General features: G+C 68.0%; 45 protein-coding genes (1 of these 45 running past the window's edge). 22 read left to right on the plus strand and 23 right to left on the minus strand.

The window, feature by feature from the left end:
* Positions 1–93: 93 nt before the first annotated feature.
* From SAZ01S_RS02605 to SAZ01S_RS02640, 8 genes are all read right to left on the minus strand, one after another.
* Entirely contained in the window at positions 94–1,728 is a 1,635-nt protein-coding gene (locus tag SAZ01S_RS02605; protein WP_084579781.1) for a nitrite/sulfite reductase, read from the minus strand.
* A gap of 3 nt (positions 1,729–1,731) precedes the next feature.
* Positions 1,732–2,028 carry a DUF2849 domain-containing protein gene (locus SAZ01S_RS02610; RefSeq protein ID WP_084579783.1) on the minus strand — a complete coding sequence of 99 codons (297 nt, stop codon included), beginning with the start codon at positions 2,026–2,028 and terminating at the stop codon, positions 1,732–1,734.
* Positions 2,025–2,822: a uroporphyrinogen-III C-methyltransferase gene (gene cobA / locus SAZ01S_RS02615; RefSeq protein WP_084579894.1), complete on the minus strand. Its 798-nt coding sequence runs from the start codon at positions 2,820–2,822 to the stop codon at positions 2,025–2,027. The genes SAZ01S_RS02610 and cobA overlap by 4 nt, the downstream gene beginning before the upstream one ends.
* Positions 2,823–2,905: 83 nt before the next feature.
* Positions 2,906–3,379 carry a cyclic pyranopterin monophosphate synthase MoaC gene (gene moaC / locus SAZ01S_RS02620; RefSeq protein ID WP_084579785.1) on the minus strand — a complete coding sequence of 158 codons (474 nt, stop codon included), beginning with the start codon at positions 3,377–3,379 and terminating at the stop codon, positions 2,906–2,908.
* Positions 3,376–4,146, minus strand: coding sequence for an indole-3-glycerol phosphate synthase TrpC (trpC, locus tag SAZ01S_RS02625; protein WP_084579787.1), 771 nt, complete (start codon positions 4,144–4,146; stop codon positions 3,376–3,378). Before trpC ends, moaC begins: the two co-directional genes overlap by 4 nt.
* Positions 4,143–5,138, minus strand: coding sequence for an anthranilate phosphoribosyltransferase (trpD, locus tag SAZ01S_RS02630; RefSeq protein ID WP_084579789.1), 996 nt, complete (start codon positions 5,136–5,138; stop codon positions 4,143–4,145). Before trpD ends, trpC begins: the two co-directional genes overlap by 4 nt.
* Before the next feature lie 56 nt (positions 5,139–5,194).
* On the minus strand, positions 5,195–5,599 hold the full coding sequence (locus tag SAZ01S_RS02635; protein ID WP_084579791.1) for a hypothetical protein: 405 nt from the start codon (positions 5,597–5,599) through the stop codon (positions 5,195–5,197).
* A gap of 45 nt (positions 5,600–5,644) precedes the next feature.
* Entirely contained in the window at positions 5,645–6,229 is a 585-nt protein-coding gene (locus SAZ01S_RS02640; RefSeq protein ID WP_084579793.1) for an anthranilate synthase component II, read from the minus strand.
* A 114-nt stretch (positions 6,230–6,343) separates the two neighbouring features.
* On the opposite strand from SAZ01S_RS02640, the gene SAZ01S_RS02645 reads away from it, so the two are divergent.
* Positions 6,344–6,754 carry a hypothetical protein gene (locus SAZ01S_RS02645; protein ID WP_245824526.1) on the plus strand — a complete coding sequence of 137 codons (411 nt, stop codon included), beginning with the start codon at positions 6,344–6,346 and terminating at the stop codon, positions 6,752–6,754.
* A 159-nt stretch (positions 6,755–6,913) separates the two neighbouring features.
* Here SAZ01S_RS02645 and SAZ01S_RS02650 read toward each other — a convergent pair whose 3' ends face one another.
* Together SAZ01S_RS02650 and SAZ01S_RS02655 are read right to left on the minus strand one after the other, a co-directional pair.
* Positions 6,914–8,401, minus strand: coding sequence for an anthranilate synthase component I family protein (locus tag SAZ01S_RS02650; RefSeq protein ID WP_084579898.1), 1,488 nt, complete (start codon positions 8,399–8,401; stop codon positions 6,914–6,916).
* An 8-nt stretch (positions 8,402–8,409) separates the two neighbouring features.
* A complete protein-coding gene (locus SAZ01S_RS02655; RefSeq protein ID WP_084579795.1) occupies positions 8,410–10,353 on the minus strand; it encodes a peptidylprolyl isomerase in 1,944 nt (647 codons plus the stop codon).
* 116 nt (positions 10,354–10,469) lie between these two features.
* Here SAZ01S_RS02655 and tpiA point away from each other — a divergent pair, with 116 nt between their 5' ends.
* Both tpiA and SAZ01S_RS02665 read left to right on the plus strand, forming a co-directional pair.
* A complete protein-coding gene (gene tpiA / locus SAZ01S_RS02660) occupies positions 10,470–11,222 on the plus strand; it encodes a triose-phosphate isomerase (RefSeq protein WP_084579797.1) in 753 nt (250 codons plus the stop codon).
* 138 nt (positions 11,223–11,360) lie between these two features.
* On the plus strand, positions 11,361–13,229 hold the full coding sequence (locus SAZ01S_RS02665; protein WP_245824528.1) for a putative bifunctional diguanylate cyclase/phosphodiesterase: 1,869 nt from the start codon (positions 11,361–11,363) through the stop codon (positions 13,227–13,229).
* Here SAZ01S_RS02665 and SAZ01S_RS02670 read toward each other — a convergent pair.
* The 3 genes from SAZ01S_RS02670 to SAZ01S_RS02680 all read right to left on the minus strand — a co-directional run bounded on the left by SAZ01S_RS02670 (position 13,207) and on the right by SAZ01S_RS02680 (position 16,698).
* Positions 13,207–14,601: a leucyl aminopeptidase family protein gene (locus SAZ01S_RS02670; protein ID WP_084579900.1), complete on the minus strand. Its 1,395-nt coding sequence runs from the start codon at positions 14,599–14,601 to the stop codon at positions 13,207–13,209. The genes SAZ01S_RS02665 and SAZ01S_RS02670 overlap by 23 nt on opposite strands.
* Before the next feature lie 67 nt (positions 14,602–14,668).
* Positions 14,669–15,301 (minus strand): hypothetical protein, encoded by a 633-nt coding sequence (locus SAZ01S_RS02675; RefSeq protein ID WP_084579801.1) that lies wholly within the window; start codon positions 15,299–15,301, stop codon positions 14,669–14,671.
* Complete coding sequence (locus SAZ01S_RS02680) at positions 15,298–16,698, minus strand: serine hydrolase domain-containing protein (protein ID WP_084579803.1); 1,401 nt, start codon at positions 16,696–16,698, stop codon at positions 15,298–15,300. Before SAZ01S_RS02680 ends, SAZ01S_RS02675 begins: the two co-directional genes overlap by 4 nt.
* A gap of 89 nt (positions 16,699–16,787) precedes the next feature.
* Between SAZ01S_RS02680 and SAZ01S_RS02685 the strand changes: the two genes are divergently transcribed.
* Positions 16,788–17,600 (plus strand): O-antigen ligase family protein, encoded by an 813-nt coding sequence (locus SAZ01S_RS02685; protein ID WP_084579805.1) that lies wholly within the window; start codon positions 16,788–16,790, stop codon positions 17,598–17,600.
* Here the strand turns inward: SAZ01S_RS02685 and rimO are convergent.
* Positions 17,579–18,910 (minus strand): 30S ribosomal protein S12 methylthiotransferase RimO, encoded by a 1,332-nt coding sequence (gene rimO / locus SAZ01S_RS02690; protein WP_084579807.1) that lies wholly within the window; start codon positions 18,908–18,910, stop codon positions 17,579–17,581. The genes SAZ01S_RS02685 and rimO overlap by 22 nt on opposite strands.
* 158 nt (positions 18,911–19,068) lie before the next feature.
* Between rimO and SAZ01S_RS02695 the strand changes: the two genes are divergently transcribed.
* Together SAZ01S_RS02695 and SAZ01S_RS02700 are read left to right on the plus strand one after the other, a co-directional pair.
* Entirely contained in the window at positions 19,069–20,319 is a 1,251-nt protein-coding gene (locus tag SAZ01S_RS02695) for a GGDEF domain-containing protein (protein WP_218018010.1), read from the plus strand.
* Between the two features lie 67 nt (positions 20,320–20,386).
* Positions 20,387–20,905, plus strand: coding sequence for a GNAT family N-acetyltransferase (locus SAZ01S_RS02700; RefSeq protein ID WP_084579811.1), 519 nt, complete (start codon positions 20,387–20,389; stop codon positions 20,903–20,905).
* 174 nt (positions 20,906–21,079) lie between these two features.
* Here SAZ01S_RS02700 and SAZ01S_RS02705 read toward each other — a convergent pair whose 3' ends face one another.
* Together SAZ01S_RS02705 and SAZ01S_RS02710 are read right to left on the minus strand one after the other, a co-directional pair.
* Entirely contained in the window at positions 21,080–22,516 is a 1,437-nt protein-coding gene (locus tag SAZ01S_RS02705; RefSeq protein ID WP_084579812.1) for an AMP nucleosidase, read from the minus strand.
* Positions 22,517–22,737: 221 nt separating this feature from the next.
* The gene (locus SAZ01S_RS02710) at positions 22,738–23,220 is read right to left on the minus strand and encodes a peroxiredoxin (protein WP_084579814.1); all 483 of its coding nucleotides are present in this window, start codon (positions 23,218–23,220) and stop codon (positions 22,738–22,740) included.
* 112 nt (positions 23,221–23,332) lie between these two features.
* On the opposite strand from SAZ01S_RS02710, the gene SAZ01S_RS02715 reads away from it, so the two are divergent.
* The 10 genes from SAZ01S_RS02715 (at position 23,333) to trxA (ending at position 40,405) form a co-directional block, all read left to right on the plus strand.
* Positions 23,333–23,893, plus strand: coding sequence for a YqgE/AlgH family protein (locus tag SAZ01S_RS02715; protein WP_084579816.1), 561 nt, complete (start codon positions 23,333–23,335; stop codon positions 23,891–23,893).
* Between the two features lie 119 nt (positions 23,894–24,012).
* Positions 24,013–25,431: an adenosylhomocysteinase gene (gene ahcY / locus SAZ01S_RS02720; protein WP_174596082.1), complete on the plus strand. Its 1,419-nt coding sequence runs from the start codon at positions 24,013–24,015 to the stop codon at positions 25,429–25,431.
* A 269-nt stretch (positions 25,432–25,700) separates the two neighbouring features.
* The gene (locus tag SAZ01S_RS02725; protein WP_084579818.1) at positions 25,701–28,781 is read left to right on the plus strand and encodes a TonB-dependent receptor domain-containing protein; all 3,081 of its coding nucleotides are present in this window, start codon (positions 25,701–25,703) and stop codon (positions 28,779–28,781) included.
* Positions 28,782–28,890: 109 nt separating this feature from the next.
* Positions 28,891–31,230, plus strand: coding sequence for a PAS domain-containing sensor histidine kinase (locus tag SAZ01S_RS02730; protein WP_084579820.1), 2,340 nt, complete (start codon positions 28,891–28,893; stop codon positions 31,228–31,230).
* Positions 31,231–31,411: 181 nt separating this feature from the next.
* Entirely contained in the window at positions 31,412–31,870 is a 459-nt protein-coding gene (tsaE, locus tag SAZ01S_RS02735) for a tRNA (adenosine(37)-N6)-threonylcarbamoyltransferase complex ATPase subunit type 1 TsaE (protein WP_084579822.1), read from the plus strand.
* A complete protein-coding gene (locus SAZ01S_RS02740; RefSeq protein WP_174596083.1) occupies positions 31,867–32,838 on the plus strand; it encodes an aminoglycoside phosphotransferase family protein in 972 nt (323 codons plus the stop codon). Before tsaE ends, SAZ01S_RS02740 begins: the two co-directional genes overlap by 4 nt.
* Entirely contained in the window at positions 32,835–33,587 is a 753-nt protein-coding gene (locus tag SAZ01S_RS02745; protein WP_084579826.1) for a nucleotidyltransferase family protein, read from the plus strand. Before SAZ01S_RS02740 ends, SAZ01S_RS02745 begins: the two co-directional genes overlap by 4 nt.
* 68 nt (positions 33,588–33,655) lie before the next feature.
* The gene (addB, locus tag SAZ01S_RS02750) at positions 33,656–36,595 is read left to right on the plus strand and encodes a double-strand break repair protein AddB (protein WP_084579828.1); all 2,940 of its coding nucleotides are present in this window, start codon (positions 33,656–33,658) and stop codon (positions 36,593–36,595) included.
* The gene (gene addA, locus SAZ01S_RS02755; protein WP_084579830.1) at positions 36,582–40,001 is read left to right on the plus strand and encodes a double-strand break repair helicase AddA; all 3,420 of its coding nucleotides are present in this window, start codon (positions 36,582–36,584) and stop codon (positions 39,999–40,001) included. The genes addB and addA overlap by 14 nt, the downstream gene beginning before the upstream one ends.
* Before the next feature lie 83 nt (positions 40,002–40,084).
* Positions 40,085–40,405: a thioredoxin TrxA gene (gene trxA, locus SAZ01S_RS02760; RefSeq protein ID WP_084579904.1), complete on the plus strand. Its 321-nt coding sequence runs from the start codon at positions 40,085–40,087 to the stop codon at positions 40,403–40,405.
* Positions 40,406–40,629: 224 nt separating this feature from the next.
* Here trxA and SAZ01S_RS02765 read toward each other — a convergent pair whose 3' ends face one another.
* Positions 40,630–41,424, minus strand: coding sequence for an inositol monophosphatase family protein (locus SAZ01S_RS02765; RefSeq protein WP_084579832.1), 795 nt, complete (start codon positions 41,422–41,424; stop codon positions 40,630–40,632).
* A gap of 4 nt (positions 41,425–41,428) precedes the next feature.
* Positions 41,429–42,655 carry a bifunctional glutamate N-acetyltransferase/amino-acid acetyltransferase ArgJ gene (gene argJ, locus SAZ01S_RS02770; protein WP_084579834.1) on the minus strand — a complete coding sequence of 409 codons (1,227 nt, stop codon included), beginning with the start codon at positions 42,653–42,655 and terminating at the stop codon, positions 41,429–41,431.
* A 406-nt stretch (positions 42,656–43,061) separates the two neighbouring features.
* On the opposite strand from argJ, the gene SAZ01S_RS24355 reads away from it, so the two are divergent.
* The 4 genes from SAZ01S_RS24355 to secA all read left to right on the plus strand — a co-directional run bounded on the left by SAZ01S_RS24355 (position 43,062) and on the right by secA (position 47,255).
* Positions 43,062–43,316, plus strand: a complete 255-nt coding sequence (locus tag SAZ01S_RS24355) for an energy transducer TonB (protein WP_245824530.1) — start codon at positions 43,062–43,064, stop codon at positions 43,314–43,316.
* Positions 43,317–43,374: 58 nt separating this feature from the next.
* Entirely contained in the window at positions 43,375–44,031 is a 657-nt protein-coding gene (locus SAZ01S_RS02780) for a TonB family protein (protein WP_084579838.1), read from the plus strand.
* Positions 44,032–44,124: 93 nt separating this feature from the next.
* Positions 44,125–44,385 carry a hypothetical protein gene (locus SAZ01S_RS02785; protein WP_084579840.1) on the plus strand — a complete coding sequence of 87 codons (261 nt, stop codon included), beginning with the start codon at positions 44,125–44,127 and terminating at the stop codon, positions 44,383–44,385.
* A gap of 125 nt (positions 44,386–44,510) precedes the next feature.
* Positions 44,511–47,255, plus strand: a complete 2,745-nt coding sequence (gene secA, locus SAZ01S_RS02790; RefSeq protein ID WP_084579842.1) for a preprotein translocase subunit SecA — start codon at positions 44,511–44,513, stop codon at positions 47,253–47,255.
* A gap of 245 nt (positions 47,256–47,500) precedes the next feature.
* On the opposite strand, the gene SAZ01S_RS02795 is transcribed toward secA, so the two are convergent.
* The 5 genes from SAZ01S_RS02795 to SAZ01S_RS02815 form a co-directional block, all read right to left on the minus strand.
* Positions 47,501–48,091: a CC0125/CC1285 family lipoprotein gene (locus SAZ01S_RS02795; protein ID WP_084579843.1), complete on the minus strand. Its 591-nt coding sequence runs from the start codon at positions 48,089–48,091 to the stop codon at positions 47,501–47,503.
* A 260-nt stretch (positions 48,092–48,351) separates the two neighbouring features.
* Positions 48,352–49,368 (minus strand): adenosine deaminase, encoded by a 1,017-nt coding sequence (locus SAZ01S_RS02800; RefSeq protein ID WP_084579845.1) that lies wholly within the window; start codon positions 49,366–49,368, stop codon positions 48,352–48,354.
* A gap of 36 nt (positions 49,369–49,404) precedes the next feature.
* Positions 49,405–50,886 (minus strand): glycoside hydrolase, encoded by a 1,482-nt coding sequence (locus SAZ01S_RS02805; protein WP_084579847.1) that lies wholly within the window; start codon positions 50,884–50,886, stop codon positions 49,405–49,407.
* A complete protein-coding gene (locus SAZ01S_RS02810; RefSeq protein ID WP_084579849.1) occupies positions 50,883–52,253 on the minus strand; it encodes a glycoside hydrolase family 27 protein in 1,371 nt (456 codons plus the stop codon). The genes SAZ01S_RS02805 and SAZ01S_RS02810 overlap by 4 nt, the downstream gene beginning before the upstream one ends.
* A gap of 62 nt (positions 52,254–52,315) precedes the next feature.
* On the minus strand, positions 52,316–53,020 hold the full coding sequence (locus SAZ01S_RS02815; RefSeq protein ID WP_084579906.1) for a FadR/GntR family transcriptional regulator: 705 nt from the start codon (positions 53,018–53,020) through the stop codon (positions 52,316–52,318).
* Between the two features lie 249 nt (positions 53,021–53,269).
* Between SAZ01S_RS02815 and SAZ01S_RS02820 the strand changes: the two genes are divergently transcribed.
* Both SAZ01S_RS02820 and SAZ01S_RS02825 read left to right on the plus strand, forming a co-directional pair.
* Entirely contained in the window at positions 53,270–56,521 is a 3,252-nt protein-coding gene (locus SAZ01S_RS02820) for a glycoside hydrolase family 2 TIM barrel-domain containing protein (RefSeq protein ID WP_084579851.1), read from the plus strand.
* Positions 56,521–57,671: the 5' portion of an alpha-N-arabinofuranosidase gene (locus SAZ01S_RS02825; protein ID WP_084579853.1), read on the plus strand. The gene runs 388 nt beyond the window's last position; the window shows 1,151 of its 1,539 coding nt (coding positions 1–1,151); its start codon is at positions 56,521–56,523; its stop codon lies off the right edge, out of view. Before SAZ01S_RS02820 ends, SAZ01S_RS02825 begins: the two co-directional genes overlap by 1 nt.

Genomic DNA, 57,671 nt, shown 5'->3' on the forward strand with positions numbered 1-57,671 from the left:
CCGACGTGGAAGAAGCGCTTAGACGGCTCAGCCCCTCCCCCGACCCCTCCCGCAAGCGGGAGGGGAGCGAATGCTGCGAAGAGAGGAATAGACTCAACCATAGATGGCCTCCTTGAACGGTGCCATGCCGATCCGGCGATAGGTGTCGACGAAGCGCTCGCCGGGCGTGCGCTCGCGGACATAGACGTGCGTAGCCCGCTCGATCGCATCGACCACGCCGTCCTCGCTGAAGCCGGGGCCGGTGATGTCGGCCAGGCTGACATCCTCCGCGCCTGAGCCGCCGAGCAGCAGCTGGTAGTTCTCGGTGCCTTTCCGGTCGACGCCGAGGATGCCGATATGGCCGGCATGATGGTGGCCGCAGGCGTTGATGCAGCCCGAGATTTTGAGCTTGAGCTCGCCCAGGTCGCGCTGGCGGGCCGGATCGGCGAAACGCTCGCTGATCTTCTGCGCGAGCGGAATCGAGCGGGCGTTGGCGAGGCTGCAATAGTCGAGCCCGGGGCAGGCGATGATGTCGCTGATCAGGTCGAGATTGGCCTCGGCCAGCCCCGCCTTGCGTAGCGTCGTCCAGATCGCGTACAGATCCGCCTTGCGGACGTGCGGGAGCACGATGTTCTGGGCGTGCGTCACCCGCAGCTCGTCGAAGCTGTAGCGCTCGGCGAGGTCGGCCATGACGTCGATCTGGTCGGCCGAGGCGTCGCCTGGGATGCCACCGATCGGCTTGAGGCTGATCGTGACCACCGCATAGCCCGGCGCCTGGTGCGCATGGACATTCTGGTCGAGCCATACGGCAAAGTCGGGATCGCTGCGATCCACAACGTCGGGGGCGTCCACCTCGAACGCGGGCGGCGCGAAATGCGCGGCGATGCGGTCGAACTCGGCCTGGGGCGGATCGATGCCCAGCGCCTTCACCGCCTGGAACTCTTCCTCGACCTGACGCGCATATTCCTCGGCGCCGAGCGCATGAATGAGGATCTTGATCCGAGCCTTGTAGATATTGTCGCGCCGCCCATGGCGATTGTAGACGCGCAGGCACGCCTCCAGATAGCTGACGAAGTCGGCGAAGGGCACGAAATCCTTGATCAGCGACGCGATCATCGGGGTGCGCCCCATGCCGCCGCCGGCATAGATGCGCGCGCCGAGCTCGCCCGCATCGTTGCGCACGATCTGGATGCCGATGTCGTGCAGCCGCATCGCCGCGCGATCGGTGTCGCTGGCGATCACCGCGATCTTGAACTTGCGCGGCAAATAGCTGAATTCGGGGTGGAAGCTGCTCCACTGGCGGAGCAGCTCGGCCCAGGGGCGCGGATCGGTGATCTCGTCGGCGGCGGCACCGGCGAACTGGTCCGAGCTGATGTTGCGGATGCAGTTGCCGCTGGTCTGGATGGCGTGCATCTCCACCGTCGCCAGCTCGGCGAGGATGTCGGGCGCATCCTCCAGCTTGATCCAGTTGTACTGGAGGTTCTGGCGGGTGGTGAAATGGCCATAGCCGCGGTCATATTTGCGGGCGATGTGGGCGAGCAGGTGCATCTGCCGGCTGTTGAGCGTGCCATAGGGCACCGCCACGCGCAGCATGTACGCGTGCAGCTGGAGATAGAGCCCGTTCATCAGCCGCAAGGGCTTGAACTGGTCCTCGGTCAGGTGGCCGGCGAGGCGGCGCTGGACCTGATCACGGAATTCCTCGACGCGTGCGGCGACGATCGAGGCGTCATATTCGTCATACTGGTACATGGTTCAGATCACCCAGCTGCCGGCCTGCGGGTCGGCGGGCTTGAGGGTCAGGTCCGGGCGCACGGTGGGGCCGAGCGCGCGGATGCGGTCCTTGATGTGGGCGGGGCGGGGGCCCTCCGGCGTCGCCGTGGCGTCAATTACATAAGGGACGTTGACCCGCCGCGCCGCGACCTCGGTGGCGGCGATCAGGTCGCCCTTGTCGCCCACGTCCACGGCTTCGGCGAGGTGGCGCGACCAGCTTTCGCCGGTCCACCAGACCACGTCGCCGGTCGCGAGATCGTTACCTGTCAGCAGCTTCATGCCTGATCCTCGCCCAGCGTCTCGGCGGTGCGTGCCCAACGGGCGAGCTTGTCTTCGGCGTCTGCCAGCAGCGTCACTTCGCCGACGACGATGATCGCGGGGCTCTGCACGTCCTCGCGCTCGACCATCAGGCCGAGATCGGCAAGCAGCGTGCGGATCGCGCGGTGGCCCTCCAGCGTGGCGCGCTCCAGCACCGCCACCGGCATGTCGGGTGCGACGCCATCGGCCATCAGCTTGTCGGCGATCGCCGAGGCGGTGGCGACGCCCATATAGATCACCAGCGTGCGGCCCTTGCCGGCGAGCCCCGACCAGTCCTGGTCGGTCAGCCCCTTGCATTGGCCGGCGACGAAGCTGACCGCGCTCGACCAGTCGCGATGGGTGAGCGGCAGCATCGCCTCGGCAGCGGCACCGAGCGCGGCGGAGACGCCGGGGATCACTTCCACCGGCAGCCCGGCTTCGCGCACGGCCTCCACTTCCTCGCCGCCGCGGCCGAAGATGAACGGATCGCCGCCCTTGAGGCGGACGACGACCGCGCCGGTCTTCACATGGGCGACGATCAACGCGTTGATCGATTCCTGCGGCAGCGTGTGCTTCGAACGGCGCTTGGCGACCGAGATACGGTGGGCCTGGGGGGCGAGATCGAGCACGCGATCGTCGACCAGTCCGTCATGGACCAGTACGTCACACGCCTTCAGCGCTTCGACGGCGCGAACGGTGAGCAGGCCGGGGTCGCCGGGACCCGCGCCGACGAGGATCACGCGGCCGCGGGAATGAGGGTCGAGAAGCGTTGCCATGGTGCCGCACATGGCCCGCTGGCCGCGGCGGAGCAATGGAGGATCGGTTTGGGGCGGCTAAGGGATTCTTTGCCGCCCGTACCTCAGCCTTGCGCGCGCCAGTCGCCGGACTTGCCGCCGGTCTTGGTGAGCAGCCGGATGTCGCCGAGCACCATGCCCTTATCGAGCGCCTTGGCCATGTCGTAGAGCGTGAGCAGCGTTACCGAGACGGCGGTGAGTGCTTCCATCTCCACCCCGGTCTTGCCCTCGGTCGCGGCGGTGGCGGTGGCGGTGACGCCGGTCTCGTCGAGATCGAGGTCGATCGCGACGCGGGTGAGGGGCAGGGGATGGCAGAGCGGGATCAGCTCGGATGTCTTCTTCGCTGCCATGATGCCGGCGATGCGGGCGGTGGCGAGCACGTCGCCCTTCTTCACGCTGCCGTCGCGGATCGCCGCGGCCGCCTCTGCCGACATGGTGATGCGGCCCCGCGCCACCGCCTCGCGTGCGGTGACCGCCTTGCCGCCGACATCGACCATGTGCGCCGCGCCGGTTTCGTCGAGATGGGTGAGCCCGCTCACCCGACCAGCGCCCGGGTCGCCGCCTCGACATCGGCCTGCCGCATCAGCGACTCCCCGATCAGGAAGCAGCGGATGTCGTGCTCGGCCATCGCATCGAGGTCGGCGCGAGTGTTGAGGCCGGACTCCGCCACGAAGGTGCAGTCCTTCGGGGCATGGGCGACGAGGTCGTAGGTGTTCTGTACATTGACCTCGAAGGTCTTGAGATTGCGGTTGTTCACCCCGATCAGCCGCGACTTGAGCTTGAGCGCGCGCTCGAGTTCCTCGGCGTCGTGGACCTCGACCAGCGCGTCCATGCCCTGTTCGACCGCCGCCGCCTCGATCTCCGCCATCTGGCCGTCGTCGAGCGCCGAGACGATGATCAGGATCGCATCGGCGCCGATCGCGCGCGATTCCTCGACCTGCCAGGGATCGATCAGGAAGTCTTTGCGGATCACCGGCAGGTCGCAGGCGGCGCGGGCCGCGATCAGATAGTCCTCATGCCCCTGGAAATACTCGTGGTCGGTCAGCACCGACAGGCACGCCGCGCCACCGGCGGCATAGGCGCGGGCATGGGCGGGCGGATCGAAATCGGCGCGGATCAGTCCCTTGGAGGGGCTGGCCTTCTTGATCTCGGCGATCAGGCCATAGCCGCCCGCCGAAGCGCGCGCGTCGAGCGCCGCCTTGAAGCCGCGGGGCGCGGTGGGCGTCGGCCATGCGCGCGGAGCCGCCTTGCGGGCGGCGACTTCGCTGCGCTTGGTGGCGATGATCGTGTCGAGAATGGTGCTCATGCGAAGGCGATCCAGCAGTCGAGAAGGGCGTTGGCAAGCCCGTTGTCGAGCATCTCGGCGGCTTCCTCCACCCCGTCCCGTAGGTCATTGGCGCGGCCCGCGACCATCAGTGCGGCAGCCGCGTTGAGCAGCACCGCGTCGCGATAAGCGCCCTCTTCACCCTGCAGCAGGCGGCGCAGCGCGAGCGCGTTGTACTCGGGATTGCCGCCGCGAATGGCCGCCAGGGGATGGCGGGGCAGCCCGGCATCCTCGGGGGTGATCCGCGTCGGCAGCCTGGCACGGCCGACATTGACGACGACGCTCGCGGTCTCGGTGGAAAGCTCGTCCAGCGAGTCGTCGCCCGAGACGATCGCCGCCGCCTCGACGCCGAGCTGCTCGAGCGCCTCGGCATAGACCGGTGCGTAGTCGGGTCGGGCGATGCCGATCAGTTGGTGCCGGACATGCGCCGGGTTGGCGAGCGGGCCCATCAGGTTGAAGATCGTCCGCCGCCCGATCCGCCGCCGGATCGGCGCGATGCGCCCCAGCGACGGGTGGTGGTGCTGCGCGAACAGGAAGGCGATGCCGATCTCGTGCAGGCTTTCCTCGGCGCGCGCCGCGGCGCGATCGAGGTTGAGCCCCAGCGCCTCCAGCGTATCCGCCGCGCCCGCCTTGGAGGAGGCGGCGCGGTTGCCATGCTTCGCCACCGGCACGCCCGCTGCTGCGACGACGAGGCTGACCGCGGTGGAGACGTTGAGCGTGTGATGACCGTCGCCGCCGGTACCGCAGACATCGATCGCCCCTTCGGGCGCCGTCACGGGAATCAGCCGGTTGCGCAGCGCGCGGGCGGCTTCTGCGATCTCGATGCTGGTCTCGCCGCGCACGGAGAGCGCGATCAGGAACGTCTCGATCTCCGCTTCGGGGGCGGTGCCGTCGAGAATGTCGGCGAACGCCTGCGCGGCGGTCTCGCGGGCAAGCGGGGAGGACGGATCGGGTAGCAGGCTCAGGCTGGTCACGCCGCCTCTATTCCGGGGCGGGGCCAGCCTGTCGAGCAATTCCTGCTTGGGCCGGCTTAGTTGCTCTTCTTCGCCCGGGTGTAGGGCACGAATTCGCCGAGCGAGATGAAGCCGCGGGGGAAATAGGAATTGCGGTCGATCAGCCGGACGGTGTCGATGCTGCACAGCTGCGACCCGAAGGTGTTGGTCACCAGGATCGAATTGTCGTCGAGCTGGTCGGCCCCGCCGCGCGGCTGGTTCACGTAGAGCGTGTTGCCGACGGTATAGACGATCGCCTTGCCGTCGATGACCTGGCTGGAGCCGGTCATGGTGAGGCTGATGCAATCGACCGGCTTGCCGGCGACTCGCCCCTTGAGCAGCTTGGCGAGCTGCTGGTCCGGCGTGTCGCGGTGCGCGGCGTTGGCAACGGGTGCCGCGAACAACGCGGCACCGACGAGCAGGGTGGCGAAGATCGGTTTCATGGCATTCCTCCTAACATGGCTGCGATGAACCGAGGCTGAAGCAGGTTAGGCGGTGGCGGTCGCCTCGATTCCGGCCAGCCGCAGGAAATTGGCGAGCATGGCGTGGCCATGTTCGGTAGCGATGCTCTCGGGGTGGAACTGCACGCTGTGGATCGGAAGCGAGACGTGGCGGACCCCCATCACCGATCCATCCTCGGCAGTGGCGTTCACTACCAGGCTGTCCGGAATGTCGGTGACGATCAGCGAGTGATAGCGCGTCGCGGTGAACGGCGAGGGCAGATCGGTGAACAGCCCGGTGCCGTCGTGGTGCACGGGCGAGGTCTTGCCGTGCATCAGCCCGCCGCGCACCACGCTGCCGCCGAAATGCTGGCCGATCGCCTGATGCCCCAGGCACACGCCGAGCAGCGGCTTGCCGAGATCGGCGCAGGCGGCGACCAGGTCGAGGCTGATCCCCGCTTCGTTCGGCGTGCAGGGGCCCGGCGAGATGAGGAAGCCCTGCGCATTGGTGGCGATCGCCTCGTTCGCGGTCAGCGCATCGTTGCGCACCACCCGCACCTCCACGCCCAGCTCCATCAGATAGTGGACGAGGTTCCAGGTGAAGCTGTCGTAATTGTCGAGAACGAGGATCATGGGCGCAGACCTAGGCGCTCGAACGCGGATGCACAATCCGGCCTTGCGGTCGCCACAGTGCCGCGGCACGGCTGGCAGGGCAGGGACGTTGTGTCGCCTCCCAGGAGTATCCCCATGCTTGCCCGCTTGATGCTTGCCACTGCCCTGCTCGCCGCTCCGGCGTTCGCCCAGACCCAGGACCAGACCACGCCCGAGGCTCCGCCCAAGCGCGTCCGCAGCATCCTCCTCTACGGCGACCAGAGCTGTCCCAAGCCGGCCAATCCGGACGAGATCGTGGTCTGCTCGAACGCGGGCGACTCGCCCTACCGTATCCCCAAGCGCTTCCGCGACCAGCCCAAGGAAGACGCGCCGTCGACCAGCTGGTCGCGCCGGATGGAAGTGGTGGAGGATTTCAACCGCGCCGGGATGCCGAACAGCTGCTCGGCCGTCGGCAGCGGCGGCCAGACCGGCTGCACGCGCCAGATGCTGCAGCAATGGTATCAGGACAAGCTGGACCGCGAAGTTAAGGCCTCGCGCGTACCGTGATTGGGGCCGGCTCCCGGATTCCCTAACCCGTCATCCCGGCGAAAGCCGGGATCCATTGGGGTCTCCGTTCCGGCTCTTGCTGACATCGATAGGCGACTGGATCCCGGCTTCCGCCGGGATGACGAAGAAGGACGACGCTCTCCAGCGAGGCGACCCGGCCTATTGCCCGAATCCCGCCTCGCTTGCCCGCGCGATGGCCTCGCGCGCGGCGGCGAACAGCGCGCCGGACTTGGCCTCGCACTCGCGCTGCTCATAGGCCGGATCCGAATCGGCGACGATGCCGGCGCCCGCCTGCACGTGCATCACCCCGTCCTTCACCAGCGCGGTGCGCAGGACGATGCACGAGTCCATCGATCCATCGGGCGAGAAATAGCCGACGCCGCCGGCATAGGGGCCGCGCGTCTCCGCCTCCAGCTCGGCGATGATCTCGCAGGCGCGCACCTTCGGCGCGCCGCTCACCGTGCCCGCGGGGAAGCCCGCGAACAGCGCGTCGATCGCGTCCGCGTCCTTGCGCAGCTTGCCCACCACGTTCGACACGATGTGCATGACGTGGCTGTAGAATTCGACGGTGTAGCTGTCGGTCACCCGCACGCTGCCCGGCGCCGCGGCGCGGCCGACATCGTTGCGGCCGAGATCGAGCAGCATCAGATGCTCGGCGCGCTCCTTGGGGTCGGCGAGCAGCGAGGTGCGGTTGGCCTCGTCCTCGGCGGCGGTGCGGCCGCGCGGGCGGGTGCCAGCGATGGGACGGATGGTGATCTCGCCGTCGCGCGCACGCACCAGGATCTCCGGGCTCGACCCGGTCAGCGCGAAGCCCGGCAGGTCGAGATGGTAGAGGAACGGCGAGGGGTTGATCCGCCGCAGCGCGCGATAGAGTTCGAACGGCGGCAGCGGGAAGGGGGCGGTGAAGCGCTGGGCGAGCACCACCTGAAAGATGTCGCCCGCCGCGATATATTCCTTCGCGGCCGCAACCATCTCGCCATAGCGACCCTCCGGCAGCACCGGCATCGGCTGGATCGCCAGCGGGTCGGCGCGGACGGGGGCGGGCAGCGGCGCGCTGGCGAGCTGCGCCGCAACCGCATCGATCCGCTCGGCGGCAGCGTCGGGATCGGCGCCCGGCCAGACGGGCGCGACGAAGAACAGCGTGTCCGCCAGCCGGTCGAACACCAGCAGCACGGTCGGTCGCACGAAGATCATGTCCGGTACGCCGACCGGGCTCTGCGCGGGCCGGGGCAGCTTTTCGACCAGGCCGACCGTCTCGTAGCTGAAATAGCCGACCAGGCAGGCGAGCGCGCGCGGCAGTTCCGCCGGCACGTCCATCCGGCAATCGGCGACCAGCGCGCGCAGCGCCGTCAGGGGATCGGCGGACAGCGGCTCGAAGGCTGCGCGATCGGTGAGCCAGTGGCGGTTGAGTTCGGCCGCGGTGCCGGTTGCGCGGAACACCAGATCGGGCGCGAGGCCGATCAGGCTGTGGCGCCCGCGCACCGATCCGCCCTCAACCGATTCGAGCAGGAAGTCGCCGCGCCCCGGTTCGATCAGCTTCAGCGCGGCGGCGACCGGCGTCTCGGTATCCGCGACCTGCTGGCGCCAGACCAGCGCGGGACGCCCGGCGGCAAGTGCCGCGCGGGCAGCGTCGATCCCCTGAATCACCGTCTGGTTCACTGGCCGCCGTTGCGCTGCAGGTCGGCGCGGAGACGGGCGATAGCCGCTTCGTTGCGGCGGACCTTGAGCGTGCTCACCAGCGATGCGGTGAACTGGCGCTCATATTCCTGCGCGCCCATCTGCCCCAGCGCCTGGGTGACCGACTGCAGTGCCTGCGGGCCCTGCGGATCGCTGGCGACATTGCCCGGCTGGATCGTGTCGACATAGACGACGTAGTAGCCGCCGCGGTTCGGCGCCTCGACCAGGCGTGCGGTCTTGGCCGGCATGTCGAACGCCATCTGGATGAAGTTCTCCTTGCCGCGCAGTTCGCTGCGCTTGAAGTCGAACGGCTTGGGCGGGGCGCCCTTGGCCGCACCCACGTTGGCCAGCGCCTGCGCCATCGGCTCGCCCTTCTGCAGCTTGGGCAGCATCGCGGTCGCCGCGGTGCGGGCCTTGGCGAGTGCCTGGTCGAGCAGATAGTCGGCCTTCACCTTCTCGGTGATCTGCGCAAGCGGTCGCGGGGCCGCGGGCACGACCTTCTCCAGCGAGACCAGCGCAAAGCTGCCGTCCTTGCCCACCGGTACCACCTGGGGCTCGTCGCCGGCCTGTTCGAAGCCGAAGCCGGCCTTCATCACCGCCGCGACGGTGGCGTCGGGCTGATAGGCGGCGTTGTCCGGATCGGTGCCGTTGGCGATCAGCGCCGGGCTGCGCACCGCGGTCAGCTTGGCCTTGGCAACCGCCTCGTCGAAGGTCGCGCCGTCGCCCACCGCATCCTCGATCGCCTGGCGCGAATCCGCCAGCAGCGCGGCGAGCTTGCGCTTGGCTACTTCGTCGCTGACCTCGGCGCGGACCTGGTCGAGCGCGCGCGCGGCGATCTTCTCGACCTTGCTCACGCGGTAGACGAACCACGCGCCGCCGAGCTGGACCGGCCCCTGCATGCCCGTCGCGGGGGCGGCGAAGGCGGCGTCGGCGAACGGCGCCGAGACCTGCTTGGCGAGGCCGGCCTTGTCGCTGGCCTCGATGGTGCGCGCCTCGAGCCCGGCGCTCTTGGCGGCGCCGGCCAGGTCGCCGCCCTTGGCGGCGGCCGCGACCTTGGCGGCGACCGACTGGCTGATCGCCTGGACCAGCTCGACGCCGCGCTTCTCGCTGGCGGCGTACTTGGCGGCGTCCTTCTTGTAGGCGGCGGCGATCTCGGCCTCGGTCGGCGTCGCCTGCGCCTTCAGCACGTCCGGCTGCGCGAGCGCATAGCGGACGATGCGGCGCTCGGGCACCTGATAGCGGCTGCGGTTCTGGGCGTAGTAACCGGCGAGCGTGTTCGCGTCCGGCGCCGGACCCGGGTCCATCGCCAGCGACTGGACGAAGCCGACAATGCCGGTGCGGCGCTCGAGCAGCGTCGCGACATAGGGGGTCACGACACCGGCGGGCGGAGCGCCGCGCAGCGCCATCGGGCCGATCAGCCATGCCGCATAGCGCTGGGTGGTCATGCCCTCGCGGAACTGCGCCGGGGTGAAGCGATTCTGCGCGAGCAGCTGCTCGAAGGTCTGCTGGCTGAACTTGCCGTCCATGCCGGCGAACTGCGGATTGTTGGCGATCTCGGTGTCGACCAGCTTCTTGCCGACCGCCATGCCGTTCTGGTTGGCAAAGGCCTGGACCGCGGCGGTGTTGACGGCATCGTTCAGCGCGGCCTCGAACCCGCCCTGTGCCAGCACCTGCGCCATGGTGACGTTCTGCCCCTGCGCCTGGGCGGCGCGAATGTAGCGCTCCAGCCGCTCACGCACCTGCCGCTCGGTCACGTCCTGCCCGGCCACCGTCGCCAGCGTGCCGCTGCTCGCACCGCTCAGCCCCTGGCGCATGCCGGTGACGTCACTCGCCGCAAAGGCGATCGCGAGCAGGCCTAGAAAGACAAAGACGATGATCAGGCCGTAGCGCGACTTGGTGAAGTTCCGGAAGGCGTTGAGCATGGAGAGCCGTTCGTTCGAGGAATTTGGCCCGCTTTAGGGCCGGTACGACGCGCCTTCAAGCTTGTGCCGCGCGAGACAATCGGTATCGCAGTATCGAAACAGCAGAGGGAGTGGAGATGCGTCGGAAACTGGTTGCGGGGAACTGGAAGATGCATGGGCTCCGCTCGCAGCTGCGCGAGATCGAGGCGATCGCCGCCGGAGCACGCGCGCATCCGGAGGTCGATGCGCTGCTCTGCGTGCCGTTCACCCTCATTGCGGCGGCGGTGGACATTGCGGGCGACTTCGTGATCGGCGCGCAGGACGTCCACGAGAATGATCACGGCGCCCATACCGGCGACATCTCCGCATCGATGCTGGTCGAGGCCGGTGCGAAGGTCGTGATCGTCGGCCATTCCGAGCGTCGCGCCGACCATGCCGAGACCAGCCACCACACCTGGGCCAAGGCCGCCGCCGCGCGTCGCCATGGGCTGAACGTGATCCTGTGCTGCGGCGAGACCGAGGCCGAGCACGATGCCGGCCGCGCCGAACGCATCGTCCAATCCCAGATCGAGAAGTCGCTGCCCGATGGCGCCGCGCCCGACTGGCTGACCATCGCCTATGAGCCGCGCTGGGCGATCGGCACCGGCAAGACGCCGACGCTCGACGAGATCGCGACGATGCACGCCATCCTCCGCGCCAAGCTGCGCGGCATGATCGGCACCTCCGCCAACGATATGCGGATCCTCTATGGCGGCTCGGTCAGTGCCGCCAACGCCGCCTCCATCCTCGCGGTCGACGATGTCGACGGCGCGCTGGTGGGCGGCGCCAGCCTGACGGCCGAGAAATTCGTCCCGATCATCGAGGCAGCGGCCGGAATCGCCGCGCGCTGATTAACCTGTTGTCCGGGGTCTTGCGCTACAAGACCCCGGATGTTGCAGGGGATTCGCCTAGTACGGTCGGGGAGGACCAGGCTCGACCGGGCCGTTCTTACCGAACAATATCGGGTGCTGGGCCGGCAGATTCCGCTGATGTACACGCTCGTCTTCCTCGACGCGGTGTTCCTCGGCTTTGCCTCGCACGGATCGGTCTCACCGCGCCTCAGCGTCGTCGCGCCCATTCTTCTCGGCATCGCCGCGGCGGTGCGCAGCCTGTTATGGGTGACGCGCCGCACCGACACGATCCCCAGCATCCGCAAGATTCGGCGCTACCTGATCGGCACGATCCTGGCAGCGGCGGTGTTGAGCCTAGCCTTTGGCGGCTGGGCGCTTGTTCTGTTCTTCGAAGCGGATCTGGCGCGGCGGACCAGCATCGCGCTGTACATCTTCATCGGCGCGGTCACCTGCTGCTATTGCCTGCAGACCTTTCCGGTCGCCGGCTGGCTGGTGATGATGTGCGGCGCCTCGCCGGTGGTCGTCTGTCTGCTCTTGTCGGGCGATCGCTTCCTGGTCGGCCTCGGCGTCAATATCGTGCTGGTGTCGGCGGTGGTGCTGCGGATGTTCGGCGCGAGCCATGCGGGCTTCATCGAAGTACTCGCTTCGCGTGCGGAGATGGCGATCGGGCAGCGACGCGCCAGGCTGGCCGAACAGCGCGCGCACCGCTTGGCCTATCATGATCCGCTGACCGGCCTGCCCAATCGCCGCGCGCTTGCCGGGTATCTCCGGCAGGCCGGCCCGGGCCAGTTCGGCTTGATGCTGGTCGATCTCGATCGCTTCAAGTCGATCAACGATGTCCACGGCCACCCGATCGGCGACCAGCTGCTGCGCGCCGTCGCGGGACGCTTGCGCTGGGTTGTAGGCGAGGGGGGGCGCAGCTACCGGCTGGGCGGCGACGAGTTCGCGATTTCGCTGCCCTATGCCGCGGGTGATCTCGATCGGGTGCGCAGCGTCGCCCACGCCATCGTCCGCGAAGTGGCTCGCCCGTTCCTGATCGACGACCGCATGCACCATATCGGCGCCAGCGTCGGCATCGCGCTCTATCCCGAGGACGCAACCGACGCCGACACGCTGATGCGGCGCGCCGACGTGGCGCTCTATCAGGCCAAGGAGGCGGGGCGGGGCTGCTACTGCGCCTTTGCCGCGCAGATGGATGCCGAGATCCGTCGGCGCTCGACGATCGAGACCGAAATGCGCGAGGCGCTGGCGGAGAGTCGCTTCTACCCGCGCTACCAGCCGATCGTCGATCTGCGGACCGGGCAGGTGACCGGCTTCGAGCTGCTTGCCCGCTGGCGGCGCGACGATTCGGAGATCGGGCCGGACCAGTTCATTCCGATCGCCGAGGAATGCGGCCTGCTCAACACGCTGATGCTCGATCTGCTCGATCGCGCCTGCCTGGAGACCCGTGACTGGGCGGTGCCGGTCAGCATCGCGATCAACATCTCGCCCGGCCAGCTGCGCGACGAGTGGCTGAGCCACAAGATCCTGTCGGTACTTGCCCGCACGGGTTTCCCACCGGCGCGGCTGACGGTGGAGATCACCGAGAACGCGTTGATCGTCGATGCCGACAAGGCGCATCACGCGATCGAGTCGCTCAAGAATCAGGGCGTGCAGCTGGCGCTCGACGATTTCGGCACCGGCTATGCCTCGATCCAGCACCTGCGGATGCTGCCGTTCGACAAGATCAAGATCGATCGTTCGTTCGTTGAATCGCTGACCGATGGCAGCGAAGCACTGCGGATCGTCCGGGCGATCCTCGGGCTGGCGAGCACGCTGGAGCTGCCGGTGGTTGCCGAAGGCATCGAGACGCTGGAAACGGCCGAAATGCTGCGCGGGCTCGGCTGCGCGCAGGGGCAGGGCTATCTGTTCGGCCGCCCCATGGACAAGGACGAGGTCGCCTGCTGGCTCGCCGACGGCGTGATGCCGCCGGCGGCCGAAGCGCTTATCCGCCGTAGCGGTCCTTGAGCACCTTCCAGGTGGCGCGCAGGCTCACTGCCTCGGCGCCCTTGGGCCGGCCCGGCTTGGGGCTGCCGTTCCAGCAGAAGATGTCGAAATGGGCCCATTGGGCCTTGGCCGGCACGAATTCCTTGAGGAACAGCGCCGCGGTGATCGCGCCGCCGAACGGACCCTCGGCGGCGTTGACCATGTCCGCCACGTCCGACTTCAGCAGCTCCTTGTACGGATCGTAGAGCGGCATCCGCCAGATCGGATCGGCCTCTTCCTCGCCGGCAGCCAAGATCTCCGCGGCCAGCGTGTCGTCATTGGCGAACAGCGCCTGCAGGTCGGCGCCCAGCGCGACGCGGGCGGCACCCGTCAGCGTCGCGAAGTCGAAGACCAGTTCCGGATCCTTCTCCTCGGCCTTGGTCAGCGCGTCGCCCAGGATCAGGCGGCCCTCGGCGTCGGTATTGCTGTTCTCGACCGTGATCCCCTTGCGCGAGACCATCACGTCGCCCGGGCGCGTCGCCTCGCCCGAGATCGAGTTCTCGACGGCGGGGACGAGCAGGTGCAGCCGTACCGGCAGCTTGTTCTGCATCACCAGCTCGCCGAGCGCGAGCGCGTGCGCCGCGCCGCCCATGTCTTTCTTCATCAGCCGCATGCCGGCGGCAGGCTTGATGTCGAGACCACCGCTGTCGAAGCACACGCCCTTGCCGATGATGGCGATGCGCGGATGCTCGGGGTTGCCCCATTCGAGCTCGATCAGCCGCGGCTCGCGGCCCTTGCCGGCCGCCTGGCCGACGGCGTGGAGCATGCCATAGCCCTGCTTCAGCGCGTCGCCCTTCACCACCGAGAAGCTGGCGCCATAGGCCTTGGCGAGATCGGCACCGGCGGCCTCGAGATCGGCCGGGCTCATGTCGTTGGCGCCGGTGTTGATCCGGTCGCGCAGCTTGAAGGTGACGGCGGCCATGCGTACCGCCTCCTCCATCTTCACCGGGTCGCCGGTGAGCAGCACGCGCGGGCCCTGGGGCTTGGGATCGGGCTTCTTGTAGCGATCGAACTTGTACTGCGCGACCAGCCAGCCATAGATCGCCTTGCCGGGCTCGCCGCCCTCGACGCGGTAGCTGCCCTCGGGCAGCGTCTCGGCCAGCTTGGCGAGGCACCAGGGGCCGAGCTTCTCGATATTGGCGACCACCGCCACGACCGACCAGTCTTCGGGCGCGTCACCCGGCAGGATCGCGCTGGCATTGGCCGAGCCGCTGAGCTTCTGCGCGGCAGCGGCGGCGCGGTGGCGCGGCGGCTGGGCGGCGAGCCAGGCGTCATAGCCCTTGGCGTCGATGAGGTGGATGGTGCGAGCGGCCTGGCCGCGATCGGGCTGAACGAGCGTGTTGAGATCCGTCATGGCCATGATCTAGGACGCGGGACGCCCCGCGCCTAGCCGTGTCGCCATCGATTTTTGGAAAGCGGCGTCAGGACCCGCCGGCGCCGGCCAGCAGCTTCTTCCAGCGCGTATCGAGTTTCGCCTCCGCATGGTCCCGCTTGACATGGCTGACCAGCGACAGCCCGCGCAGGGTGAGGCTGTGCCCGCTCAGGAACTTGCCGGTGATGCTGTAGCCGAGATCGTACAGCGCGACGTCCTCGTGCGGCTCGCCGTCCGCGAGGAATCGGGTGACGATGACGATCGGCAGCCGCTCGTCGCCGCGGCTCGCATCGGGCAGATGCGCATCGTTGCGGGCGCGGAAGAGCGCATGTTCGAACCAGCCGGCATCGATGCGGGGCTCGCCGGTGGTCTCGGCGGCGGAGAGTTGCAGCGCCGGCGGGAACAGGATCGTCTGGCTCTGCACGGTCTGGTCGGCCGACGACGTCTTGAGCGCCAATTCGTGTTTACCCGTCTCGCCGGCCACCAGCACCAGCCGGCTGGCGCGCGTCGCGGCACGCGAGGCGGTGGCCGCCTGTTCGGCCTTGGTCTCGCGCCGATCGTTCCAGTTGTTCCACAAGGTCAGCCCGGAGATGCCGACGGCGATCACGCCGATGATCTCGCCGAAGGTGATCCAGCGGCGGCGCGCCGCCCGGGACTTTTCCTGCGACTCGCTGCTGCTCATCGCGGCATCACCAGGAACTGCTCGAACTTGCCGTCTGCGCCCGGCTCGGCATAGGTCACCGCGATCAGTTCGCGGTCCGCAAAGCGGATGCGGTAGTTGCGGTTGACGAAGCCGCCGCGCAGCCGGGCCTTGCCGATCGGCTCGAACGCGAGCGGTGCGCCGAGCGGCGCGAGGCTGTCGCGATAGTCGCCGAGCACGGTGGCGTTGAAGAAATAGTTGGCATCTTCGGTCATCAGGCTGCGATCGGGGGTGCCGGCGCGGAGCTGGTCGAACAGTTTCCGGGCGAGCGCGTCGCGCTGCTGGTCGAGCGTGAGCGCGGCGGGCGGCGTGGCGACCGGCAGCAGCAGATCGGTGATCCCCTGCGTGATCGTATCCTGTGCCCGGCCGAAATCGGCGCTGACCTGTGCGACCACGGCGAACTTCTCCTCGGGGATCACGACGTTGTTGGTCAGGAAGCCGACTGCCTCGCCGCCGTGCGACACTTCCGTCTTGCCGCCATGCTCGCCCAGCGACACGCCCAGCCCGTAATGGGTCGGCGAACCGTCGGCGAGCTTCACTTCGGTTTCCTGCACCGCCCAGTCCTTGGCCGGCAGCACCGTGCGGTTGATGCGGGCGATGTCCCATTTGGCGAGGTCGGTAGCGCTCATCGCGAGCTCGCCGGCCGCCCACAGCCAGCCGTCCGCCGCCGGCTTGGCCGGGCGGACCGGGCCGAGCGCGAAGCGGTTGCTGCCCTGCGGGAAGCCCTTGCCGATCGCCTTGTCCTGGTCGACCGCCTTGATCCCGAGCGGCTTGAAGATCTTCGCCTCGAGATAGTCGAGCAGCTTCCGGCCCGATGCCTTCTCGATGATCATGCCCGCCACGACATAGCCGGTGTTCGAATATTGCCAGGCGGCACCCGGCGTGAAGTCGAGCGGCTTCTTCGCCCAGCGGTCGACGATCTGCTGCGGAGTCACCGGTGTTTCCATCGCCTTGAAGCTGTAATCCTGGGGCCAGTAATCCTGCAGCCCGGCGGTGTGGCTCAAGAGCTGGCGGATGGTGATCTTGTCCGCATCGGTGACCTCGGGCACCCATTTCGACACCGTGTCGTCGAGGCTCAGCTTGCCCTCGTCGGCGAGCAGCAGGATCGCCGCGGCAGTGAACTGCTTCGAGACCGAGGCGATCTGGTACTTCGCGTTGGCGTCGGGCCCGTTCTTGATGCCGGGGCCCTGATCGCCATAGGCCTTGGCGAAGACGATCTTGCCGTCACGCACGATCGCGATCGAGGCGGACGGCACGCCGCTGCTCTTCAGCGCATCGGCAACGATGGCGTCGACCTTGGCGCTCTGCTCGGGGGTGAGCTGCTGGGCGGCGGCGGGGGTGGCGATCAGCAGGGTAGCGGCAAGGGCGGTACGGAACATCGGGCCTCCGGGAGATGACCGCAGCGGCTTAGCGCCCGCCGAGCACCCTGCCAACGGATCGTTGCGACGGCGTCTGCTCCGGCGTAGGAATGCTGGCCTGGGGGGTGCGTATGCGGGTCTTTGTCGCGTTCGTTCTGCTGTTTCTATCGGCCTGTTCCTATCAGCAGGCGTTCAACCAATTCAGCACGGCGGAGGAGCAGGCGCTGGCCCTGCAGACCGTGCGTGCAGTGCAGGGGGACGACCTGAAATGGTTGTCCGGCCATGCCGACGCGTCGCTCCGCGCGCAGTTGAACGCCACCATCCTTGCTCAGATGCAGGTACTTGCGCCGAAGGGGACGCCGGTGCTTGGCGGGGTGAATGTGCAATGGTTTGAGAGGGACGGCCGCAGGACCACCTTCAAGCGCTTCACCTACGAAGTCGGTGGCGACGGCAAATGGGCGTTGATTCAGGTCCTGCTCGACACCGGCGGCGAGAAGCCCCTGGTCAACGGCGCCTTTGTCCAGCCGCTCGATCGCTCGTTGATGGCGGCCAACCGCCTCGCCTTGGAAGGCAAGGGAGGCATTCACTATTTGTGGCTTGCCGCCATGGGAGCGGCGCTGGCGACCAGCGTGATTGCCTTTGTCCTCGTGTTGCGAACAAAGGGACTGCGGCTCAAATGGCTCTGGTGCATCGGCGCGCTGTTTTCGTTCGGCGTGTTCCAGTTGAACTGGACCAGCGGCGGTTGGGTTTTCCTGCCGATCAGCTTCCTGTTGCTGGGCGCTGCCGGCTTCCAGCAGGGGCCGTTGCAGCCCTGGGTGCTGAGCTTTGCCCTCCCGTTCGTCGCGATCGTCTTTCTCGTGCTGCGGGCCGTCGGCAGGCTGCCGATCAAGCCCGCAGCCGATCAGTCCATCGGTACGCCGTAAAGGTCATGTTCGTCCGCGTCCTCGATCAGGACCCGGACGATATCGCCCTGCTCCAGATGGCCGGAGTCGCGCAGGAACACTTCGCCGTCGATCTCGGGCGCATCGGCCTGGCTGCGACCGGTGGCGCCGCCGTCCTCGTCGACCGCGTCGATGATCACCTCCAGCTGTCGACCGATCTTGGCCTGGAGCTTGGCGGCGCTGATCGCGGCAGTCTTCTCCATGATCCGGGCGTAGCGCTCTTCCTTGACGTCTTCGGGCACCGCGCCGGGGAGGTCATTGGCCGAGGCGCCTTCGACCGGCTCGAAGCGGAACGCGCCGACGCGGTCGAGCTGGGCTTCCTCGAGCCAATCGAGCAGGTACTGGAAGTCCGCTTCGGTCTCGCCGGGGAAGCCGACGACGAAGGTCGAGCGGATCGCGATGTCCGGGCAGATTGCGCGCCAGCCGCGCAGCCGCTCGAGCACCTTGGCTTCGTTGGCCGGGCGCTTCATCGCGCGCAGCACATTCGGGGCTGCGTGCTGGAACGGGATGTCGAGATAGGGGAGCACCAGCCCCTCCGCCATCAGCGGGATCACCTGGTCGACATGGGGGTAGGGATACACATAGTGCAGCCGCACCCAGGGCGCGATCTGGCCGAGCTCGCGGGCGAGGCCGGTCATGTGCGGCACGACTTCGCGGCCCTTCCAGGCGCGCGGCTCCTTGCGGATGTCGATCCCGTACGCCGACGTGTCCTGGCTGATGACCAGCAGTTCCCTGGTGCCGGCGGCGACCAGCTTTTCCGCCTCGCGCAGGATCGCGTCGGGCCGGCGGCTGACCAGGTCGCCGCGCAGCGAGGGGATGATGCAGAAGCTGCAGCGATGGTTGCAGCCTTCCGAGATCTTCAGATAGCTGTAGTGGCGCGGGGTGAGCTTGAGCCCGCTGTCCGGTACCAGGTTGACGAAGGGCGAGGGCGGCATCGGCGCCGCATCGTGCACCGCGCCGACCACTTCCTCATATTGATGCGCGCCGGTGACCGCGAGCACATTGGGGAAGCGGGCGCGGATCACCTCGGCTTCCTTGCCCATGCAGCCGGTGACGATCACCCGGCCGTTCTCGGCGATCGCCTCGCCGATCGCCTCGAGCGATTCTTCCTTGGCGCTGTCGAGGAAGCCGCAGGTGTTCACCAGCACGACGTCCGCGCCGGCATAGTCCGGCGACAGCGCATAGCCGTCCGAACGGAGCTTCGTGAGGATACGCTCGGAGTCGACCAGATTCTTGGGACAGCCGAGCGACACCATGCCCACCTTGGGGGCTTCGGGGAGTCGCGTTGCCATGATTGGACGCGGACATAGGCGCGAACCCGCCCGATTGCTAGGGCGCCACCTGTCGCAGACCGCCGTGATTTCCCGAAATTGATTATCCGCTTTGCAATACCTATCGCGCAAAAGCGCGTGAGGGTGAGGGACGGCGGACTCCGAATATGCGGCAATCGATGTATCTCGTTCTCGAACCCGGGACGCTGATGGTTCTCAACATCTTGATTTCGTTGATCTCGGCGGTGGCGTTCCTGGCGGTCGCGCTTCGCCGTCCGCACGCGACGAGATCGGGCGGCATGCTCCTGTGGTGTTTCGCCAACCTCGCAATTGCCGCCGGCTTCTTTGCCCTTCTGTTGCCCGCCTTCGTCTCCTTTCGCGTTCCGGCGTTGCCGGGCAATCTGCTGATCGATGCGGGGACGCTGCTCAACTTTCTCGCCATCATGCGGTACCTGGCGCGGCCAAGGCGCGATCTGTGGGTGCTGACGCCGGCAGGGCTACTGGTCCTAGTGGAGATCGGCTATGTCCTTGCCGATTACGAAAACATGCGCGTGATGGTGGCGCTGGGCGGTTCGTTGCGCGGCCTGTTGACGATCGCGGCCGCGCGGGCGCTGTGGACCTGCGCCGATGAATCCCGGCGCTCGGTCGCGCGGATCGCGGCAGCGGCGCACGGCCTCTGGGCAGCGGTGCTCGTTGCCCGCATGCTCTGGTGGCTTGTCCATCCCGATGCGTCGGCGCTGGAGGATCCGACGACCGGCTTTGGACTCATCGCCCGCATCTTGCTGACCGCGACGATCACCCCGTGCATCCTCTGGATGCTGAGCCGCGAACTTGACGCGCAACTGTTCCACTATGCCACGCATGACGGCCTGACCGGTCTCTGGAACCGCCGGGTGCTGTGGGAGCGGGGCGAACGACGCGCCGAGCAGGTCCGTGCGCTCGGCGGATCGCTGGCCGTACTCATGATCGATGTGGATCACTTCAAGCGGATCAACGACCAGCATGGCCATGCCGCCGGCGATCTGGTGCTGATTGCGGTGGCGCGGGAGATCGGCCGGGTGACCGTCGCCGACGACTTCGTCGGCCGTATCGGCGGCGAGGAATTCCTGATCCTGCCGGGGGATCCGGACGCAGCGCTCGGCCTGGCCGAGCGCGTGCGCGCTGCGGTGGCGCGGCTCGAAGTGGTGGATGTGCCCGGGAACGCGCCGATCCGTTGCACCGTGAGCATCGGTCACGCCGAGCAGCGCGATGCTGCGCTGGCCTGGGAGCGGATCGTCGGCGCAGCCGACCAGGCGCTCTACGCGGCGAAGCGCGAAGGGCGGAACCGGGTTCGCAGCGCCACGGCGGAGCCTGCGGTCGAGCCGCCGCTGCCGCCGATGACGGCAGCGCGGGGAAGCAGGCTGCCCGAAACCTTGCGTCCAGCCCTGTGAGGTTTACGGATGGGCGTGCGCGCCTAGTCGGCCTAGCGCGCCATGCATCGCTTGTGGAGATACCGTCATGACCGCGACCACCGCAGAGCCTGTCCAACTGTCGACCCGCTCCGGGCTCGTCATCGACGTGCGCACCGTGCGTCCGGACGACGCGGCGCTGCTCAAGGACTTTTTCGATCACGTCTCGAATGAGGATCGCCGCTTCCGCTTCTTCACCGCCAGCCCGCATCTCCAGCCGCACCAGGCGGCGGCGCTGATCCATGTCGATCACCACAAGACCGAGAGCTATCTGGCGTTCACCGCCGAGGGCGGCCAACTGGTCGGCTCGGGCATGCTCGCCTGCGACGACGCGCTGGATACGGCCGAGGTCGCGATCTCGATCCGCGCGGATCGCAAGGGGCAGGGGGTGGGCTGGAGCCTGCTCAACTACATCACCGCCGAGGCCAAGGCGCGCGGCGTGAAGCGACTTCAGTCGATCGAAAGCCGCGAGAACCACCTCGCGATCGAGCTGGAGCGCGAGATGGGCTTCGTTGCCCGCGAGGTCGAGGGCGACCCCAGCGTGGTGCTGCTCGAAACGGTATTCTGATCCCGAACCCCTCTCCCCATCGGGGAGAGGGAGGGGCTCGCCGCCGAAGGCGGTGGGAGGGAGAGGGGGCTGTTCAGCGGCGCTTCGCGCCGCCCGCCCCTCTCCAAGCTGCGCTAGGCGCTTGCGCGCCAAGCTTCGCTATCCTCTCCCCTCGCGGGGCGAGGATTTAAGCGATCACCGGAACGGCGGCTCGTTGAAGGCGCGGAGCTTGCGGCTGTGGAGCTTGGCGCCTTCGCGGCGCAGTTCCTCGCAGGCCTCGATGCCGATCTTCAGATGCTCGGCGATCGCCCGCTCGTAGAAGCGGTTGGCCTGGCCGGGCAGCTTGAGTTCGCCGTGGAGCGGCTTGTCCGAGACGCAGAGCAGCGTCCCATAGGGCACGCGGAAGCGATAGCCCTGTGCTGCCAGAGTCGCCGACTCCATGTCAACGCCGACCGCGCGGCTCAGCGAGAAGCGCAGCGCCGACTGCGAATAGCGCAGCTCCCAGTTGCGATCGTCGGTGGTAACGATCGTGCCGGTGCGCAGGCGCTGCTTGAGCTCGTCGCCCGATTGACCCGAAACCGTCTCCGCCGCCCGCGCCAGCGCCTGCTGAACTTCGGCGATGGCGGGGATGGGGATCTCCGGCGGCAGCACGTCGTCCATGATGTGGTCGTCGCGCAGATAGGCATGGGCGAGCACATAGTCGCCGATCCGCTGGCTCGGGCGCAGGCCGCCGCAATGGCCGATCATCAGCCATGCTTCGGGGCGTATCACCGCAAGGTGATCGGTGATCGTCTTTGCGTTCGACGGACCGACGCCGATATTGACCAGCGTGATGCCGGTGCGGCCCTCGGCCATCAGATGATAGGCCGGCATCTGATGCCGCCGCCACGCGCCGTCGCTGACCAGCCGGTCGGCATCCGCGGCATCCTCGATCACGATCCCGCCCGCGCCGGAGACGCCGATGAAGCGGCTGTCCGGGCCCAGCTGTGCGCAGGCCCAGCGCACGAACTCATCGACATAGCGATGGTAGTTGGTGAACAGGATATATTGCTGGAAATGCTCGACCGGGGTGCCGGTATAGTGCTTGAGCCGGGCCAGCGAGAAATCGGTGCGCAGCGCGTCGAACAGCGCCAGCGGCCGCGTCTCGTCCTGGCTGATCCACAGCCCATCGGCGATCTCGTCACCGATATGGGACAGCTCGGTCGCCGGAAAGTGACGTCCGAGCTCGGTCGCCGAGACGTCATCCAGGCTCAGGATCGTGTTCGGATCGAGCACATAGGGGAAGGGGATCTCCTGCCGTCCGGTGACCGCATGCACCTCGACGTCATAATCCTCGATCAGGAAGGTCAGCTGCTCGGTCAGATAGTCGGCGAACATCGCCGGGCGGGTCACGGTGATGCGGTAATCGCCCGCTTCCACCAATCGGCCGAACGAGCGCCGCGGGATCGGCCGGTTCACGCCGCCGCGATAGGTAACGCGCAGTTCGGGATAGGCGAAGCTGCCGTCCGTCCGGCTTTCGGGATCGGGTGTGGTGCCGTCGGTGATGTAGCGGTTGAGCGCCTGCTGCAGTCGTTCGACCGAGGCGCGATAGAGCCGATCCAGGTCGGCGACGATATCGGAGGCTTGAGTCATCTTCCATCGCTAAGCGCGGAAGATGACTCTGGCAAGTCGGCTGGCGGAATGGGGGGGCTATTCGCCATCCCGGCACCACCCTCTATCCCGGCGTCATCCCCGCGAAGGCGGGGATCCATTGGTGGTGCCGTCACGGCGCCTGCCGAGACGTCCTGGCAAATGGATTCCCGCCTTCGCGGGAATGACGACCAAGGTAAGGCGGTGGTGTCCCCCGCCTGCAATCAGAGCTTGCTCAGCACATATTCGGCCGAGCTGACTTCGAACGCGCCCGGCGCCTCGACGAACAGCTGCTCGACGACGCCGTCATTGACGATCATCGCGAAGCGCTGGCCGCGCGTGCCGAGGCCGAAGGCCGAGCCGTCGAGCGTCAGGCCCAGCGCCTCGACGAAGCCGCCATTGCCGTCGGCCAGCATCGTCACCTTGTCAGCCACGCCATTGGCGTCGCCCCAGGCCTTCATCACGAAGAAATCGTTGACCGCGGTGCAGGCGATCTCGTCGACGCCCTTGGCCTTGATCTCGTCGGCCTTCTCCACAAAGCCCGGCAGGTGCTTGGCCGAGCAGGTGGGGGTGAAGGCACCCGGCACCGAGAACAGCGCGATCTTGCGGCCGGCGAAATAGGCGGGCGCGTCGACCTGGTCCGGGCCTTCGGCGGTGACCTTGACGAGCTTGGCGTCGGGAATGCGATCGCCGGTCTGGATGGTCATGCTGCTCTCTCCTTGCGAATCCTGCGGCGGTGCGGCCGCGGCGCCTCCATCGCATCCCGCGCAACAAATTCAAGCGTGGCCCGTAGACAGGGGGAACGATAAGGTGGATCGCATGGATTCGACGCCCTCCCTCACCGGCCAATTCCTGCTGGCCATGCCCGGCATCGGCGACCCGCGCTTCGAACGCGCGGTCATCGCGATGTGCGCCCATGATGTCGAGGGCGCGCTCGGCATCGGCATCGGCGCCACCATCGAAGGCGTCAGCCTGCATGATCTGCTCGAACAGTTCGAGATCGACCCCGGCGCGGTGCCCGACGTGCCGGTGCATTTCGGCGGTCCCGTCGAGCCCCGGCGCGGCTTCGTCCTCCACTCCGCCGACTGGAGCGGCCAGGACACGATCGACGTTGCCGGCCGCTGGCAGCTCTCCGGCACGATCGACGTGCTGCGCGCCATCGCCGAAGGGCGCGGCCCCAGCCGCTGGCTGGTCGCGCTCGGCTATGCCGGCTGGGGCGAGGGGCAGCTGGAGGAGGAACTGACCCGCCATGGCTGGTTCAACACGCCCGCCGATATCAGCCTGCTCTACGACACCGATGTGTACGAACGCTGGGCCGAAGGGTTTGTCGGCGCAGGCATCGATCCGCGGCTATTGGCAAATAGCACGGGCACCGCTTGAATTGGCGCGATCGGCATATAAAGATATCTTTATATTAACATTGCGCGCCTGACCCGAAGCGGCTAGGGGCGCACCCATGCGGCCGGGAGGAGTCCCGGTACGCCCGCATTTTGCTTGAACTGGAGAAGCAGCCCGTGGCTACCAACGACTATGTCATCAAGGACATCGCGCTCGCCGATTTCGGCCGTAAGGAGATCGAGATCGCCGAGACCGAAATGCCCGGTCTGATGGCGCTCCGCAAGGAATTCGGCCCGTCGCAGCCGCTGAAGGGCGCGCGCATCACCGGATCGCTGCACATGACGATCCAGACCGCCGTGCTGATCGAGACGCTGACCGCGCTCGGCGCGCAGGTCCGCTGGGCGACCTGCAACATCTTCTCGACGCAGGACCACGCCGCCGCCGCCATCGCCGCCACCGGCGTGCCGGTGTTCGCGGTCAAGGGCGAGAGCCTGGCCGAGTATTGGGACTATGTCGGCGACATCTTCAACTGGGGCGCGGACACCGACGGCACCACCGCCAACATCATCCTAGACGACGGCGGCGACGCGACCATGTTCGCGCTGTGGGGCGCCAAGCTCGAAGCCGGCGCGACGCTGGGCGAGCCGGAGAATGACGAGGAAGTCGAGTTCCAGCGCGCGCTGAAGGCGTTCGTCGCCAAGTATCCGGGCTATCTCACCAAGACCGTGCAGAACCTGAAGGGCGTCTCGGAAGAGACCACCACCGGCGTGCACCGCCTGTACGAGATCGCCAAGAAGGGCGAGCTGCCGTTCCCGGCGATCAACGTCAACGACAGCGTCACCAAGTCGAAGTTCGACAACCTCTATGGCTGCAAGGAATCGCTGGTCGACGCGATCCGTCGCGCCACCGACGTGATGCTGGCCGGCAAGGTCGCCTGCGTCGCCGGCTTCGGCGACGTCGGCAAGGGCTCGGCCCAGTCGCTCCGCAACGGTGGCGCCCGCGTGATGGTCACCGAAATCGATCCGATCTGCGCGCTGCAGGCGGCGATGGAGGGCTTCGAGGTCGTCACGATGGACGAGGCCGTGAAGCGCGCCGACATCTTCGTGACCGCCACCGGCAACGCCGACGTGATCACCGCCGATCACATGAAGGCGATGAAGCCGATGTCGATCGTCTGCAACATCGGCCACTTCGACAGCGAGATCCAGATCGCGGCGCTGTCGAACTACAAGTGGACCGAAGTGAAGCCGGGCACCGACCTGGTCGAGTTCCCGGACGGCAAGCAGATCATCGTGCTCGCCAAGGGCCGCCTGGTGAACCTGGGCTGCGCCACCGGTCACCCGAGCTTCGTGATGTCGGCCAGCTTCACCAACCAGACGCTGGCGCAGATCGAGCTCTGGACCCGCGGCGAGCACTACAAGAACGAAGTCTACGTCCTGCCGAAGCACCTCGACGAGAAGGTCGCGGCGCTGCACCTCGAAAAGCTGGGCGTGCACCTGTCGAAGCTGAGCGAGAAGCAGGCTGCCTATATCGGCGTGAAGCCGGAAGGTCCGTTCAAGCCGGAGCACTACCGCTACTAAGCGAAAGGCGCCTGCTGCGCTGTTTTGTCATGGCCGCTCCGGGGTTCCCTGGGGCGGCCATTTCTGTTGCGCGTTGATGCAGAAATGCATCGTCAGTGTTGCGGTTCGGCAACAGAAATTGTGAAATTAGTGTTACGTTTCCCGTGGCGGCAATAATGCCCCGGTCGGTCGCGCTGCAGACAAGGTTCAGATATATTTGCAACATTGCGGAAGCGCGGAGGGCTTTCACGGGCGCATCGTAAAAATATGCGTCCGTAAAGGGGTATGTAATGCGTTTCCTTCGTGCAGGCCGTCAGGGCGGCCTCAAGCTCTCCGCGTCGTTCGCGGCTCTCGTTGCGGCCCAGGCCGCGCTTCCCGCTTTTGCGCAGACCGACACCGCGGCGACGCCGGCGGCCCCCGCCGCCCAGGCGCAGGAGCCGGCCGAGATCGTCGTGACCGGTTCGCGCATCTCGCGCCCGGGCCTGGATTCGCCGATCCCGGTGACCTCGGTCACCGTGTCCGACCTGACCCGCAACGGCGGCGTCGTCGTCGGTGACGCGCTCAACGCGCTGCCGTCGATGCGCAACACCTACAGCCAGGCGAGCTCGACCCAGTTCATCGGCACTTCGGGCCTCAACCTGCTCGATCTGCGCGGCCTCGGCACCGCCCGCACGCTGGTGCTGGTCAACGGCCGCCGCCACGTCACCTCGGTCGAGGGCGAGTTCCAGGTCGATGTCAACACCATCCCGACCGATCTGCTTGAGCGGGTCGACGTCGTGACCGGCGGCAGCTCGGCCGTCTACGGCTCGGACGCGATGGCCGGCGTCGTCAACTTCGTGACCAAGCGCAACTTCGACGGCGTGACGCTCAACGCCCAGGCCGGCATCAGCGACAAGGCCGATCGCGGCACCTATCGCCTGTCCGGCACGTTCGGCAAGAACTTCTCGGAAGGCCGCGGCAACATCGCCGTCGCGCTCGAATATAACCGCGCCAACCTGGTGACCTATGCCGACCGCCCCGAGCTGACCGGCGCCGTCGACGGCCGCAACCAGATCCAGCTGGTCGACAATCCTGCGCTCGACAATACCAAGCCGGATCGTACCTACCTGACCCGCGTGCACAGCTATGGCTATGACAATGGCGGCAACTTCATCGCCTATAACGGCACCAGCACGCGTTCGTGCACGACCGCCAATGCCTGCGTCGCCAACGGCTTCCCGCGCATCTTCGGCTTCCGCCCGGACGGCTCGCTGCGCGAATATAACTACGGCACCGATTTCCGGCCGGCCGGCTCGGGCAACAACCAGGGCGGCGACGGCGCGGTCCTGAACGATCGCGGCACGCTGGTTCCGCGCCTCGACCGCTATGTCGCGAACGTGCTCGGCCACTATGACGTCTCGGACGCGTTCCGTCCGTTCTTCGAAGCCAAGTTCGTTCGCGTCGAGAGCTTCAACCAGGGCAGCCCGACCTTCGCGCAGGGCGGCGAGCAGGGCCTGGTCCGCGACACCGATGCCAATGGCAACCCGATCACGCGCCCGGCGGACCTGTATTACGGCACCAGCGTCGGCGTTCCGATCCGGCTCGACAACCCGTATCTGCAGCCGGCTGCTGCCGCGACGATCCGCTCGCTGCTGCCCGCCGGTGCGGAATTCTTCCGCCTGAACCGCGAGAACAACGATCTCGGCACGCGTGACGAGTTCGACCGCCGCGACACCTACCGTTTCGTCGCAGGCGTCGAGGGTAATTTCAACTCGACCTGGAAGTATGATTTCTCGGTCAATTACGGCGAGTTCCACTCGACGTCGCGATTCTACAACAATCGCATCGAGAGCAATTTCTACAATGCGGTCGACGCGGTGCGGAATTCGGCCGGGCAGATCGTCTGCCGGATCAACCAGACGACGGTGACCGATCCGAAGTGCGTGCCGATCAACCTGCTGGGCGACGGCTCGGTCAGCCAGGCGGCGCGCAACTACATCAACACCACCTCGATCCGCACCGGCAAGGCTACCGAGCTCGACATCAATGCCAACCTTATCGGCGATACGAGCAAGTGGTTCGAGCTGCCGGGCGGCCCGGTGCGCTTCGCGATCGGTGGCGAGTATCGTCGTGAAACCGCCTTCTACCGCTACGACGATCTGGTGAAGAGCGGGGCGACCTTCCTCAACGCGATCCCGGACTTCAACCCGCCCTCGTTCGCCGTCAAGGAAGCCTATGGCGAGCTCGACGTGCCGCTGCTGCGCAACCTTCCGTTCGCGCAGGAATTGACGGTCAACGGCGCGGTCCGCGTGGCGGACTACAAGGGCGCGACCGGCACGGTGTGGGCGTGGAATGCCGGCGGCATCTACGCACCGGTCCGCGACATCAAGTTCCGCGTGAACTATTCGAAGTCGGTGCGCGCGCCCTCGCTGGCGGACCTCTATTCGTCGCCGTCGCAGAACTTCGCGTCGGTTGACGATCCGTGCGACGTCAACTCGATTACCAAGGGCCGTGCGACCCGTGCGGCGAACTGCGCCGCGGCGGGCGTGCCGACCGGCTTCGTCAACGATCGTACCCGTGCGGGCACCCTCGAGATCCTGTCGGGCGGCAATCCGAACCTGACGGCGGAAACCTCGCGCAGCTGGACCTATGGCGTGATCGTGCAGCCGCGCTTCGTGCCGGGCCTGTCGTTCACCGCGGATTATTACGACATCAAGATCAGCAACGTCATCAGCGCGGTCGACGCCCAGACCATTCTGGACGCCTGCTATGACGCGCCGACGCTGGACAACCAGTTCTGCAAGCTGATCAATCCGCGCCAGTCGAACGGCTATTTCGCGTCGCCGGCGCTGCTGCAGAGCAGCGTCAACTTCGCGGCGCTGCGGGCGAAGGGCATCGATTTCGACCTGTCCTACAACCGCAAGGTGTTCGCGAACGACCGGATCGCGTTCCGGGCGGTCGCCACCTATGTCCAGAACCGCACCGACTATCCGTACCTGGACACGCCGGAGCGTCCGGAGCGGGTGAAGGGCGAACTGGGCGATCCGATCTGGCGGGTGAACGCCTCGGTCGACTACACCCATGGCCCGGTGACGATCGGCTATCAGGTCCGCTATATCGGCAAGCAGTCGGTCACCGACTGGGAAGCCCAGCATGACACCAACGGCGTGCCGGCGCTCGATCCCTATTATGCCGACATCGTCTACTATCCGGAGGTGTTCTACCACTCGATCCGCGGCACGCTCGACGTGAACCGCCAGTTCACCCTGTATGGCGGCGTCGACAATATCGGCGACAAGCGCCCGCCCTACGGCCTGCTCGGCAACGGCAGCAGCGCCATTTTCGACAATGTCGGGCGCTTCATGTACCTCGGCGCGACCGTGAAGTTCTGATCGGACGCACCAAAATGAACGGGAAGGGGCTCGGCACCAGCCGGGCCCCTTTTCGTTTGGGCATGGATTCGCATAAGGGTGCAGCGATGGCATGCCGGCATCTTCCCCGATGATCGTTCTTTCGCAGAGCAGCGCCGCGATCGTCGGCGCGGTGCTGGCGCTGGTGCTGATCGCCGCGGTGTGGGCGCTCTATGCCGGGCTGGCGGCGCGGGCGGCGGCGCGTACCGCCTATGAGCAGAACCGCCGCTTGCTCCGCTTCGCCCGGACCTCGCCGGCGCTGCCGATGCTGGTGCGCGTCGACGGGCGAGTGGAAATGTCGCCGCGGCTGGCCGCGTGGCTGGGCCTGGACGGGCCGGTCGAATCGCTGGGCAAGCTTTCCCAGAAGGATGCCGGGCTCGAGCCCGAAGACGCCGAACTGCTCGCCGATCAGGTGGAGGCGGCGCAGCGCGCCGGCCAGTCCTTCCGGCTGTCCCTGCCGGTGCGCGGCTCCGAGCGGATGCTGCTGGTGCTCGGCGAACGCGCGTCCGAAGCGGTGGAGACACCGGGCAGCGTGCTGCTGTGGGTGCTCGACGCCACCGACAGTCAGGCCGAGACGGCGGCGCTGGAGCGTGAGGCCGATCGGCTGCGCGCGGCCTTCGATGCGCTGACCGCGCTGATCGAGGCGGCGCCGATGCCGATGTGGTATCGCGGGCCGGATTTGCGGCTGCTGATGGTCAACACCGCCTATGTCCGCGCGGTGGAAGGCAGTGACGCCGAAGACGTGGTCGCGCGCGGGGTGGAACTGGTCGACGGCGCCGGGCTTGGCGGTCCGCTCGCCAACGCCGCGATTGCCCGCGATTCGCAGGAGCCGCAATCGGCCGCGATGCCGGCGACGATCGCCGGTGCCCGCCGCATGCTCCGCCTGCACGACGTGCCGCTGCCGACCGGCGGCATCGCCGGCTTTGCAGTGGATATCGAGGATCTGGAACGGGCACGCGGCGGTCTGAAGCGCTTTGCCGAGGCGCAGCGGGCGATGCTCGACCGGATGTCCGCCGGCGTCGCGCAATTCGGTTCGGATCGCAGCCTGGTATTCTGCAACCAGCCGTTCCGGCGCCTGTTCGCGATGAAGAACGAGTGGCTGGCCGATCGGCCCGAGTTCGACCGCGTGCTGGAGCGGATGCGCGAGGCACGCAAGCTGCCCGACGTGCGCGACTTCCCCCACTGGAAGGCGGAGCGCCGCGAATGGTTCACTGCGCCGGAGGCGGTGGAGGAAAGCTGGAGCGTCGGCACCACCCACCTCCGCGTCGTGGCGCAGCCGCTCCCCGAAGGCGGGCTGCTGCTGATCTTCGAAGACCAGACGCAGCAGCTGGAACTGCAGCGCGAGCATGGCGAGATGCAGCAGGTGCGCACCGCCACGCTCGACAGCCTTGCCGAGGCGGTGGCGGTGTTCGGCAAGGGGCGCCTCCAGCTGTGGAACCGCAAGTTTCGCCAGGTGTGGAGTTTCGACGACGGCTTCCTCGACGGCCACCCGCAGATCGCGCCCCTGGTCAAGTCGGCCGGCGCGAAGCTGGTCAATCCTGCGCGCGCCGAGATCATCGGCGACCTGATCCGGCTCGCCGCCAAGGATCGCCAGCAGCGCGGCTCCAGCATCACCTTTGCCAATGGCCGCCATTTCGACATCGCCGCGGTGCCACTGCCGGATGGAAACGCGCTGGTGACGATGCTGGACACCACCGATCGCCAGCGGGTCGAGCGTGCCCTTCGGGATCGCAACGAGGCGCTGGAGGCAGCCGACCGCGTCCGCACCGCCTTCGTCGCCAATATGAGCTACGAGCTGCGCACGCCGCTCACCTCGATCAAGGGCTTTGCCGAGATGCTGCAGGGCGGGTTCGCCGGCAAGCTGAGCGCCGACGGCAAGGAATATGTCGAGGCGATCCTGATGTCGGTCGATCGGCTCGGCGGGCTGATCGACGACGTGCTCGACCTGACCCAGAGCGAAGGCCAGCCGATCGCGCGCGAGACCGTCGACATCGAGTTGGCCGCCAGCGGCGCCGCCGACGTGATCGCACCGCTCGCCAAGGGCAAGGCGATCGAGCTGGTGATCGAGGATGCCGGCACCGCCGGCGTCGTCCAGGGCGATGCCCGGCGCATCCGCCAGACGGTGGAGCATCTGCTGCGCCACGCCGTATCGAACACGGGCGAGGGCGGCCGCGTGCTGCTGCACCTCGACGGCAATGCGCGGGTGGCGCGGGTGATCGTCAGCGACGATGGCCCCGGCATGGCGCCCGAAGCGGTGGCGCGCGCGTTCGACCGGTTCGCCCAGGTCGGCACCTCGCGCGGCGGCGATCGCGCGCTGGGGCTGGGGCTGCCGCTCGCCAAGCAGTTCGTCGAGGCCCATGGCGGGCGGATCGAGCTGATCTCGGAGCCGGGGCAGGGCACGCTCGTCACGGTGGAGTTGCCGCGCGGATGAGGGGCTGGCTGCACATGCGTTGTGAACGGATCCGGCGCCCACGCCGCACCCAACGTCATCCCCGCGCAGGCGGGGATCCATTCGCCTGCGCGCCGGGGGAAAGAACCGCGCCTTCAGCGCTAATGGATCCCCGCCTGCGCGGGGATGACGGCGTGTGTAGGAAGAAGGGCATCTCCAACCTATGACGGCCGAAACTCTTGTGCTGGCCTCGCTGGACGAGGCGCTGGCGTTCGGCGCGAGGCTCGCCGCGCGGGTGGCGCCCGGCGATGTCATCGCACTGTCCGGCCCGCTCGGCGCCGGCAAGACCAGCATCGCGCGCGGCCTGCTCGCGGCGCTGGGGCTGGAGGGCGAGGCGCCGTCGCCCAGCTTCGCGATCGTCCAGCCCTATGACCCGCCCGAGGTGCGGCTGCCGGTGCTGCATGTCGATCTCTACCGGATCGAGGACCCCGACGAGGCCGAGGAACTGGGCCTGGACGATGCGCGGAGCGATTCGCTGCTGCTCGTCGAATGGCCGGAGCGGCTGGGCGACGCTTATTGGCACGACGCCCTCTGGCTGACGCTGGCGATTGCCAACGATGGCGGCCGCAGCTTGACAGCGCGCGTGCCGGCGGCATGGGAAGGCCGATGGCCGTTGACATGACTCCGCCCGCCGCGGCGCCCGCTTTTCTCGATTCCGCCGGTTGGGGCGGCGCCGCGATCCTGCCCGTCGCCGGTGATGCCTCGTTTCGCCGCTATTTCCGCGTGGTCGACGCCGGCCGCAGCGCGATCCTGATGGACGCGCCGCCGCCGCACGAAGACCCGCGGCCGTTCCTTGCCGTGGCGCGCTGGCTGAACGCGCGCGGTTTCGCCGCCCCGGCGATCCTGCACGAGGATCTCGCCCACGGCCTCGTCCTGCTCGAGGATTTCGGCGACGTCCGGCTGCGCGAGACGGCCGATGCCGATCCCGCCCGCGAGCAGCGGCTCTACGCTGCGGCGGTCGACCTTCTGGTGCGGCTGCACGGCGAGGATGCCGGCGTCGCCGCGCCCTATGACCTCGATGTCTACCAGCGCGAGGCGGCGCTGTTCGTCGATTGGTATTGCCCCGCCGTGGGGCTGGAGGTGGATACCGCCGGCTATCGCGACGCCTGGGATGCGGTGCTGGCGCCGCTGCTCGACGGGCAGCGCGCGGTCACCGTGCTGCGCGACTATCATGCCGAAAACCTGATGCTGCTCGAAGGCGGCGAGGCGCTGGGGCTGCTCGACTTCCAGGACGCCCTGGCGGGCCACCCGGCCTATGACCTGGTCTCGCTGCTCCAGGACGCCCGCCGCGACGTGCCGCAGGCGGTGGAGACCGCGATGCTCGATCGCTACCGCGCCGCGACCGGCGCAGGCGAGGCGTTCGACATCGCCTACCATGTGCTCGGCGCACAGCGGAACGCCAAGATCCTCGGCATCTTCACCCGGCTGTGGAAGCGCGACGGCAAGCCGCGCTACCCGTCGCTCTGCCCGCGCGTCTGGGGCTATCTGGAACGCGATCTCGCCCATCCGGCGCTCCGGCCGGTGGCGGACTGGTTCGCGGCCAATGTGCCGGCCGAGAAGCGCGGCGATCCGATGCAGGTGGCGGCATGACGATCTACGCACTTCGCCCGCAGCCCGACGTGCCGGTGCCGCAGACCGCGATGGTGATGGCCGCCGGCCTCGGCAAGCGGATGCGGCCGCTCACCGTCACCCGCCCCAAGCCGCTGATCGACGTCGCCGGCAAGCCGCTGATCGACCATGTGTTCGATCGTCTCGGGGCGGCGGGGGTGCAGCGCGCGGTGGTCAACGTGCATTATCTCGCCGACCAGCTCGAGGCGCATCTCCGCGCCCGGGTGAAGGGCATCGACCTGCACATCTCCGACGAGCGCCGCCAGCTGATGGAAACCGGCGGCGGGCTGGTGCAGGCGCGCCACCTGCTCGGCGACCAGCCGTTCCTGTGCGTCAACAGCGACAATCTGTGGATCGACGGCCCCAGCGACGCGATCCGGCTGCTCTCGGCGCAGTGGGACGATGCGACGATGGACGCGCTGCTGTTGCTGGTGCCGCTGGCGCGCGCCACCTGCCACCGCGGCCAGGGTGATTTCCGGCTCGATGCGTTCGGGCGGATTACCGAGCGGCGCAAGCCCGGCCGGCTCGCGCCGTTCGTGTTCACCGGCGTCCAGATCCTGTCGCCGCGGGTGCTCCGCGACTGGCCCGAGGGGCCGTTCTCGACCAATCTGTTCTGGAACCGCGCGATGGCGGAGGGGCGGCTGTGGGGTGCGGTCCACCAGGGGCTGTGGTTCGACGTCGGCTCACCGCACGCGATCCGCGAAACCGAGACGGCGCTCGCCGAACTGTGAGCGCTCGCTTGCGTTGGCGGGGGCAAGGCCGCTAAGGGTTCGCGGTCCGTTCCACGTCGTTGAGCCGCATGTCGCACGCCCTTCACCTCTATACCATCCCGCCGCATCGCGCCTTTGCCGATGCGCTGGCGATCGGCCTGATCCGGCGCTTCGGCGGCGATCCGCTGCGGCTCGCCCGCGGCGTGGTGCTGCTGCCGAACAACCGCGCCAAGCGGGCGATGCAGGACGCCTTTGTCCGCGAGAGCGGCGGCGGGCTGCTGTTGCCGCGGCTCGTCGCGATCGGTGACCCCGAGCTCGACGAGGCGGTGTTCGAGACCGTCGACGATGCCGCGCCGGTGCCACCGGCGGTCGATCCGCTCCAGCGCCGCATGATCCTCGCCCGGCTGCTGCAGGCGCAGGACGGGCGGCTCGATACGGCGGAGGCGGTGCGGCTCGCCGGCGACCTCGGCACCACGCTAGACCAGCTGCTGGTAGAGGAAGTGCCGCCGGCCCGGCTGCACGACCTGGAACTGGCGCCGGAGCTGTCGGCACACTGGGCGCGCTCGCTGGCGCTGTTCGACATCGTGCTGACCCGCTGGCCGGAAGAGCTTGCCGCGCTGGGCCGGGTCGACCTGCCGGAGCGCCGCCGCCGCCTGCTTGATCGCGTCGCGGCGCGGTGGCGGGCGGTGCCGCCGGGCGGCTTCGTCTGCGCCGCCGGCATCACCACGGCGGCCCCCGCGATCGCCCGGCTGCTGCGGGTGGTGGCCGGGCTGCCCGAGGGGATGGTGGTGCTGCCGGGCCTCGCCACCGCCATGGCGGACGAGGAGTGGGACGCGCTCGGCCCGCACGCGCCCGATCCCATCACCGGGCGGCGACGTCGCAACCTGGAGACGCACCCGCAATATCATCTGAAGCTGCTGCTCGATCGGATGGGCGTGGCGCGCGGCGAGTTCCAGCAATGGCGCGTCGCCAGCGAACTCGACGCACCCCCGGCGCGCAGCAAGGCGATTGCCTCGGCGATGCAGCCCCCTGAACTCACCCATCGCTGGACCGATCTGCCCGCCGGCGAGCGGCGGCTGGACGGCGTCCGCGCGCTGGAGGTGGCGACGCCCGCCGAAGAGGCGCAGGCGATCGCGCTGGCGCTGCGCGAGGCGCTGGAGACGCCGGCGCGCACCGCGGCGCTGGTCACCCCCGATCGTGCGCTCGCCCGCCGCGTGGCAGCGCATTGCGCGCGCTGGGGGATCGCGGTCGACGATTCCGCCGGCCAGCCACTGTCGCTCACCCCGCCGGGCACGCTGCTGCTCGCGCTGGCCGATGCGGCGGCGCAGGCCTTTGCGCCGATGCCGCTGCTGACCCTGGTCAAGCACCCGTTGGTCCAGCCCGAGGCGCGCGCCGAGTGGCTGGAGGGCGCACGATCGCTCGACCGCGTGCTGCGCGGGCCGCGGCCGATGCCCGGGCTCGCCGGGATCGATGGGCATCTGGCGGACCTGAGTGGCCGGGACGCGGCGCTGCGCCGGTCGGCGGCACGCTGGTGGACGGAGGCGCGGCCGCTGCTGGCGCCGCTGGAGGCGGTGTTCGCCGCCGGCGCCCAGCCGCTGGCCGGGCTGATCGCGGCGCTGCGCGAGACCGCGCAGGCGCTGGGCGGCGACATGTTGTGGAGCCGCGAGGACGGCCGCGCTGCCGCGCTGCTGCTCGACGATCTCGAGCGCGAGGCTGCGCATGGGCCTGCACTGGCGGAGCCGGACGGCCTCGCCACGCTGCTCCGCACGCTGATGGACGAAGTCGCGATCCGCCCGCCGCAGGGTGGGCACCCGCGGCTGGCGATCCTCGGGCTGATCGAGGCGCGCCTGCATAGCGCTGACCTGATGATCCTGGGCGGGCTCAACGAAGGCATATGGCCGGGACTGCCGGCACCGGACCCGTGGCTCGCCCCGCGCATCCGCGCCGAACTGGGGCTGCCGGGGCTGGAGCGGCGGATCGGCGTTTCGGCGCACGATCTCGCGATCGGGCTCGGCGCGCGGCAGGTGCTGCTCACCCGCGCCCGCCGCGACGCCAGCGCCCCGACCATCGCTTCGCGCTTCTGGCTGCGGCTGGAGGCGCTGTCGGGCGGACTGGAACGCGCCGTGGATCTCGCCGGCTGGATGGCGGCGATCGATGCGCCCGCTGCCTTCGCGCCGGCCACGCGACCCGAGCCCGCACCGCCCGCGGAGAAGCGGCCCAAGACGATCTCGGTCACCGAGGTCGATCGTCTCAAGGCCGACCCCTATGCCTTTTACGCCAAGCGCATGCTGCGGCTGATGCCGCTCGATGCCGTCGACGCCGATCCGTCCGCCGCCTGGCGCGGCACCGCGGTGCACGCGGTGCTGCAGCATTGGTTCGAGGAGGATGGCGCGCATCCCGAACGGTTGCGTGCGCGTGCCGAGGCGATGCTCGCCGACGAACGCACCCACCCGCTGATGCGCGCGCTGTGGAAGCCGCGGCTGCTGGAGGCGATCGACTGGGTCGCCGCCGAACTGGCGGCCCAGGCGAGCGCGGGGCGCAAGGTGCTCGCGGTCGAGCTCGACGGCGTGATCGACTTCGCCGGCGTCACGCTGCGCGGCAAGTTCGATCGTATCGATCGGATGGCCGATGGCACGCTGGCGATCGTCGACTACAAGACCGGCAAGCCGCCCAGCCAGAATGCGGTGAAGGCGGGGTTCAGCCTGCAGCTCGGCTTGCTCGGGCTGATGGCCGAGCGCGGCGGCTTCGAAGGAATCGACGGGGTGGCCCGCGGCTTCGAATATTGGTCGCTGCGGCGTAAGGAGGGCGCCGACGGGATCGGCTATATCGAATCGCCGGTCAGTCCGTCGCGCAGGCATCCGATCGCACCCGAGGACTTCGTGGCGCTGGCCGCCGAGCATTTCGAGGCGGCGGTGGCGGACTGGCTCACCGGCGCGCGGCCGTTTACCGCCAAGCTGGTGCCGGAACACGCACCCTATGCCGAATATGATCAGTTGATGCGACGGGACGAATGGTATGGCCGCGACTGAAACCTTGCGCAGCGGCCCGGCCAAGCTCCACCCGCTGAAGGGCAACCAGAAGCGTGCCAGCGATCCCGGCCGGCACATCTGGCTGTCCGCCTCTGCCGGCACCGGCAAGACGCAGGTGCTTGCCGCCCGCGTCTGGCGCCTGCTGCTCGCGGGAACCGATCCGTCCGCGATCCTGTGCCTCACCTTCACCAAGGCGGGTGCGGCGGAAATGTCCGAGCGGATCACCGGCCGGCTCGCCCATTGGGTCCGCGCGAGCGACGCCGAACTGGTCGCCGATCTCGAGGCGCTGGGCGAGAGCATCTCGCCCGAGGGGCGGGCGCGGGCGCGTACACTGTTCGCCAAGGTGCTCGATGCGCCGGGCGGCGGCATCCGCATCCAGACGATCCACAGCTTCTGCCAGGCGCTGCTCGCCGCCTTCCCGATCGAGGCCGGGCTGGTCCCCGGCTTCCGCCCGCTCGAGGCGCGCGAGGAGGCGGTGCTCGCCCGCGAAACGCTCGCAGAAATGCTGGTGGAGGCGGCGAAGCAGGGGCGGGACGGAGTGATCGACGCGATCGGCGCGCTCAGCCTGCGGCTCGGCGAAGAGGGCGCCGAGACGTTTCTCAAGGAGTGCGGCCGGGCCGGCGAGGCGCTGGAGGCGCTGCCCAGCGGCATCCAGCCGTTCCTTCGTCGCGCCTTCGATTTGCCGCAGGGCGATATTCGAGAATGGCTAGCAACAAGCTGTGACGATACGGCTTTCGATGTGCGAACGCTACGCAATATCTCTGCTGCCAATGCCGCCTGGGGCGGCAAGTTGGGGACGCAGGCTGCCGACAGCATCGCGGCGTGGCTCGCGCGCTCGGCTGAACAACGCGCCGAAACGCTCGACGACCTGCATCTCGTCTGGGCGACGAAGAAGGGCGAGCCGCGCAGCTTCGCTAAGGGCAAGGCGCCGCCCGATCCGGACTATGCCGAATGGGCCATGCGCCTGCACGAACGCTGCGGCGCTCTGCTCGATACGGCGGTGCGCGCGACCTATGTCGATCTGCTGGCCGGCGGGCTGGAGGCGGGGCGCGACTATGCCCGCGCCTATGCCGCCGCCAAGCGCCGGCTGGGCGCGGTGGATTTTGACGACCTGATCGGCCGCACCATCGCGCTGCTCGGCCAGCCGGGCATGGGCGAATGGGTGCGCTACAAGCTCGACCAGGTGACCGAGCATGTGCTGATCGACGAGGCGCAGGATACCAACCCGCGGCAATGGGCGATCGTCTCGGCGATCGCCGACGAGTTCTTTGCCGGCGAAGGCGCGCGTGGCGACCGGCTGCGCACCCTGTTCACCGTCGGCGACTACAAGCAGGCGATCTTCGGCTTCCAGGGCACCGACCCGATCTTCTTCCAGGCCGCCTTCGAGCGGTTCAAGCAGCTGGCGAACATCCGCAGCGACTATGAAGTCGAGGCGCGCGAGCTCGAATCGCTGTCGCTCACCCACAGCTTCCGCTCGACCCGGCCGGTGCTCGAGTTCGTCGACGCGGCGATCGGCTTGCTGCCGGCGCCCGGCATGGGCGATCTCAGCGATGCCGAGACGCATGCCAGCGAAGTGCCGGGGCCGGGCACGGTGACGCTGTGGCCGCCGGTGCTCGCCGGCGGCAGCGAGGCGGACGAGGAGGACTGGATCGGCGACGCCACCCGCGCGCTGGCGGTGCGGATCGCGCGGCAGATCAAGGCCTGGGTCGGCACGCTGCCGCTCGAAAGCAAGGGGCGGATGCTCGCGCCGGGCGATGTGATGGTGCTGGTCAAGCGGCGCGGCGACCTTGCCTCGCTGATCGTCGCCCGGCTCTATGCGGAAGGCGTGCCGGTCGCCGGGGTCGATCGCCTGCGGCTCAACGCGCCGCTGGCGGTGCAGGATCTGCTCGCGGCGATCCGCTTCGCGCTCCAGCCGGAGGACGATCTGTCGCTGGCGTCGCTGCTGGTCTCGCCGCTGATCGGCTGGAGCCAGGACGAGCTGATGGCGGCGGCGGTGCGCGAGCGCGGCGGCCTGTGGCGCCACCTGCGCGAAACCCAGCCGGCGGACCGGCTGGCGCCGCTCTACGACCTGCTGCGCCGCGCCGACCTTGCCACGCCCTACCGGTTCCTCGAGGAAATCCTGTCCGGGCCGCTGCAAGGGCGGCGCAAGCTGCTGCTGCGGCTGGGCGAGGAGGCGCGCGATCCGATCGAGGAACTGCTCAACGCCGCGCTTACCTTCGAGACGCGGGCGACCCCGTCGCTCCAGCGCTTCCTCGACTGGTTCGATCGCGGCGATGTCGAGATCGTGCGCGATGCCGCCCAGCCGCAGCCGGCGGTGCGGGTGATGACCGCCCATGGCTCCAAGGGGCTGCAGGCGCCGCTGGTTATCTTGGCGGACGCGACGATCGATCCCAAGTCGAACCGACGCAGCACGCTGAAATGGGCGCCGGACGGGCTCGATCCCTTCCCGATCCTGCGTCCCAAGGGCGCGGAGGTCACCGAGGTGCTGGCCGAGGCCATGACCGTGGCGAGCGCGCGCGAACTGCAGGAGCATTGGCGGCTCTTCTATGTCGCTGCCACCCGCGCCGAATCGCAGCTGGTGATCGCCGGTGCGCTTGGCCCCAAGGCCAAGGGCGAACCGCCCGAGGCGAGCTGGTACGCCGCAAGCGTCGCCGCATTCGACGCGCTGGGCGTGCCCGTGGACGAAGCGGGCGTGCGCACCTTCCGGGGCGTAGTGCCGCCGGCGCCCGGGCGGCCGATCGCGCCGCCAGCGCGCGAGGCCGCGCGGGCTACCCCGGTGCTGCCTTCCTGGCTGCATGCACCTGCACCGCAGGAAGCGCGGCCGCCGCGGCCGCTCGCGCCCTCGTCGCTTGGCGACGACCGCGTGGCCGATCCGCCGCCGGGGCCGGCGCTGCGCGCCGCTGCCGAGCGCGGGCGGCTGCTCCACGCGCTGTTCGAACGCCTGCCGGCGGTCGCACCCGGGGCGCGGCGCAGTGCTGCCGAGCGCTGGCTTGCCGGGGCGGGGGGTATCGCCGATGCGAGCGCCCGCGCCGAACTGATCGATGCGGCGCTGGGCGTCACCGAGGATCCGCAGTTTGCCGAGCTGTTCGGCCCCGATGCGCTGGGCGAGGCGCCGATCGCGGCGGTGGTTGCCGACGGCGTGGTCGTCTCGGGCACGGTCGACCGGCTGGTGGTGCTGCCGGACCGCGTGCGGGTGGTCGACTTCAAGACCGGACGGCGCGCGCCTGCCACGCTCGGCGACGTTCCGCCCTATCATCTGCGGCAGATGGCGGCCTATGCCGCGGCGCTGCGCGTGATCTTCCCGGCGCGCACGGTGGAGGCGGCGCTGCTCTATTCGGCCGGGCCGCGGCTGTATCTCTTGCCGGACGATCTTCTGGAGGCGCACAAGCCCGGCTACGCGGGCTAGGAGCAAAGTTTGCGCGCCTGTGCTTGAGCGGGGGCACCGGCGTCCATAGATTGCCGTCCAACACGAATGCAGGAGATTTGATCATGGCCACCCAGGCGACCACCGACGCCAATTTCGAAACCGACGTGCTGCAGGCCGACAAGCCCGTCCTCGTCGATTTCTGGGCCGAATGGTGCGGCCCGTGCCGCATGATCGCCCCCGCGCTCGAAGAGCTTGCCGAGGAACTGGCGGACAAGGTGCAGATCGTGAAGATCAACATCGACGAGAACCCCGATGCGCCGACCAAATATGGCGTGCGCGGCATCCCGACGATGATCCTGTTCAAGAACGGCGAACAGGCCGCCACCCAGGTCGGCGCGCTGCCGAAGAGCGCGATCAAGCAGTTCATCGAACGCGAGATCTGATCGCCTATCGGGCGGCCGTTTCGCGAAGCGCCGGCGGCCGCATCCTGAACAAGGGACGGCGGCCGCTCTGAATCCTTCGTCATTCCCGCGAAGGCGGGAATCCATTTGCCAGGACGCCGGGGGAAAGAGCGGCGGCATCAGTGCCAATGGATCCCCGCCTCCGCGGGGATGACATGGTTCTGGCGGAATGGGATCGCTTCTTCCCCGTCCGAGGAAGCATGCGCTCAGTCGAACAGCAATTCGGTCGCCCGCTGGCCCAGCGCCGGCGTCGATGCCGCAACGATGCCCACCCCGTCATCGCCGATCCGATACGGGCTGCCATCCCAGCGGCCGACATAGCCGCCGGCTTCGCGCAGAAACAGCGCGCCCGGCGCGTGATCCCACACCAGCGTACGCCGGAACACGGCGATGTCGTTCTGGCCCAGCGCGAGCCGGGGATAATTCTCGGCGGCGCAGCGCGGCAGCGGCACCAGGTCGAACGCGGCGCCGAACCGGGCAGCGCGCGCGGCATGCTCTTCCTCGGACTGGCCCACCTTCGATACGGCCGCCAGCGGCCGCGCGCCCATGCTCGGCCGCGCCCGCACCGGAGCCCCATCCACCCACGCGCCGCCGCCCAGCGCGGCATGGCACATCCGCCCGGTCACCGGATCGTAGAGCCAGCCCGCCTGCGTCACGCCGTCCTCGACCAGCGCGATCATGATCCCGAACGGTGGTTGCCCGGCGGCGAAGTTCGCCGTGCCGTCGATCGGATCGATAATCCAGGCTCGCGCCGCCGTTGCCTGCGCCATCAGCGCCGGGTTCGCCGCACAGGCTTCCTCGCCAACGATGGCGGCGTCCGCATCGATCGCCGCCAGCCCCTCGGTCAGCCGCGCCTCGGCCTCGCGATCAGCGATCGTCACCAACTCGCCGGGGGTCTTCTCCAGCACCTCGTCGGCAGCGAGGTTGCGGAAGCGCGGCATCACCACCGCGTCGGCGACCGTCCGCATCAGCGCGGAAACGGCGGCGTGGTGGCGATGCATCGGCTCAGCTCCGATAATCGGCGTTGATCGAGATATAGCCATGGGTCAGGTCGCAGGTCCAAACCGTTGCCCGACCCTCGCCAAGCCCCAGATCGACGCCGATCTCGATTTCCTGCCCCTTCAGGTGCGCGGCGACCGGCGCCTCGTCATAGCCTTCCACCGCAAGCCCGTCGCGCGCGACCTGGGTGGTGCCGAAGCGGATCGCGAGCCTGTCGCGCTCGGCAGGCTCGCCGGCCTTGCCGACCGCCATGACGACGCGCCCCCAATTGGCGTCCTCGCCGGCGATCGCGGTCTTCACCAGCGGCGAGTTGGCGATCGACATGGCGATGCGGTGCGCGCTGCGGTCGCTCTCGGCGCCCTCGACGGTGATTTCGATCAGCTTCTGCGCGCCTTCGCCGTCGCGCACGACGAGCAGGGCAAGCTGGCGGCAGAGATCGGCGAGCGCGGCGCGGAAGGCGTCGGCGCCGGCATCCTCGTCGCTGGTTAGCGGTGCATTGCCGGCCTTGCCCGTCGCGAAGGCGAGCACGGTGTCACTGGTCGAGGTGTCGCCGTCGACGGTGATGCACGAGAAGCTGTTCCCGTTCGCTTCGCTCAGCGCGCGCTGGAGGAACACGGGATCGACCGCCGCATCGGTGAAGATGAAGCCGAGCATCGTCGCCATGTCCGGCGCAATCATGCCGGACCCCTTGATGATGCCGGCAAGCGTGACCGTGCGGCCGTCGACCACCGCGGTCGTCACGGCGCCTTTGGTGAAGGTGTCGGTGGTCATGATCGTCGCGGCGGCGTCTTCCCAGCTGCAGACTTCGGCGGTGTAGGCGGCGTCGAGCCCGGCCTCGGCCTTGTCGATCGGCAGCGGCACGCCGATCACGCCGGTCGACGAGACGAACACGTCCGAGGGGTCGCAGCCAAGATGCTGCGCGGTGCGCGCGGCGATCGCCTCCACCGCGGCGCGGCCGCGATTGCCGGTGAAAGCGTTTGAATTGCCCGCATTCACCACGAGCGCGCGTGCCTTGCCGAGCACCAGCGCCTTGCGGCACCACTCCACCTCGGGCGAGGGGCATTTGCTGCTGGTCAGCACGCCGGCGACGCTGGTGCCTTCGTCGAGCGTGACGAAGGTGAGGTCGCAGCGGTCCCAGTTCTTGTACTGCGCGCGGGCGACGCGGGGCGTGACGCCGGGAATCGCGGGCAGGGCGGGGAAGGGGCGCGCGAGCGGGGAGGTGCTGGTGGACATGGGGCTGCCTCGGGTTAGAATGCGGCGCGTGCTTCGTGCATGGGGGGGCAAAGATCAATGCTTTTGGTGCGCTGTGGACGGGGATGATGCGCCGACCACGGCCGAGCAATCAGGCCCCGCCATGACCGGAAATGGTGACGGTCTGCGCCGCACCGTTCTGCTCCTCATCATCGGTCTGACGCTGTTCCTTTTAGGGGCGCTATCCATAGCGCTCTGGCGTACCAGCCACAGCATAACGCAGTTGATCGGGGCACACCGGCAGTCCGTTGGCCGATCCACCCCTGTGCCTTCTGCTGCTGTGCAGAGCGCAGCGCCGGTGAAAGTTGTCGTCACGCCACCACCTGCCGCAGAGCGCTCGGGGCCATATCCCAGGCCGCTACATCCCAGTACACCGCCAGGGTCTTGGGTGACCGATGACGATTTTCCGGCCGAGTCGGCCCGGGCGGGGGAGCAAGGCACCGTGGCCTTCACTTTGTTGATCGATGTCCGCGGGTTGCCCGAACGATGTGAGGTGACGGCGTCCAGCGGGTTCGAACGTTTGGATCGAACAGCATGCAATCTACTGGTGCAGCGCGCGCGCTTCGTTCCTGCTCTTGATGCAAATGGTCAACCGATACGAGCACCATATAAGGGGCGCTTCACTTGGGTGCTGGCGCGATGATGTCTCCGGGTCGTGACGAGGCGCGATACGACCTGAACTGCCAACTGGGATAAGCAACATGTTCTTCTTGATGACGCTGCTGGCGGTACAAGCCCAGAGCGAGATCCCGCTCACGCAGGCGAAACCTCGGACCACGACGCCCTGGATCACCAACGACGATTATCCTGCCGAGGATGCGCGTCAGCACCATGAGGGCACTGTCGGGTTTACGCTGCAGATCGACGCGTCCGGTCGCGCCACCAAGTGCGATGTTGTTGCTTCCAGCGGCTATCCTGGGCTCGACAATGGGGCGTGCTTCCTCCTGATGCGCCGCGCTCGCTTCGATCCCGCGCGGGATGCCAGCGGCAAGGCGGTGGCATCGACCTTTGCTGGACGATTCACTTGGAAGCTGGGCAAGACTCCGCCGACGCGGAGCGGAGTGAGTGGAACCGCCGGCTCCGAAGCTCCGCCGCCCCCGACAGCGCTCGAAGTCTCGGTTGCCGCGCTTCCCGCCGCGTACAAGCAACCGGCAAAGGCGGCGGTGCGCTTCGGGGCGGATCACCGGGTGAGCGATTGCCGCATCGTGGAGTCGAGCGGGAGCGCGGCGGTTGATCGCGCGGCTTGCGCGCAACTTCGAGCGCTCGCTAGCGGTCCTGCGACAAAAGGTACGACATCAGGCCCCGAAACCGAGACATACACCGTCTCCTTCCGGACCGATCCACCCGCCAAGCCCTAGCTTTTGATTAGACGAACCGTGCGTCGATCCCTATGTGTCGTGCGTTGCCGCCCGTCGGTTGCGACATGACCACCGTGTAACACAGGGTTTCGCTTGGAACTGCTGCTGCTCCTCACTGCGCTTTTTGCGAGCCTGACCGGCGTGTCGGGCGAGCAGGGGCTGCGTCCGATTCAGGGCGTTGCCGTGGTGCGGGTGGCGGAAGCGGCGCAGGCGGCGGTCCAGCCCGCGCGCGCCATCGTGGCGGCGGCCGCGGCCTTGCCGGCACCCGTCCGCGTGCTCGCCCTGCCGGTGTTCCACCGTGCCGCCACGCCGCGGCCTGCGCTTCGCCTCGCCTTCGAGCAGCGGCGCGAATAGCCTTTCCGGCCCGTTCCGCGGGCCGTTTTCCCTTCCGTCGCCGCGCCCGTGCGCGGCACGCCCGCGATGGCCTCGCCGCTTCCGGCGGCCGTCGCGCACTCCATCAAAACAGGTCAGGAATTCGCATGTTCGGCGGTATTGCCAAGTCGCTTTTCGGTTCGTCCAACGATCGCTACGTCAAGTCGCTCAAGCCGATCGTCCAGAAGATCGCCAGCTTCGAGCCCACGCTCCAGGCGATGGACGACGACACGCTGGCCGCGCAGACGATCAAGTTCCGCGAGCAGCTGGCCAACGGCGCCAAGCTCGACGATCTGCTGCCCGAGGCCTTCGCCACGGTGCGCGAGGCGGCGCGCCGCGTGATCGGCCAGCGCCACTATGACGTGCAGATGGTCGGCGGCATCGTGCTCCACCGCGGCGAGATCGCCGAGATGCGCACCGGCGAGGGCAAGACGCTGGTGGCGACGCTCGCCACCTATCTCAACGCGCTGCCCGGCGACGGCGTCCATGTCATCACCGTCAACGACTATCTCGCCCGCCGCGACGCGGAGTGGATGGCGCAGGTCTATGGCTTCCTGGGCCTCACCACCGGCGTGATCGTGCCCAACCTCTCCGACCAGCAGCGCCGCGACGCCTATGCCTCGGACATCACCTACGGCACGAACAACGAGTTCGGCTTCGATTATCTGCGCGACAACATGAAATATGATCGCGCGAGCATGGTGCAGCGGCCGTTCAACTACGCGATCGTCGACGAGGTCGACTCGATCCTGATCGACGAGGCGCGGACCCCGCTGATCATCTCGGGCCCCACCGACGACAAGTCGGAGCTCTACCTGAAGGTGGACGCGGTCGTGAAGCAGCTCGATGCTTCCACCTATGAGAAGGACGAGAAGCAGCGCACGATCGTGCTGACCGAGGAAGGCACCGAGACGGTCGAGCGACTGCTCGAGGCGGCCGGGGTGCTGGAAGGCGCCAATCTCTACGATTTCGAGAACACCCAGGTGGTGCACCACCTGAACCAGGCGCTGCGCGCGAACGTGATGTTCAAGCGCGATACGGATTATATCGTCAAGGACGGCAAGATCGTCATCATCGACGAGTTCACTGGCCGCATGATGGACGGCCGCCGCTGGTCGGACGGCCTGCACCAGGCGGTGGAAGCCAAGGAAGGCGTGAACATCGAGCCCGAGAACCAGACGCTCGCCTCGATCACCTTCCAGAATTATTTCCGCATGTACCCCAAGCTGGGCGGCATGACCGGCACCGCCTCCACCGAGGCGGCCGAGTTCTACGACATCTACAAGATGAACGTCGTCACCATCCCGACCAACCTGCCAGTGCAGCGCGTCGACGACGAGGACATCTTCTACAAGTCGACCGAGGACAAGTTCGCGGGCATCGCCAAGACGATCAAGCAGCATGCCGAGCGCGGCCAGCCGGTGCTGGTCGGCACCGTCTCGATCGAGAAGTCGGAGATGCTCTCCGAGTTCCTCCATCGCGAAGGCGTGAAGCACGAGGTGCTGAATGCCCGCTTCCACGAGAGCGAAGCGCATATCGTGGCGCAGGCGGGTCGCCTCGGCGTGGTGACCGTGTCGACCAACATGGCCGGTCGCGGCACCGACATCCAGCTGGGCGGCAACGTCGATTTCCGGGTGGCCGACGAACTGCGCGACATGCCCGAGGGGCCGGAGCGTGACGCCGCGATCGAGCGGATCAAGGCCGAGGTCGCCGAGGAGAAGGAAAAGGTGAAGGCCGCCGGCGGGCTGTTCGTGCTCGGCACCGAGCGCCACGAAAGCCGCCGTATCGACAACCAGCTGCGCGGCCGCTCGGGCCGCCAGGGCGATCCGGGCCTCAGCCGCTTCTACCTCAGCCTCGACGACGATCTGCTGCGAATCTTCGGCTCGAACACGCTGTTCTCGCGGATGATGCGCTCCAGCCTGGAGGATGGCGAGGCGATGCCGCCGTCGCGCTGGCTGAGCAAGGCGATCGAGACCGCGCAGCGCAAGGTCGAGGCGCGCAACTATGACGTGCGCAAGCAGGTCGTCGAATATGACGACGTGATGAACGACCAGCGCAAGGTGATCTACGAGCAGCGCGCCGACATCATGGACGCCGATACCGTCGGCTCGGTGGTCGAGGACATGCGCCGCGAGACGGTCAATGCGATCGTCGGCGAGGCCTGCCCGCCGAACAGCTATCCCGAACAGTGGAACATCGCCGGGCTGAAGGAGCGCATCGCCGACACGCTCAACCTCGACCTGCCCGTTGACCAGTGGGTGAAGGATGAAGAGGCGATCGATCCCGAGATCCTCGAAGAGCGCATCCGCGAAGCCGCCGACGCGGCGGTCGCCGAGAAGGCCGCGGACCTGGAGCCGGAGACCTGGACGTCGATCGAAAAATCGATCCTGCTCCAGAACCTGGATCACCACTGGAAGGAGCATCTCGCGATGCTCGACGCGCTGCGCCAGGTCGTCCATCTGCGCGCCTATGCGCAGAAGACGCCGATCAACGAGTACAAGCACGAGGCGTTCTCGATGTTCCAGCGGATGCTCGACACGATCCGCGAGGACGTGACGCGCACCATGGCCTTCGCCCAGTTCCGCATGGCGCCGCCGCCCGAACTGCCCGAGCTGCCGGCGTTCCTGACCACGCACATCGATCCGCTGACCGGCATGGACGATACGCGCGACTGGGACGGCGGCTCGGCCGGACTGGTGACGACGCGGCTGCCGCAGCTCGGCATTCCGCAGCCGAGCGGCGACCTGTTCGGCACCGATCCCTCGCAATGGGAAGGCACGGTCAGCCGCAACGCGCCGTGCCCGTGCGGCTCGGGGCTGAAGTACAAGCACTGTCACGGCCAGGTGGCGTGATTGCCGATCGAGCGAAGTAGTGACAGTTCCTAAAAGCCATCGTCATTCCCGCGAAGGCGGGAATCCATTGCCCTAAGCGCCGGGGGAAAGAACTTCGGCATCAGCGCCAATGGATCCCCGCCTTCGCGGGGATGACGGGTTGATTTGGCCGAGTACGCTCGCATCCCGGCAAGCGGGAGGAAGCGAAAAAGAAGAGGGCGGCGCCGGCATCCCGGCACCGCCCTTTCTGTTTCGACAAACTGCGATCAGCGCGTCTGCGGCATCTGGATCTTCGGCCCCAGCCGTTCCTTCACCTCGCGCGCATCGAAGGCGCGGATGTTGTCGGCGGGCTTAGGACCCTTGCCCATCACGATCTCCGCCATCGCCTCGTAGCGGTCGACGGTGCGGATATCGACATTGCGGTCGAAGAAGGGATCGCCCCAGAACGGATCCCAGCTGCGCCAGCCCCAGCGCGGGCTGTAATAGCGCCAGTAGGGGCTCCAATAGCCCCAGGGCCCCGGGCCGCCAATGCCCGGCGTCGCATAGGTCTGGGTCTTCTTCTCGGTGTCGCGGCTCGACAGGACGAAATAGTCATAGCCGTTCTGCAGCGTCAGCTCGGCCGACCGATAGAGCAGATAGCGCTCCACCGTCTCGCGCGAGGTCAGGCTGTTGCCCGAAAAGCTCACCCGGAACCGATTTTCCTCGATCTGCTCGTCCGAATAGCCGTTGCGCACCGATCCGCTCGCCGAGGCGGGCTGGTAGGGCGTGGCGGTCATGCACGATGCGAGCGAGAGGCTGCCCGCGACCATCAGGCCGAGTGCTGCCAGCCGCCGGCCCTTCTGTGATGAAATTGGCATTGTTCCTCCGACACTTGTAAGCAGTAAACGTCGCCGAATGCCCCTCGAACGCGCGAGCCGGCGAAACTCTCCCGCGCGTTCACGCGGTGAGGCGTGGCACAGCTGCGATTGACGGTGGCTGAACGGCGCCTGTCAAGCCAGCGGATCGGGTACTTCGCGAGCGTCCTCGCCGCGCAAATCGCTCGGCGCGATCGGGGCGATGCATCTCCAGGGGACAATCGAGACCGGCGGGTTGGAACAGGTGAAGACGATTGCGCCGATCACGCTGCCGCGGCGACCCAGGCGTCGATCGCCGCGCAGTGCGCCGCGACGGCTTCGTCCGGCAGGAACGAGCCGAGAAAGCTGTTGCGCGCCAGCGTGGCGAGCTGCTGCCTGCTCAGGCCCCGCCCATGGGCGACGGCGCGATAGTTCTCGCCGACATAGCCGCCGAAATAGGCGGGATCGTCCGAGTTCACCGTGGCGCGCAGGCCAAGCTCGAGCATCCGGTCGATCGGGTGCGCGTCGATGCTGGCGACATTGCACAGCTTGACGTTCGACAGCGGGCAGACGGTGAGCGTCATGCCGGTGCGTGCCAGCCGCGCGACCAGCGCCGGATCGTCGAGGCTGCGATTGCCATGGTCGAGCCGGTCGACCTGGAGCAGGTCCAGCGCCTCGCGGACATAGTCTGCGGGGCCTTCCTCGCCGGCATGGGCGACGCGCTTGAGGCCCTTCTCGGCGGCCGCCGCGAACACACGGGCGAACTTCGAGGGCGGATGGCCCAACTCCGACGAATCGAGGCCGACGCCGGCGATCCGGTCGAGCCAGGGCTCGGCCTCGGCGAGCGTCTTGAAGGCATCTTCCTCATCCAGGTGGCGCAGGAAGCACAGGATCAGTCGTGCGGTGACGCCCAGCCGCGCCTCGGCCTCCGCCATGCCGGCAAGCAGCCCCTCGACGACGGTGCCCATTGCGATGCCGCGTTGCGTGTGGGTCTGGGGGTCGAAGAAGATCTCGGCATGGCGCACGCCGTCCGCCGCGGCGCGCTCGAAATAGGCCAGCGCCAGATCGCGGAAGTCCGCCTCGGTGCGCAGCACGTCGGCGCCGGCATAATAGATGTCGAGAAAGTCCTGCAGGTTCGAGAATTCATAGGCGGCGCGCACCGCCTCGACGCTGTCGAACGGGATCGCAACGCCGTTGCGTCGCGCGAATTCGAACATCTGCTCGGGTTCGAGGCTGCCCTCGATGTGCAGATGGAGTTCGGCCTTGGGCAGGCCTGCGATGAAAGCGTCGAGATCCGTCATCGCCGAACCATCGCAGCCGGGCGGGCGAGTCGCAAGCTACCGCAGTGCAACCGTCAGCGTGGTGATGCTCCGCGGCGCGGCGATCGCGGGGCCGGGCAGCGGGGCCGCGTCGTGCGTCGCATCGGTGACGACCCGTCCGACGACGCGCGCGCCGGGCAGGCCGATCGTCAGCCGCCGCGGGACCACGCCGCCATTGACATGGACCAGCACCAGCCGCTTGCCGTCGGCCGAAAGCGCGCCGATCGTGTCCTCGTCCGCCACCGGCACCAGCCGGTCGCCCGGACGGATATAGCGGCTGAACTGCGCCATCGCCCAGTATTTGCGGGTGATGTGGATCGGATGCTCGGCATCGCGCGGGGTATAGGCCATCTTCACCAGCCCCCAGTTGCTGCCGCCCTGGGTGCCGTCGCCCGTCTCGCTGCTCTGGCGCTCGACCGCCTGCCAGAACACCCAGGCCACCGGCTCCAGCCGCTTGAGATCGTGGACGACATGTTCGGCAAAGGCGAGCGGCGAGGCTATGCCGTCGAAATTCTCGGGATCCTTGTCGAGCGGGGTGTCGTTCTCGCTCATCCACAGGCGGATGCCGTGCATGCGGGCGATGTCGCGCACCGCCGTCTGGTGGACGGTGTCGTAGCTATGCACGTTGAGCTGGCCGATCCGCGCGCGGGTGGCGGCGGGATAGCCTTCCCAGTCGCGGACGAAGAGGTGCGAATTGGTCTCGTCCGGGGCGGCGACCACCGTCTTCAGGCCATGCGCCTTGAGCGCGCGATCGGCGGCGTCGATCATCATCGCCTGTCGGGCCGGGTCCCAGTGCGCGCCTTCCTGGGTGTTGGCGGCGAACCAATAGTCGGTATGCGGCTCGTTCACCGGCGACAAGGTGCGGAAGGTGATGCCATGCGCCTGTTGCAGCCGCTCCACCACCGTCGCCAGATATTCGGCGAAGCGCGCTTCCTGGCCTGGCCGCAGATTGTCCTGGGTGCCCTTTTCCGCGCCCGACACCCGGCCGCTGACCGTCATGAACCAGGGCGGCGAATTGGAGAACGCCTCGAAGATCGGCGTCTTGACCCGCCTGGCGATGGCATCGAGCCACCAGCGCTGGTTCGCGTCGGCCGACCAGTCCCACATCGAAGGATCGGCGGGGTTCCACCAGTCGATGCCGGTGGCACCGGCCGGGCGGCGCCAGAAGCCGGGGACGTCGGCGCCGGGGCGCAGATAGGGTTTGGTCTCGGGCGCGTCGCCACCGCCGATATTGTATCGCGCGATCGTCCAGTCGAGCCCCTGGGGACCATAGAACAGGTCGGCGAGCTTCTCGCGCACCGGATCGGGATAGCCGCCGGTGACGTGCGCGAACCAGGCGAGCGCCGTGCCCCAGCCTTCGAACGGCTGCCCCGGCTGCTGGAGATCGGGCCGCAGCGTCAGCGCGACTTCCGGCTCGACGACGGGCGGCGGCGGGGTGGTTTGGGCAAGCGCGGCGGGCGCGGCGGCGAGCAGCAGCGCCGCGGCGAGCGCGCGGATCACGCTGCCGTCACCCGGTAGAGGCCGGCGCCATGCGGCGGCAGGGTACGGGCGAGCCGCACGGTGCTGCTGCCCTCGTCCTTTGCCTCCCACAGGTTGCGTACCTGCACCGGTCCCGAAAGGCCGAGCAGCCGGAGGTCGAACGCCGCCTCGCCGGGTTTGTCGCCGGTGTTGAACAGCGCGACATAATGGCCGCCCTTCGCGCCCCGTGCGGTCCAGACCCGGCGATCGTCCGCCACGAACCAGGGGCGGTTGTCGCTGCTCGCCTGGTTGACCGCGAGCACCTCGCGATTGGTGAGCAGCGCGCGGGTGGGGGCATCGAGGTGTCGCAGGTCGCCGCCCATGATCAGCGGCGAGCGGGCGATCGACCATAGCGTCATCAGCGTGCGCTGCTCGTCGGGGGTGAACTTGGTGTCGCGCTGGCCGAGCGCGAGGCGGCCGAGCGGCAGCATGTCGGCATCGGGCCAGGCGCCCGGCCGTGCGTGCGGGCTCCAATTCTCCAGCCGGGTGAACTGCGCCTCCAGCATCTTCCAGTCGTCCCAGAAATCGTCCGAGATGCGCCACATCTGCGCGTGGCGGGCGACATGTGCGGCGCGCGGCACCGGGGTTTCGCCGGGGGACAGGCTGAGCAGGATCTGCCGGCCGCTCGCCCGGATCGCGCGCGCAGCCGCCTCGATCTCGGGGGCATGGGCGTCATAGGGGCGGCTCATGTCGTCCATCTTGACGAAGTCGACGCCCCAGGACGCGAGCAGCGCGAAGACGCTGTCATAATAGGCCTGCGCGCCCGGCTTGCGCATGTCGACGCCGTACATGTCGGGGTTCCACGGGCAGATGCTCGACCTGTCGGCGATGTCGGCGGCGCGGATGCCGGGGGCGCCCAGCACCGGCAGGTTGCGCTCGACGGCAAGGCGCGGAATGCCGCGCATCAGGTGGACGCCGAAGCGCATGCCGAGCGCGTGCACCTTCGCCGCGATCGGGCCGAACCCGGCGCCGCCTGCCGCGGACGGGAAGCGGTTGGGGGCGGGGAGCAGCCGGCCATAGCCGTCCAGTGTCGGCACCGGCTTGGCGTTGTAGGTGTAGCTGCTCGCTTCCGGCTCGTACCACTGGATGTCGATGGTGAAGACGTCATAGCCGAACGGCAGCAGCTCGCGCGCCTGGATCGCGGCGGTTTCCAGCGCCTGGGCTTCGGTGATGGTGGTGGCGAAGCTGTTCCAGCTGTTCCAGCCCATCGGCGGGGTGGCGGCGAGCAGCGGCGCCTGCGTGGCAGCTCCCGCCGTGCCGGGTGCGGCGGCAAGCCCGCCTAGGATCGCAGCGCCTTGCAGCAGGCCGCGCCGATCGATTCCCTGGCTGTTCAACGTCGATCCGCGCATCTGCTTCCTCCGGCTTTTTTGTCTGACTATAACCGGGGTGGGAAGGCGTCAACCGGCGGCGCTCAGGCTTTCAGCGACGACTCGGTATCCTCCTGTGCCTGCAAAATCAGGGTGATCGTCGCGGCGCGGGCGGCAGCCGGATCGCCATCGATGATCGCGGCGAACAGATCGCGGTGGAGCGGCAGGGAGTCCCGAAGCTGCTTGGCCTTGCGGTGCTTGAACAGCGTGGTCGCGCGCACCGCGGCACCGATGCTGCCCGACAGGCTGATCAGCAGGTCGTTGCCGGTCGCCTCGAGGATGAGGTTGTGGAACTGCTGGTCCGCCGCCTGCCCGTCGACGCTGGAAAGGCCTTCCTCCTCCATCACCTCGAGCGCATGGCCCATTCGCGCGATGTGGCGGGTAGTGCGCGCGCGGGCGGCGAGTTCGGCGGCGGCGGGCTCGACGATCATGCGGAGCTGGAACAGGCTGTCGACGAACCCCGCCGGCGGCTCGCCTTCGAACATCCAGGCGAGCAGATCGGGATCGAGCAGGTTCCAGTCGGCGCGGTTGCGCACCCGCGTGCCCGTCTTGGGGCGGCTCTCGATCAGTCCCTTCGCCGCCAGCGTCCGCAGTGCTTCCCGGACGACGCTGCGCGAAACCGCGAGCGAATCGGCCAGATCGAGTTCTCCGGGCAGCAGCGCGCCGGGCGGGTACCGGCCGGTAAGGATCGCGATCCCCAGCTCGCGGGCGAGCGCGCGATGTGCGGGGGCGCGTTTTCTAGGCTCCATGAACTCCATCCGATGCTCGCGGTCGTTGTGCGGCCCATGCGCGACCAACGCCACAAAAAATTACAATTGGCGGCGTGCGGAAGCGGCTTGTCTATCAGGACATGCGCTCTATTATGTCCGACAAAATTGGCGGCGGTTTAGCCGGTTCGGTGGAGGAGAGGGCGTGCTAGCCAGGGGCTTCATGCAGCGCAGGGGCAATCGTGATCCAAGCCCGCCGAACTTGCAACCCGCCTTTCGGGAGGACGTTGCGTGAACAAGTTCGGGTTGCTGGCGGCGGTGGGCAGTGTGGCGCTCGCCTCCGGCATGGCGATGGCGCAGGACGGGCCGAAGATCGGCGACGCGCCGCAGGTCCAGCCGGTGCAGGTCGATCCGCGCCGCCCCGATTGGGAGAACCCGGCGGTGTTCGCGCGCGGCAAGATGCCGGCCAGCGCCACGCATTTCCCGTACGAGAGCCGCGCCGCCGCGCTGGCGGGCGATCCCGCCAGGTCGAGCCGCTATCTGCTGCTCGACGGCCAATGGTCGTTCCACTTCTCGCCCTCGTCGGACGCGGTGCCCAACGGCTTCGAGAAGCCGGAATACGATGTCGCCAAATGGAAGCGCATCAAGGTCCCCGCCGACTGGCAGACCGAGGGCTATGACCAGGCGCGCTACAACAACATCACCTATCCGTTCCCGGCCAACCGCCCGCTGATCCCGCACGCGACCAATCCGGTCGGCTCCTATCGCCGCGACGTGCAGCTGCCGGCGAACTGGTCGGGGCAGGACGTGATCCTCCACATCGGCGCGGCGGGCTCGGCCTATCAGGTGTGGGTGAACGGCGTCGAGGCGGGCTACTCGCAGGACTCCAAGCTCCCGTCCGAGTTCGACGTGACCAGGCTGGTCCATGCCGGGCGCAACACCATCGCGATCCAGATCCATCGCTGGTCGGACGGCAGCTATCTCGAAGATCAGGACTTCTGGCGCGTCTCGGGCATCGAGCGCTCGGTCTACCTGGCGGCGGCGCCCAAGGCGCGCGTCGCCGACCTGTTCGTCCATGCCGGGCTCGACGCGGCGTACAAGGACGGCAAGCTTGCGACCGAGCTGACGCTGACCGATCGCACCGCGCCGCTCACCGCGCGGATGACGCTGCTCGATGGCGACAAGCAGGTGCTGGTGCGCGAGACGCAGCTCCCCGCCGGGGCGGCGCAGAAGCTGACGCTCGCCGCCGACGTGCCGGACGTGCGCCCCTGGACCGCCGAGACGCCCAATCTCTACACGCTGCTCGTCGAGCTGGTCGATGCCGACGGCAAGGTGGTGCAGGCCACCCCGCAGCGGATCGGCTTCCGCACCGTCGAGATCAAGAACGGGCTGGTCAGCGTCAACGGCAAGCCGATCACGATCCGCGGTGTCAACCGCCACGAACATGATCCGGAGACCTTCCACGTCGTCAGCCATGCTTCGATGGAGCATGACATTCAGCTGATGAAGCGGGCGAACATCAACGCGATCCGCACCTCGCACTATCCGAACGACCCGTATCTGTACGAGCTCGCCGATCGCTACGGCCTCTATGTGATGGACGAAGCGAATATCGAGAGCCATGCGTACATGGATTACGCCAACAAGCATGGCGAACTCCGCTCGCAGTTCCAGGTGGGGTTCGATCCGGCGTGGAAGGACGCGCATGTCTCCCGCGTCGTCAACATGGTCCAGCGCGACAAGAACCACCCCTCGGTGATCTTCTGGTCGCTGGGCAACGAGGCCGGCATCGGCCCCAACTTCGAGGCGGCCGCCGCGGCGGCCAAGGCGGTCGATCCGGGCCGGCTGGTCTCCTATCTTGGCTGGGGTACCTGGGACGGGATCCAGGACCACCGCCCGAACTGGTATGCCGACATCTACGCGCCGATGTACGATCCGGCGGTGAAGCTGGAGGATTACGCCACCAACTGGAACTTCAAGCAGCCGGTGATCCAGTGCGAATACGCCCATATGATGGGCAATTCGGGCGGCAACCTGAAGGAATATTGGGACACCATCTACGCCCACCCGAACAAGCTGCAGGGCGGCTTCGCCTGGGACTGGGTCGACCAGTCGATGTACCGCTACACCAAGGACGGGCGGCGCTATTGGGGCGACGGCGGCGAGTACGGCCCGAACCCCGGCGGCGACATCGAGTTCGGCGACGGGCTGCTCCAGTCCGATCGCACGCCCAACCCGCAGCTCTACGAACTCCGCAAGGTCTATGCGCCGATCCAGTTCGACGGCTTCGATGCCGCGGGCGGCACGGTGACGGTGCGCAACCGCCACGACTTCCGCGACCTGTCCGGCTTTACCTTCGATTGGGAAGTGCAGGAGAATGGCGTCGCGGTGGCGAGCGGCGCGCTGACGACGCCGGACGTGGCGGCGCACGGCGCGGGCACGATCGCGCTGCCGCTGGCGGGCCTCGCCCGCAAGCCGGGCGCCGAGTATTTCGTGACGATCCGCGCCCGCGCCAAGGCCGATGCGGTGCCGCTGGTGCCCGGCGGGACGGTGATCGGCTGGGAGCAGTTCGCGCTCGATCCCGAATATCGTACGGCAGAGGCAATGGCGCCCAAGGGCAAGGTGACGACGCAGGACGGGCAGGGGGCGATCACCCTTTCCGCCGGCGGCGCCACGCTGGTGGTCAACCGCGCGACCGGCTTGGTCGACCGCTATGCTGCCAAGGGCAAGACGCTGCTCAGCGGCGGCGCCCCGCATTTCTGGCGCGCGGTGACCGACAACGACATCGGCATCGGCACCGACAAGCAGCTCGCCGCCTGGAAGGGGATGAGCGAGACGCGCACCGTTTCCTCGGTGCAGGTGCAGGATCTGGGCGAGGATGGCGCCGAGGTGCGCGTCGCCTACACCATGGGTGCGGGCGCGGTGCGCTTCACCAGCGTCTATCGGATGGGCGGCGACGGATCGGTCGCGGTCGACGGCCGGTTTGAGCCGGTTTCCAGCCAGCTGCCGCCGCCGTTCCGCATCGGCCTTGCCTTCACCACGCCGGGCAGCCTTAAGACCGTCGAATGGTATGGCCGGGGCCCGCACGAAAGCTATGTCGACCGCAAGACCTCGGCGCCGATCGGGCTGTGGCGCGGCGCGATCGCGGAGCAGAACCACGACTATATCCGCCCGCAGGAGACCGGCAACAAGGTCGATGTACGCTGGATGGAGCTGATCGGCGGCGGCGCGGGCCTGCGGGTGCAGGGCGATACGCCGCTGATGATGAACGCGCTCGCCTTCCCCTATGCCGATCTCGACCGGCACGAACCCGGCACCTGGAAGAGCACCGACGTGGTGCCCAAGGCCCAGGGCACGCTGCTGATCGATGCCGCGCAATGGGGCATCGGCGGCGACACCCAGTGGAGCGAGTTCGGTAAGCCGCTTCCCAAATACCGCACCCAATTGGTGCCCACCACGATCCATTTCCGCCTCACCCCGTTCGCGGGCGAGGGCACTACCCCCACCAAGGCGCGCCCGGCGCGCGCGACGGAGAAAGAATGATGCGAAGCCTCATCAGCGCGATTGCGCTCATCGCCGCCATGCCCGCGCTCGCCCAGACGAGCGGCGATGCCGTGACCGTCCATGGCGACCAGCCCGGCGCCAAGTATGACCGCCGGCTGTTCGGCCAGTTCGCCGAGCATCTCGGCAGCGGCATCTATGGCGGCCTCTATGTCGGCACCGACAGCAAGATCCCCAATGTGAAGGGCTTCCGCCGCGACGTGATCGACGCGCTGAAGGCAATCCATGTGCCCGTCATCCGCTGGCCGGGCGGCTGCTTCGCCGACGAATATCACTGGCGCGAAGGCATCGGGCCGAAGTCCAAGCGGCTGGTGAAGGTCAACACCAACTGGGGCGGCGTTACCGAGGACAATGCCGTCGGCACCAACGAGTTCATGGACTTCACCGAGGTGGTGGGCGCCGAAGCCTATGTCTCGGGCAATGTCGGCACCGCCAATCCGAGCGAAATGGCCGAGTGGGTCGAATATATGACCTCGCCGACCCAGTCGACGATCGCCAACCAGCGCCGCGCCAATGGCCGCGACAAGCCGTGGAAGCTGCCGATGTTCGGCATCGGCAACGAGCTGTGGGGCTGTGGCGGCGACATGCTGCCGGAGTACGCCGCCGACGTCACCCGCCGCTACGCCACCTTCCTCAAGGTGCCCGAGGGCCAGAAGCTGATGAAGATCGCCAGCGGCGCCAACTCGGCCGATTACAACTGGACCGAGGTGATGATGCGCAAGGCCGGCGACAAGATCGACGGCATCGGCGTGCATTATTACACGGTGCCCGGGCCCTGGGAAAAGAAGGGCGCCGCGACCGGCTTCGACGAGGAAAGTTGGGCGCGCACGCTCTCCAAGACGCTCAAGATGGACGAGCTGCTGACCGAGCACGGCAAGATCATGGACAAGTACGACCCCAAGAAGCGGGTCGCGCTGCTCGTCGATGAATGGGGCACCTGGTACGATGTCGAGCCGGGCACCAACCCGGGCTTCCTCTACCAGCAGAACAGCCTGCGCGACGCGATGGTCGCGGCGCTCAACTTCAACATCTTCGCAGCGCATGCCGATCGCGTGCGCGGCGCCAACATCGCGCAGATGGTCAACGTGCTCCAGGCGATGCTGCTGACCGACGGCGCCAAGATGGTGAAGAC

The sequence above is a fragment of the Sphingomonas azotifigens NBRC 15497 genome, from assembly GCF_002091475.1.
Taxonomy (GTDB): domain Bacteria; phylum Pseudomonadota; class Alphaproteobacteria; order Sphingomonadales; family Sphingomonadaceae; genus Sphingomonas; species Sphingomonas azotifigens.

What these genes read in the sequence shown, in the direction of transcription:
- SAZ01S_RS02605 (WP_084579781.1), bottom strand. Translation starts at nt 1,728, where the DNA reads ATGTACCAGTATGACGAATATGACGCCTCGATCGTCGCCGCACGCGTC.
- SAZ01S_RS02610 (WP_084579783.1), bottom strand. Translation starts at nt 2,028, where the DNA reads ATGAAGCTGCTGACAGGTAACGATCTCGCGACCGGCGACGTGGTCTGG.
- cobA (WP_084579894.1), bottom strand. Translation starts at nt 2,822, where the DNA reads ATGGCAACGCTTCTCGACCCTCATTCCCGCGGCCGCGTGATCCTCGTC.
- trpC (WP_084579787.1), bottom strand. Translation starts at nt 4,146, where the DNA reads ATGAGCACCATTCTCGACACGATCATCGCCACCAAGCGCAGCGAAGTC.
- SAZ01S_RS02635 (WP_084579791.1), bottom strand. Translation starts at nt 5,599, where the DNA reads ATGAAACCGATCTTCGCCACCCTGCTCGTCGGTGCCGCGTTGTTCGCG.
- SAZ01S_RS02640 (WP_084579793.1), bottom strand. Translation starts at nt 6,229, where the DNA reads ATGATCCTCGTTCTCGACAATTACGACAGCTTCACCTGGAACCTCGTC.
- SAZ01S_RS02645 (WP_245824526.1), top strand. Translation starts at nt 6,344, where the DNA reads ATGCTTGCCCGCTTGATGCTTGCCACTGCCCTGCTCGCCGCTCCGGCG.
- SAZ01S_RS02655 (WP_084579795.1), bottom strand. Translation starts at nt 10,353, where the DNA reads ATGCTCAACGCCTTCCGGAACTTCACCAAGTCGCGCTACGGCCTGATC.
- tpiA (WP_084579797.1), top strand. Translation starts at nt 10,470, where the DNA reads ATGCGTCGGAAACTGGTTGCGGGGAACTGGAAGATGCATGGGCTCCGC.
- SAZ01S_RS02665 (WP_245824528.1), top strand. Translation starts at nt 11,361, where the DNA reads ATGTACACGCTCGTCTTCCTCGACGCGGTGTTCCTCGGCTTTGCCTCG.
- SAZ01S_RS02670 (WP_084579900.1), bottom strand. Translation starts at nt 14,601, where the DNA reads ATGACGGATCTCAACACGCTCGTTCAGCCCGATCGCGGCCAGGCCGCT.
- SAZ01S_RS02675 (WP_084579801.1), bottom strand. Translation starts at nt 15,301, where the DNA reads ATGAGCAGCAGCGAGTCGCAGGAAAAGTCCCGGGCGGCGCGCCGCCGC.
- SAZ01S_RS02680 (WP_084579803.1), bottom strand. Translation starts at nt 16,698, where the DNA reads ATGTTCCGTACCGCCCTTGCCGCTACCCTGCTGATCGCCACCCCCGCC.
- SAZ01S_RS02685 (WP_084579805.1), top strand. Translation starts at nt 16,788, where the DNA reads ATGCTGGCCTGGGGGGTGCGTATGCGGGTCTTTGTCGCGTTCGTTCTG.
- rimO (WP_084579807.1), bottom strand. Translation starts at nt 18,910, where the DNA reads ATGGCAACGCGACTCCCCGAAGCCCCCAAGGTGGGCATGGTGTCGCTC.
- SAZ01S_RS02695 (WP_218018010.1), top strand. Translation starts at nt 19,069, where the DNA reads ATGTATCTCGTTCTCGAACCCGGGACGCTGATGGTTCTCAACATCTTG.
- SAZ01S_RS02700 (WP_084579811.1), top strand. Translation starts at nt 20,387, where the DNA reads ATGACCGCGACCACCGCAGAGCCTGTCCAACTGTCGACCCGCTCCGGG.
- SAZ01S_RS02705 (WP_084579812.1), bottom strand. Translation starts at nt 22,516, where the DNA reads ATGACTCAAGCCTCCGATATCGTCGCCGACCTGGATCGGCTCTATCGC.
- SAZ01S_RS02710 (WP_084579814.1), bottom strand. Translation starts at nt 23,220, where the DNA reads ATGACCATCCAGACCGGCGATCGCATTCCCGACGCCAAGCTCGTCAAG.
- SAZ01S_RS02715 (WP_084579816.1), top strand. Translation starts at nt 23,333, where the DNA reads ATGGATTCGACGCCCTCCCTCACCGGCCAATTCCTGCTGGCCATGCCC.
- SAZ01S_RS02725 (WP_084579818.1), top strand. Translation starts at nt 25,701, where the DNA reads ATGCGTTTCCTTCGTGCAGGCCGTCAGGGCGGCCTCAAGCTCTCCGCG.
- SAZ01S_RS02730 (WP_084579820.1), top strand. Translation starts at nt 28,891, where the DNA reads ATGATCGTTCTTTCGCAGAGCAGCGCCGCGATCGTCGGCGCGGTGCTG.
- tsaE (WP_084579822.1), top strand. Translation starts at nt 31,412, where the DNA reads ATGACGGCCGAAACTCTTGTGCTGGCCTCGCTGGACGAGGCGCTGGCG.
- SAZ01S_RS02740 (WP_174596083.1), top strand. Translation starts at nt 31,867, where the DNA reads ATGACTCCGCCCGCCGCGGCGCCCGCTTTTCTCGATTCCGCCGGTTGG.
- SAZ01S_RS02745 (WP_084579826.1), top strand. Translation starts at nt 32,835, where the DNA reads ATGACGATCTACGCACTTCGCCCGCAGCCCGACGTGCCGGTGCCGCAG.
- addB (WP_084579828.1), top strand. Translation starts at nt 33,656, where the DNA reads ATGTCGCACGCCCTTCACCTCTATACCATCCCGCCGCATCGCGCCTTT.
- addA (WP_084579830.1), top strand. Translation starts at nt 36,582, where the DNA reads ATGGCCGCGACTGAAACCTTGCGCAGCGGCCCGGCCAAGCTCCACCCG.
- trxA (WP_084579904.1), top strand. Translation starts at nt 40,085, where the DNA reads ATGGCCACCCAGGCGACCACCGACGCCAATTTCGAAACCGACGTGCTG.
- SAZ01S_RS02765 (WP_084579832.1), bottom strand. Translation starts at nt 41,424, where the DNA reads ATGCATCGCCACCACGCCGCCGTTTCCGCGCTGATGCGGACGGTCGCC.
- argJ (WP_084579834.1), bottom strand. Translation starts at nt 42,655, where the DNA reads ATGTCCACCAGCACCTCCCCGCTCGCGCGCCCCTTCCCCGCCCTGCCC.
- SAZ01S_RS02780 (WP_084579838.1), top strand. Translation starts at nt 43,375, where the DNA reads ATGTTCTTCTTGATGACGCTGCTGGCGGTACAAGCCCAGAGCGAGATC.
- secA (WP_084579842.1), top strand. Translation starts at nt 44,511, where the DNA reads ATGTTCGGCGGTATTGCCAAGTCGCTTTTCGGTTCGTCCAACGATCGC.
- SAZ01S_RS02795 (WP_084579843.1), bottom strand. Translation starts at nt 48,091, where the DNA reads ATGCCAATTTCATCACAGAAGGGCCGGCGGCTGGCAGCACTCGGCCTG.
- SAZ01S_RS02800 (WP_084579845.1), bottom strand. Translation starts at nt 49,368, where the DNA reads ATGACGGATCTCGACGCTTTCATCGCAGGCCTGCCCAAGGCCGAACTC.
- SAZ01S_RS02810 (WP_084579849.1), bottom strand. Translation starts at nt 52,253, where the DNA reads ATGCGCGGATCGACGTTGAACAGCCAGGGAATCGATCGGCGCGGCCTG.
- SAZ01S_RS02815 (WP_084579906.1), bottom strand. Translation starts at nt 53,020, where the DNA reads ATGGAGCCTAGAAAACGCGCCCCCGCACATCGCGCGCTCGCCCGCGAG.